Below are 55,341 nucleotides of genomic sequence, written 5' to 3'. Positions count from 1 at the left end.
CGCAGGCCCAGTTTCACCAGGATGCGGCTGACGTGCGTCTTGATGGTGGACTCGGCGACCACCAGGTGCGAGGCGATCTCGGCGTTGGACCGGCCCTGCGCGATGAGCACCAGCACTTCCGTCTCGCGCTCGGTGAGGTCGCCGATCCGGGCGAGGGCGGGCGGGCGCGGGTTCTCCGCGATCTTCGAGAACTCGTTGATCAGCCGCTTGGTGACGGTCGGGGCGAGCAGCGCCTCACCGGCGGCCACCACCCGGACCCCGTCGGCGAGCTGACGGGCGGAGGCGTCCTTGAGGAGGAAGCCGGACGCCCCGGCGCGCAGCGCCTGGTACACGTACTCGTCGAGGTCGAAGGTGGTCAGCACCAGCACCTTGGCGTCCGCGTCGGCGGCCACGATCTCGCGGGTGGCCTCGATGCCGTTGAGTTCCGGCATGCGGATGTCCATCAGGACCACGTCGGGGCGCAGGGCCGCGACCTGCGCGATGGCCTGCCTGCCGTCGACGGCCTCGCCGACGACCTCGATGCCCGGCATGGCGTTGAGCAGCACCGAGAAGCCCTCGCGGACCATCATCTGGTCGTCGACGATCAGCACCCGGATGGGCGGGACGGTGGGGATGCTCATGCGTGTTCCGCCTGTCCCGACCGCCCCGTGTGCTCCGTGCGCTCCGGGTCCTTCGTGAGCTTCGTCCTCCCTGACCCGGCCCCGTGCGCCCCGTCCTGTTCCCGGGGTTCGGCGGGCTGCACGGGGATGAACGCGGTGATCTCGTAACCGCCCTCCGCCGTGGTCTCGGCCGTCATGGCGCCGTCCAGCATCGCGACCCGCTCCCGCATCCCCGTGATGCCGTGTCCGGCGCCCGGCGAGGGCTTCACCGGACCGGTCGGCGGCCCGTTGACGATCCGCAGGCCGATCCCGCCCAGCACGTAGCTGATCTCCACCCCGGCGGTGGCGCCCGGGGCGTGCCGCAGCGTGTTGCTGAGGGCCTCCTGGATGATCCGGTACGCCGACAGCTCGACGCCCTGCGGCAGCTCCCGTACCGCGCCGGTCACCGTCTTCTCGGTCTCCAGCCCCGCCTCGCGCACATTGGCGAGGAGTCCGTCGAGCTGGGCGAGGGTGGGCTGCGGGGCCTCCGGCGCCTGGTAGTCCTCGGCCCGTACGACACCGAGGACCCGGCGCAGTTCGGTGAGGGCGGCGACGGCGTTCTCCCGGATCGTGACGAACGCCTGCTCCAGCTCGGGCGGCGGGTTCTCCACCCGGTACGGGGCGGCCTCGGCCTGGATCGCGACGACCGACATGTGGTGCGCGACCACGTCGTGCAGCTCGCGGGCGATGGTGGTGCGCTCCTCCAGCAGCGTGCGCCGGTCGCGTTCCACGGCGGTCACGGTGCGCTGCACGGTCACCTCGCGCTCGGCGTCGCGCCGGATCTGCACCATGGCGACCACGAGCAGGGCGAACGCGGAGACCACGGCCATGCCCACGGTGCTCGACGTGGAATGCCCGGCCAGGTTCTCCAAGAACGTGCCGAGGAGCACCGTGAGGACCCACATCCAGGCGGCGGTGCGCGGCCGGGTCCTGGCCGCGACCACGATCAGCACGACCAGGTGCGCGAAGAAGGCGCCCGCCCCCCACGGCCATCCCTGGTCGCCGAATATCGCGGTCACCGGGGTCGTCGCGAGCGACATCCAGAACGCGCCGACCGGCCTGACCAGCGTCATCGCGACGCAGGCGGCCGGAATCACCGCGGTCATCTCCTCGATGGGGTGGCCCGACTCGGCGATCCCCAGCAGGAGGGCCATGACCGCGGTCAGCAGCACCACCGCGTGCAGCGCCCACACGGCACGTGGCCGCGCCCGCTGCGGCAGCAGCCGGACCAGCGGCCCGTCGATCCTCAGCGGCGGCATCGGACGGTAGACGAACGCATCGTGGAAAAGGGCCTGCCGGAGGCCGTTCATCGCCCCCGCGGCCATCCGGTACTCCGGGCTTCTGCTCTTGGTCTCGGTCACGTCACCACGGTAGGCGGCGGCCTCGGGCCCGGTCGTCAGCAGTGATACGGATTCCGCGCCGTCCGTCGCAAGTACTACACGCTCCTCCGCGCCGGCCTGTCACGACGTCCTGCGCCGCCCCGCTCACCAGGCCAGCTGTGCGAGCTCCTCCGCCACGACCGCGCACGCGTCCGCCACCGGGTCGATGAGGGGGAAGTGGCCGACGTCGGACAGCAGGGTCAGCCCCACCGTCTCGCCCGCCCTCGCCGCCGCGTCGACGAACGCCTCCGCGACCGCCTGCGGCACGTCCAGGTCGGCGGTGCCCTGCACCACGGTGGTCGCGATGCCGGTGGGCAGCAGCACGGCCGGGTCGACGAGCGACGCCCGCTCCTCGTGGTCCTCCGCGCGGCCCAGGAGCTGGCCGACCGCCCCCGAGCACACGTCCAGCCGCACGGCGGCGGCGAAGTCGGCGATCGGCGCGAGGGCCACGACGCCCCGCAGCGGCGGCGGCTCGGGCAGCCGCCACGGCGATCCCCCGGGCAGTACGTGGCGGGCGGCGGCCCACAGGGCCAGGTGCCCGCCGGCGGAGTGGCCGGTGAGAACGGTCCGCCCGGCGTCGGCCTCCGGGAGTTCCCGGGCCAGCAGTCCGGGCAGCGCGTCCATCGCGGCGGCGACGTCGTCGAAGGTGTCCGGCCAGCGGCCCGCGACCGGGCCGTCCTCCCCCGGTCCCGGTGTCCCGCCGCGCCGGTACTCGACGCTGGCCACGGCGAACCCGCGCCGGGCCAGGAAGTCCGCGAACGGCGACATGTGCTGCCGGTCGTACGGGGCCCGCCACGCCCCGCCGTGCAGGACGACCACCACCGGCGCACCGGCCCGGCCGTCGCGCGGGGCGTAGAAGTCGATCAGCTGGTCGGGGTGGTCCCCATAGGCGGCGGAGGCGTCGGGGGCGACGGGCGCATGCGAGAAGGCCGACTCGATCTCGGCCGCCTCCTGGACCCGCGCGGCAGAATCCGACATGGTGCTCCAACCCTCCGTCCTGTGCTCGGGCCCGGAGCGGCCCGGGGCCCGACTGGCCTGATCTGCGGGGACGGTACCAGCACGGCCGGCCCCCGTCCCGGCCGAGGAGCCGCAGCGGGAAAAGCACGGGAACCGCAGCGGGAAAAGCCCCGGAAACCGCGGCGGAAGAGCCGCAGGGCCCACGGCGGGGAAGCCCGGGAACCACGACGGAAAGAACCGCGGGGACCACGGCGGGAAAAGCACGGGCGGGGGCCGGGAGCCGCCTCGGCCCCCGACCCCCGCCCCGCCTCGAAGGACCTCAGCCCTTCTCCGCCGGCGCCTCGTCCAGGACCTCGCCCAGCACCCGCGCCGCCCGCGCCACGTCCGCGAACCCGACGTACAGCGGTGTGAAGCCGAACCGCAGCACGTCCGGCCGGCGCAGGTCGCCGACGACGCCCCGGGTGATGAGCGCGCTCATCACCCGTTCCGCGTCCGCGCAGCGCAGCGCGACCTGGCTGCCGCGTTCGGCGTGCGCGGCCGGGGTGACCGAGGTGACCCGGCCCTGCGGCACGTGTGCGGCGACGCACTCCAGGAAGAAGTCCGTCAGCGCCAGGGACTTGGCCCGCACCTCGTCGATCGACACCCCGTCCCACACGTCCAGCGATGCCTCCAGCGCCAGCATGGACAGGATGTCGGGGGTGCCGACCCGGCCCCGTACGGCACCGTCCGCCGGGGTGTAGCCGGGGGTCATGCCGAACGGGTCGGCGTGCGACGTCCACCCGGGCAGGGGCGAGTCGAAGACCCCCTGGTGGCGTTCGGCGACGTACAGGTAGGCGGGCGAACCCGGGCCGCCGTTCAGGTACTTGTACGTGCAGCCGACCGCCAGGTCCACGCCGTGCTCGTCGAGGCCCACGGGCAGGGCGCCCGCGCTGTGGCACAGGTCCCAGACCGCGACGGCGCCCGCCCCGCGCACGGCGGCGGTGAGCCCGGGCAGGTCGTGGAGCCTGCCCGTGCGGTAGTCGACGTGGTTGAGCAGCACGGCCGCGGTACGGGGACCCAGTGCGCCGGTCACCTCGGCGGGGTCGACCGGGACGAGCCGGTGGCCGGTCATCCGGGCCGCGGACCCGGCGATGTACCCGTCCGTCGGGAACGTCGTCGCGTCGACCAGGATCTCGTCGCGCCCCTCCGGCGCCAGCCGGGTCGCGGCGACGACGGCCTTGAAGACGTTCACGCTGGTGGAGTCGCCGACGACGACCTGTCCGGCGGCGGCCCCGACCAGCGGGGCGATCCGGTCGCCGACCCGTTCCGGCGCGGTCCACCAGCCGCTCTCGTCCCAGGACCGGATGCGCAGCTCGCCCCACTCGCGGGTGAGGACCTCCTGCATCCGGGCGGGCACGTGCGCGGGCAGCGCGCCGAGCGAGTTGCCGTCGAGGTAGACGGTGTCGTCGAGGGCGAACAGCTTCCGCCGTTGCGCGAGCGGATCGGCGGCGTCGAGTTCCACGGCTCGTGCGTCGAGGCCCTCGGGCGTGGTCGTGGAGGTCTCAGACATGGCTGCGCGCCGTCCACAGCTCGGGGAAGACGTTCTTCGTGGCCCGCTTCTCCAACCAGGCGACCCCGGCGGAACCGCCGGTACCGGTCTTCGAGCCCATCGCGCGCCGGGTGGCGACGAGGTGGTCGTTGCGCCAGCGCCAGACCAGCTCGCCGACGTCGGTGAGCGCCTCGCCGAGCCGGACCAGGTCCTCGTGCCGGTCGGGGTCGGCGTATATCTCCGCCCAGACGGCCTCGACCTCGGGGGACGGCTCGTACTTCTGCGTCAGGTCCCGGCCGAGGACGGACTGCGGCACGGCGTAACCCCGCCGGGCGAGCAGGGCGAGCGTCTCGTCGTACAGCCCCGGCTCGGCGAGCGCCTTCTCCAGCTCGGCGTGGACGCGGGGCGCGCCGCGGTGCGGCACGAGCATGGACGCGGACTTCTCGCCGAGCAGGAACTCCATCCGCCGGTACATGGCCGACTGGAAACCGGAACCCTCGCCGAGGGCGGACCGGTAGGAGTTGAACTGGGCGGGGGTGAGCTGGGAGAGCGGGTTCCAGGAGGCGTTGAGCGCCTCCAGTTCGCGCACCGACCGCTTGAGCGCGTCGCGCGCGACGGTCAGCCGGTCCCCGCGCAGGGCGTGCGCGGCGGTTTCCCACTCGTGGACGATGACGGTGAACCACAGCTCCATGACCTGGGTGGTGACCAGGAAGACCATCTCGCCCGGATCGTCGGAGAGAGGGTGCTGGAGGTGGGTCAGGACGTCCGCCTGGACGTAGTCCTCGTACGGGGTCGTTCCCGCGAAGTCGAGGTGCGGGGTCTGCGCACCGGTGGCTTCGGGGTCGGGGTGGATCGTCGACATTTCTGTCTCCTCGACACAAGCTTCCGGGTAGCGGTCCGCCCCTTCCGTGAGGTGATGGAGCTCCGGTCCCCTGTTCGCATACTAAACGGAGCCCGAAAAGCACGCGGACCCCGCGGACGCGCCCCTTCCGGGAGGCACGTCGCGGGGTCCGGACCGTCCGGGTACGTACGGGTACGTCCTGGGGCGATCGCGCCCCCGTACGGGTACGTCCCGGGCCTGTTCGGCTAGCCGAGGGTCTCGGCGGCGGTCGGCGAGGAGTCGCGCAGGAACGTCGTGCAGCGCTCGTACTCGTCCTGCTCGCCGATCTCCCGGGCGGCCCGCGCCAGGGCGTGCAGGGCGCGCAGGAAGCCTCGGTTCGGCTCGTGCTCGAACGGCACGGGGCCGTGGCCCTTCCAGCCGGCCCTGCGCAGCGCGTCGAGGCCGCGGTGGTAGCCGGTGCGGGCGTAGGCGTACGACTCGACGACGCGACCGCCCTCGAACGCCTCGTCGGCGAGCTGTGCCCAGGCCAGGGAGGAGGTCGGGTACTTCGCGGCGACGTCGGCGGGGGCCGTGCCGTTCGCGAGCAGCTCGCGCGGCTCCGGGTCGTCGGGCAGGTGGGTCGGGGGCGGGCCCCCGAGCAGATTCTCGTGGATCGACATGGGTTCAAGTGTGCCTGGCGCATGTGCGCCGGGGGTAGCCCGGGCAACGCTCCCGAGCCGCCGCTCGCACCACCGCCCGCGCCGGTGGTACGGGCGCGGTGACGGCCCGGCCGCACCGGCCGGTTCACGCCCCGCCCCCGCCGCTCCCGTCCCGACCGCTCCCCTCCCCGCCGCTCCCGTCCGCGTGCGACCCCCCGGGCCCTTCCCCCTCGGGTCCTGCTCTCCCGGCCCCTTCCCGCTCGGGTTCCAGCGGCGGGGCAGTGACGCCGCAGTGCACCGTGCACTCGGGCCGTGCGTGTTCCGCCTCCTCCTCGTCGGCCGGGGCCGGCCTCCCGCTCACCGCCGCCCAGGCGATCACCGCACCCAGCACGAGCAGCCCGGCGCACATCGGCATGGCCCGGCGAAAGGTCGCGGCGAACTCGTCGGCGTCCCGGTACGCCTCCGGCCCCATGCCGGTGAGCAGCGGCAGCGCGGCCACCGCGATCAGCCCGGCGGCGCGGGCGGCCGCGTTGTTGATCCCGCTGGCCAGACCGGCCCGTGCGGTGTCCACGGAGGCCAGGACCGTCGCGGTGAGCGGCGCGACCAGGGTGACGAGTCCGACGCCGAGCAGGCCGACCGCGGGCAGCACGTCGGTGAGGTAGCCGGAGACGGAGGCCGACCCCGGCCCGACCCGGGTCATCAGCAGCATCCCGGCGGCGGCGACCAGCGGGCCGACGGTGAGCGGGATCCGGGGCCCGATGCGCCGGCCCAGCTCTCCCGACGCGGCCGAGAAGAGCAGCATCAGCACGGTCGTCGGCAGCAGCGCCGTGCCCGCGCCGAGCGCCGAGTACCCGGCGACCACCTGGAGCTGGATCGCGGAGAGGAAGAAGAACCCGCCGAGCGCCGCGTACACGCAGAGGGTGATGACGTTGACGGCGGTGAACTGCCGGGACGCGAACACCGACGACGGCAGCATCGGGTTCTCCCGCCCGCGCTCCACCCGCACGAACAGCGCCCCGAGCAGGACGCCGCCGACGGCCGCCCCGACCACCGCGCCGGACGCCCCCTGCCCCGGCGCCTCGATCAGCGCGTACGTCACCAGGGCGAGGGCGAGCGCGCCGAGCACCGCCCCCAGTACGTCGAAACGCCCGTGGGCGCCCGGGTCCCGCGACTCCGGCACATGGCGCAGCGCCACCGGCACGCAGACCGCGGCGATCGGCACGTTGAGCAGGAACACCCAGCGCCAGCCGGGCCCGTCGACGAGCCAGCCGCCGACGAACGGTCCGACGGCCGCCCCGACCCCGCCGAACCCCGACCACAGGCCGACCGCGCGGGCCCGGTCGTCGGGGTGGAAGGTCGCCTGGATCAGGGCCAGCGAACCGGGGGTGAGCAGGGCCCCGCCGACGCCCTGGAGGGCCCGGGCCGCGATCAGGACGGCGGCGTTCGGCGCGAGCCCGCAGAGCACGGAAGCGGCGGCGAACCAGACCACCCCGACGACGAACACCCGCCGCCGCCCGTACCGGTCGCCGAGGGCGCCGCCGAGCAGGATCAGCCCGGCGAGCGTCAGCATGTAGGCGTTGACGGTCCATTGGAGTGCGGCCAGGCCGGTGCCGAGGTCCTCGCCGATGCGGGGCAGGGCGACGTTGATGACGGTGGAGTCCAGCATGGCCATGCTGGACCCGAGGACGGTCGTGAGGACGACCCGGCGCCCGGTGGCGGAGGCGACCCGGACGGCTCCTGTCCCTGCTGCGTCGGGCATACGAGCAGCATCGCCGCTCCGCGCCGGGAGGGCCATCGGAGAACCGGCCCCTTCCGGCCCCCTTCCCCCCTTCCCCCCTCCCCCTGTCCGGCGTTCAGCCGACCAGCGTCACGCACGGGCGGCTGCCCCCGTCGCCGTTCCACTCCACGTGGAACCCGGCGTCGCGGAACGCCCGGACGACGATTTCACCGGCCTGCTCCGTCTTCCGCGGGCTGCCGTCCGGCGCGCCCCAGAAGGCCAGGAGGAGGCGGCCCGTGTCCCGGGCGCGCCTGGCGTCCTGGCCCGTGTAGTAGCAGAACCCGACGAGGTCCCCGGGGCCGCGGTCCCGGTCGGCGGCGGCCTCGGAGCAGTCCTCGAAACCGTCCGACTGGGTGGTGCCCGCGTCGGCGAGCGTCACGAACCCCGCCGCGTCCAGCCCCGCCAGGACCTTCCCGACCCGTTTCCGCGCCGTGCGCCACTCGGTGCGCGACAGCTTCCGCTCCCGCTGCGCGTCCGCCCCGTCCGGTGCCGGAAGCTCGACCCCGGCGGCGTCCGCCAGGAGCGTGGCGACCTCCGGGACCCAGGCGTTGACGGTGACGTGGACCCCGTGGTCGTCGCGGACGTCCGGGTCCGCGCCCCGGGCCAGCAGCAGTTCGACCGCCTCGGGGGACTGCGAGAACTCGGCGGCGAGGTGGAGGGCCGTGCGCCCGTCCCTGCCGCGGTGCTCGACGGGCGCCCCCGCGTCGAGCAGGACCGCGAGGAGGGCGGCCGCACGGACCGGGTCCGCCTCCGCCCCCATCGCGGCCCGGTGCAGGAGGGTCCAGCCGTACTCGTCGGTCGCGGCGGGCTCCGTACCGGCCTCCAGGGCGGCCCGTACCGCGGCGACGTCACCGTCACGGGCGGCCTCGAACACGTCCGGCACGTCCGCGGCCGCGTTCACGGGCGCGTCCACGGGCTCGTCACCGCTCCGCCCCCGCCGCGCTCTCCCGCACCCGGCGGACGCCGCGGATCAGCGCCTCCACCCCGGCCTCCGCCTTGGACCGCGGGCACCCCACGTTCAGCCGTACGAAGCCCTCCGCCCCGTACACCCCGCCCGGCATCACCGCGACCTTCTCCTGCTCGATCAGGACCCGCTGCAACTCCTCGTCCCCGTCGATGCCCGCGGGCCGCAGATCGATCCACGCCAGGTAACCGGCCTGCGGCGGCTCCCAGCCCAGCTCCGGGAACGCCTCGTTCAGCCGCCGCTCGATCATCGCCAGGTTCCCCGCGGCATAGGCGCGGGCCGCGTCCAGCCACGCCCCGCCCTCCCGGTAGGCGGCTATGTGCGCGGTCAGCGACAGCACCGCCGGGGAGGCGAGCCCCTCGGCCGTCTCCATCCGGCGCAGGAACTCCGCCCGGTCGGCGGGATCGCCGATCAGCCCGTACGAACCGGTCAGCGCCGGGAAGTTGAACGCCTTCGAAGCGGAGGTGACCAGCGCCCAGCGGCCCTCGCCGGCGACCCTCGTCCACGGCACGTGCACATGCCCCTCGTGCACGAAGTCCGCGTGTATCTCGTCGCTGATCACCGCGACCCCGTGCCGCGCGGCGAGCGACGCCATCTCGCCCAGTTCGTCCTCGGTCCACACCCGGCCCGTCGGATTGTGCGGCGAGCACAGGACCAGGACCCTGCTGTCGGGGCGGGCCAGTTCACGTTCCAGCGCGGCCCGGTCCCCCACCGGCACGCCCCGCAGCTCCCGCCCGAGCCCGGTGACCGCCTTGCGGAAACCGTCGTACGTGGGGGTGTGGACGACCACCCCGTCGCCCTCGGCCGACCACATCTGGAGCAGCTGCGAGAGCTGGCTGAGCACGGAGGGCCCGTACACCAGCAGGTCGGTGTCCACCTCCGTGCCGTGCCGGGTCGCGTACCAGTGGGCTATCGCCGCGCGGAAGTCGCCCAGCCGCCAGTCCGTGTAGCCGAACACCCCGTGGCCGATGCGGTCCCGCAGCGCGCCCAGCACCTCCGGGGCGGTCTCGAAGTCCATGTCGGAGATGGTGAACGGCAGCAGTCCGTCCACCCCGAAACGGTCCGCGACCCCGTCCCACTGGACGCACCAGGTGCCCCTGCGGTCGACGACGGTGTCGAAGTCGTAGTCGTGGTCGTGACGGTCATGGTCATGGCGCACACCGGAACTCACAGCACTCCCTCACACACTCTTTCGAAACACGGTCCCCGGACCGGTCGGATCCCCGGGAACACCTTCCCGGAAACACACCGCGGGCCCGGCACCCCGAGGGGGTACCGGGCCCGCGGCCACGCCTCGTACCGGTCGCGCCTACTTCAGCCGGGTGCCGGTGGAACGCAGGTTGGCGCAGGCCTCCGTGACGCGCTTCGCCATGCCCGCCTCGGCGGACTTGCCCCAGCTGCGCGGGTCGTAGACCTTCTTGTTGCCGACCTCGCCGTCGACCTTCAGCACACCGTCGTAGTTGCGGAACACGTGGTCCACGATCGGGCGGGTGAAGGCGTACTGGGTGTCGGTGTCGAGGTTCATCTTCACGACGCCGTTCTCCAGCGCGGTGGCGATCTCCTGCTCGGTGGAGCCGGAACCGCCGTGGAAGACGAAGTCGAACGGGGACGTCTTGTTGTACTTGGCGCCGACCCCCTCCTGGAGGTCCTTCAGCAGCTCGGGACGGAGCACGACATTGCCCGGCTTGTAGACGCCGTGGACGTTGCCGAAGGAGGCGGCCAGCAGGTAGCGGCCCTTCTCGCCCAGGCCGAGCGCCTCGGCGGTGCGCAGCGCGTCGTCGACGGTGGTGTACAGCTCGTCGTTGATCTCGTGCGAGACGCCGTCCTCCTCGCCGCCGGTCGGGGTGATCTCGACCTCAAGGATGATCTTGGCGGCGGCGGCCTTGGCCAGCAGCTCCTGACCGATGGCCAGGTTGTCGGCCAGGGTCTCGGCCGAACCGTCCCACATGTGGGACTGGAACAGCGGGTTCTCGCCGCGGGCCACGCGCTCGGCGGAGATGTCGAGCAGCGGACGCACGTAGCCGTCCAGCTTGTCCTTCGGGCAGTGGTCGGTGTGCAGCGCGACCGAGATGTCGTACTTGGCGGCGACGATGTGCGCGAACTCGGCCAGGGCGACGGCGCCCGTGACCATGTCCTTGTTGTACTGGCCGCCCAGGAATTCCGCACCGCCGGTGGAGATCTGGACGATGCCGTCGCTCTCCGCCTCCGCGAAGCCGCGCAGTGCAGCGTGCAGGGTCTGGGTCGACGTCACGTTGATGGCCGGGTAGGCGAACTTCCCTGCCTTCGCCCGGTCGAGCATCTCGGCGTAGACCTCGGGGGTTGCGATGGGCATGTGTCCGCTCCTTGGGATATGCGGGTGTGCGTGCTGGTTCCCTGACCTGGGGGCGACATCATCGTCGCCCCCATCTTCCCAGACTCTCGCCGCGGCTCCACCCGACCCGTCCCCCGACTGCTCCGGCCGGCGCGCGGCGGGCATGCGAAAGGGGTGGGGGGTTTCACGTGAAACCCCCCACCCCCGAAAGAAGCCCCAGGTCAGACCTGGTATCAGGCGAGATCGAGGTCGGCCACCGAGTAGACGTGGACATACGGGAGGCCCGCCTCGGCGATGGCCGGGGCCGCGCCCCGCTCCACGATCACGGCGACGGCGACGACCTCACCGCCGGCCTCGCGCACCGCCTCGACGGCGGTCAGCGGCGAACCGCCGGTGGTCGAGGTGTCCTCGACCACCAGACAGCGGCGGCCCTTCACGTCCGTGCCCTCGATGCGGCGCTGCATCCCGTGCGCCTTCTGCGCCTTGCGGACGACGAACGCGTCCAGCTCCTGCCCGCGTGCGGCGGAGGCGTGCAGCATCGACGTGGCGACCGGGTCGGCGCCCAGCGTCAGCCCGCCCACGCAGTCGTAGTCCAGCTCGGCGGTGGCGTCGAGCATGACCTGACCGACCATCGGAGCGGCCTTGCCGTCCAGCGTGATGCGGCGCAGGTCGATGTACCAGTCGGCCTCAAGACCCGAGGAGAGGGTCACCTTGCCGTGTACCACGGCCTTGTCCTTGATCTGCTGGAGCAGCTCAGCACGTACGTCAGTCATGGCTACGAGCTTAAGCCGCCCCTGTCGCACCCCACGCCCACCGCGCGTACCGGACCGAAGGCCCCGCGCCGTCGCGCCGTCGCGCCCGGACGGTGACCGTCGTACCGGGTCAGAGCCTGCGCCAGCTCCAGGTCGTCGCGATCTCCAGCGGGTCGATCGGGGTGACGAGCCGGGGCATGGTGTTCAGCCCGTTCGGCGGTCCGGACTGCGGTTCCACGCAGACCGCCTCGTCCTGCTCGTCGTAGACCACGACCCACTCGGACCGGCTCTTCACGGTCAGCTCCAGCTGCTCCGGCCAGGTGAGTGTCACCTCGACGCCGTCCGGCATCCCGAAGCAGTCGTCCCACGGGCCGGGCAGGGGCGGGATGCGACGGCCGGTCGGCAGGTGGTCGTCGCCCCGCTCCTCCTGCCACTGCGCGTCGAAGCTCAGCCGTACGTCCTCGCCACCGTCGCCGAGGTTGCGCAGGAACCAGGGGTGCCAGCCGGCCTGCGCCGGGAAGGAGTCCCCGTACGTCTCGATGCCGAAGGCCAGCGTGAGGGAGTCCTCGGCCAGTTCGAAGGTCTGGGTCACCCGGCCCGGGTACGGCCAGGGGTCGGTGAGGTCGTAGTAGAACGAGGCGTCCCGCTCGCCGGTCCGGGCGGTGCGCCAGGCGGTGTCCCGGCCGGTGCCGTGGATGGCGTGCGGCGGGGAGTTCAGCGGCAGCCGGTGGGGGACGTCGCCGTTGTGGAACAGTCCGTACCCGGTGCGCCCGCACCACGGCACCATCGGGAAACAGCCGTACCGCTCCCCCTGCCGCAGCAGTTCGGTGCCGCCGATGCGCAGGCTGTCGATACGACAGCCGTTGGCGGGATTCACGGTCAACTCTGCGTCGCCGACGGACAGCCGGACGTCCTTCTCGCTGCTACTCACCCGCCCGAGATTACTGGCGTCGCGCCTACCTCCGCCGCCGCAGCGCACGGCCGACCACCACGGCGGAGGCCAGCGCGAGCGCGGCGGCCGGGGCGACCCAGCGGAGCGTGGCGCTCCTGGTGGTCGAATCGGGTGACGGCACGGGGGCGTACCGGCCGCGCGGCGGCGCGTGGTCGACCTCCTCGGCACTGCGGCCGATCATCGTGCGCCTGGCGTGGGCAGCCTCCGCCGGGGGAGTCTCGGGTTCGGGGAACTCCTCGTCCGCGTCGGGGTCGAGGGAGGGCGGGGGAACGGGCGCGTCGAAGACCGAACCGGTGCCCGGCACATTCCCCGCGCCGCCGGCACTCCCCTCGTCCCCGGCGTCCTCCGCGCCCCTGGCACTCCCGGGGTCGTCGGTGCTTCCGGTGCTCCCGGGGCCCTTGGCGTTCTCGGAACTCCCGGTCGAGGGCGCCTCGTCCGCGGTGGCGTCGTGCGTGGGCGGGATGTCGTCGTCGACCCCGGGCACGATGTCCCGGGCGGGGCCCGCCCCGGTCGTGTCGGCCTCCTCGGCCCCCTCCTCGATGGCCTGTTCCACGGCCTCGCCGACGGACCGCTCGACCTCCCCGAGCGCCTCGGCGTCCCGTGCGCCGCCGGGCGCCTCCCCGGTATCGGCAGGCCCTTCCCCGTCGTCCGGTTCCCCGGACGCCAGCGTCTCCGTCACGAGCTGCTGGGCGAACCGGTCCAGCAGGCGGCGGCCCGCGGCGAGCGCCGCCGCCGCATCCAGGTCCAGGAGCCGGCCGTCGCCGCCGACCGTGCCCGTGAAGCCGATCGCCGTGCCGCCGTCCCGCTCGGTCAGGTCGATCGTCAGGGTCAGCTTCGCCGAGCCGCCGCCCCTGGCCTCGGCCCCCTCGCCCGTCACCAGGATCTCGGCGGGCCCGTGCGCCCCCTCCGAACCGCCGTCCCGCGGGGCGTCGGTGAGTCTCAGGGTGCCGCGGTACGTGATCGTGTGGCCGTCCACCCGGACCTTGAGCCGGCCGGACAGCGGCCCCGCGGACGCCTCGGCGTCCTGTTGCAGCCCCGGCACGCAGCGCGCGACGCGGGTCGGGTCGCCCAGCGTCTGCCGGAGGGACGGGGCCGGAACCGGAACGAACACCTCATGCTCCATGAAAACCGAGCCTACTCAGCCCCGGCCCTCACGTCAGCGGTTCCGCCCCGCGGGACCGCCCCCGCCCGCCCCCCGGGCCCCCTTCCGGACCTGGCCAGGAAGGCCCCGCCCTCACCGGTCCTCCCAGTACCTCGGGTGCACCAGCGTCGACGGCGGCAGGCCCGGGAGCCGCGCCTCCTCCGCCTCCCGCCCCGCGTCCTTCAGCGTCCGCGCCGTCAACGAGTACGGCTCCGGCGCCCCCGGGGCCGGGCCCAGCTCCGGCGCCCGCCCCGCCCCGGCGAGGACGAAGCCCCAGTCGCGCACGGCCTGGGTCCGGCGGGTGGCCCGGTCGGGACCGGCCTCGAAATCGGAGAGCCGGCCGCCGATCAGGTACGGGCGGGTGTGCAGCCCCGCCTCCCGCATCGACGCCTCCACCGTCCAGTACGTGTGCGGCCGGGACACCGCCGGTCCGCCGTGCACCACCACCCGGCCGCCGGGCGTGAGGACCCTCGCGACCAGGCCGTAGAACTCCGCCGAGTACAGCTTCGTGCTGGCGGAGATCCCGGGGTCGGGCAGGTCCGAGATCACCACGTCGTAGCGGTCGCGCGCCGCCCGCAGCCAGGTGAAGGCGTCGGCGGTGACGGCCGTGAGCCGCGGATCGCGGTACGCGTGGCCGTTCAGCTCCGAGAGCGCCGGGTCGGTCCGGGCCAACCGGGTGACCCCGGAGTCGAGCTCGACCAGGGTGACCCCGCGCACGTCCGAATGGCGCAGCACCTCCCGGGCGGCGAGGCCGTCGCCCCCGCCCAGGATCAGGACCCGGGCGTGCGGCCCGTTCATCGCCGGGTGGACCAGCGCCTCGTGGTAGCGGTGCTCGTCGCGCGCGCTGACCCGCAGCCGCCCGTCCAGGTACAGGTGCAGGGAACCGCGGCCCGACCCCGTCAGCACGACCTCCTGCACCTCGGTCTGCACCGCGACCCGCACCCCGTCCCCGTACACCGCGCGCCGCGCCGCCCGCTCGAAGTCGTCGACCAGCACGGTGGTGAGGGCCAGGACGGCGATCACCGCCGCGTTGGCCACGATCAGCAGCAGCCGGGAGCCCGGGGTGAGGTCCCGCCGGAACACCCACAGCACCAGCGCCCCGCCCGCCGCCGCGTTGATCGCGCCGGTGAGCAGCGCCCCGGTCAGCTGGCCCAGCATCGGCAGCAGCAGGAAGGGGAAGGCGAGCCCGCCGACCAGCGCGCCCACGTAGTCGGCGGCGAACAGGTCCGCCACGGTGCCGCCCGCGTCCTGCCGGTCGACGCGCTGGATCAGGGTCATCAGCAGCGGGATCTCCGCACCGATCAGGACGCCGATCGTGAACGAGAAGCCGACCAGGGCGAGCCGCGACTCCCCGATCCAGGCGAACGAGGCGTACAGCACGAGCGCCGAGAAACCGCCGATGAGCGCGAGCGCCGTCTCGATCAGCCCGAACCCCACCGCGGCATGACTGCGCAAACGTTTCGCGAGGAGCGAGCCGACCCCCATCGCGAACACCATCACGGAGAGCACGATGGACGCCTGGGTGACCGAATCGCCGATCAAGTAGGAGGCGAGCGCCACCAGTTCGAGTTCGTACACCAGACCGCAGGCCGCGCAGACGAAGACGGCGGCCAGCACGAGAAACCGACCGGTTCTTGGTCGCACGGGAAGACGTGCCGCGCCCCCTCGCAGCGAAACCTGCTGGTCGATCATGACGCGAACGCTACGTCACGAAAGCGTGGCAGCCTGTCACCCACAAGGGTGTAAGTGGCTTACCCGTAACGGAGTTGGGGCGTTTCAGAGCGCCGCGGCGGGCTTCCGCACACCCATCCTGGTGCGCGTCACCACCAGCTGCCCCTCCTGGGGGTACGCGTGCCAGGTGCGCCACCGCACCTGGCCCTCCGTCCGCTGGGCGAGCATGGCGGTGAAGGCGTGCGGGCTGCCGGGGAACGTACCGGCGAGGCCGTGGGGGTGGTCGGCCACCAGCGCGAGGAGCTCCTGCGCGCGCCCGGCGAAGGAGCCCTCCGAGAGGGTCTCGACGCGCGCCGCGAATTCGTACTCCCACTCGCCGAGGCGTTTGGACACGCCGAGCGGCAGCGGGGTCCTGCTGCCGGGGATGCACGCCACGGTTTCGGAGCAGGTGCCGCTCTTCTCCTCCAGAAGCACCTGGTGGGAGGCGCCGAGCAGGCGCATCTGCATCCTGGCGCCCGCGAGTTCGAGGTCGAGCACCGCCAGGGCGGGGAGCGGTTCGCGCCCCAGTGCCCAGGCCAGGTCGGCAGCACGGGTGTCGGAGTAGGCCGTCTGGAGGGTCGTGAGCATGGGTCGGCTCCGCAAAGGCAGGCATGGACACATGGACAGGGGACGCCTCGACGCGATGCACGCGGGGTTTATAGCGCCCGATCAGGTCCAACTGGGGTCCGAGGGCTGGATGTTCTCTCAAACGAGGGAATCACGGATAAGCCGTATCCACAGCGTTTTTACCCAACTTGCCGTGCTTTCCCTCCCCTCGGGGTCTCTTCGGATACGTGTTCACCGGTGACCCACGAAATGCCCAACAAAAAGGTGTCCGGCGGGAGTTCATCCACCGGACACCTGTCACACCTCGAACACCCGCCACGCGCCGACCACGCGGACCCGGACCGTCCGGCTCCGCCACCCGGCCCCCGACGTCAACTTCCCGACGTCAACTTCCCGACGTCAACCCCCGGGGCGCTCCTCCGCCCCAGGGGTGATGCCGCCCCGTACCGGAGAACGGTCCCGTCGCGAAGAGCGGTCCCCTGCCGGTCAGCTGCCGCCGCCGCAGCCGCCCCCGCCACCACCGCCACCGCCACCGCAGGACGAGCCGCCGCCGCAGGAGGAACTGCCGCCGCACGAGGAGCCACCGCCGCTCCCGCAGGACGAACTCCCGTTGTTGCCGCCGGCCCACCAGCTGTCCCCGCCCGAACGGCGCCGCTTGTTGCGCCCCCGCGCACCCGACCGGGCCACCGCCTTCGGCTTCTTCCTCCCCTTCACCACGATCGAGACGACCGTCCCGACCAGAGCGACCACGATGACTATTTCGACGAATTCCTTCACCGACCCCACGCCTTTCTTCCCCCGAAGCGAGGTCCCCCCGCTTCCGCGCGTTCTTCGCTTCCTGCGTGACCGGGGGATTCCCCCGCCCCCGAACGGCCAAAGCAGACTTGAGCAACTCCAGAGCTTGCGCGCAGGATGGCCGCCATGACACAGGGACGACCGCTGCTCAACCGCCGCCTCGCGGAGTTCGGTACGACGATCTTCGCGGAGATGTCGGCGCTCGCCGTACGGACCGGTTCCATCAACCTCGGCCAGGGCTTTCCCGACACCGACGGCCCGGAGGAGGTCCGGGAGGCCGCGGTCCGGGCCCTGCGCGACGGGCGCGGCAACCAGTACCCGCCCGGCCCCGGCGTCCCCGAGCTGCGCACCGCGATCGCCGACCACCAGCAGCGGCGCTACGGTCTGGTCCACGACCCCGACACCGAGGTCCTGGTCACCGCCGGTGCCACCGAGGCCATCGCCGCCTCCCTGCTGGCCCTGCTGGAACCCGGGGACGAGGTCATCGCCCTGGAGCCGTACTACGACTCGTACGCCGCCTGCATCGCCATGGCGGGCGCCACCCGCGTCCCCGTGACCCTGCGCCCCGAGCCGGCCACGCGCACCTACCGGCTCGACCTCGACGAGCTGCGCGCCGCCGTCACCCCCCGCACCCGGCTGATCCTGCTCAACACCCCGCACAATCCCACCGGCACCGTCCTCACCCGCGAGGAACTCGGCGCGATCGCCGCACTCGCCGTCGAGCGCGACCTCCTCGTCGTCACCGACGAGGTCTACGAGCACCTGGTCTTCGAGGGCGAGCACCTCCCGCTCGCCTCGTTCCCCGGCATGCGCGAGCGCACCGTCACCATCGGCTCGGCCGGCAAGACCTATTCGTTCACGGGCTGGAAGGTCGGCTGGATCACCGCGAGCCCCGAACTGGTGGGCGCGGTCCGCTCGGCGAAGCAGTTCCTGACGTACGTGTCGTCCGGCCCGTTCCAGTACGCGGTCGCCGAGGCCCTGCGCCTGCCCGACAGCTACTACGACACGCTGCGCGCCGAACTGCGCGCCGGGCGGGACCTGCTGAGCGACGGGCTCACCGAGGCGGGCTTCGAGGTGTACCGCCCGGCCGGGACGTACTTCGTCACCACCGACATCCGCCCGCTCGGCGAGGGCGACGGCTTCGCCTTCTGCCGGGCGCTGCCCGAACGCTGCGGGGTCGTCGCCATCCCGAACGCGGTCTTCTACGACCACCGTGAACAGGGCGCGCCCTTCGTACGGTTCGCCTTCTGCAAGCGGAAGAGCGTGCTGGAAGAGGCGGTGGACCGCCTCAAGCGGCTGTAGCGGCCCCGGGACGCACGAGGCCCGCCCCGCGCCGGTCACGGGTCCCACCCTGCGGAGCGCGGACCGCGCACCGGCCTCGCGGAGACCTGGAATCCCCTGGCGGGAGCGGGTTTCCGAGCGCCGGGAAGGGGCCGGGAACGCGAGGAGCCCGGCCGGGCGGTGGTCGCTGGACCACCGTCCGGTCCGGGCTCTCGGGGGCCGGGCCGGGCTCAGGCGTCGGGAGCGGCCTGCTCCGTGCCGTCCGTCTTCTCCTCGGCCGGCGTCAGGCCGAGCCGGTCCTTCAGCCACTTGTCGAACTCGATCGAGGCGCGCACCCAGCTGACCGTCGACGAGACGAAGTGCTCCAGGCTGACGCCCGTACCGATGAGCATCTGGGCCTCGCCGATCAGGCGGACCGAGACCTCGGTGTCCTCGGCGCCCTCCTCGGGCTCGTGGGTGTGCGTGTAGACCTTGGGCCACAGGGTGCGGCGGTTCCAGTCGTCGATCGCGTCGAGCAGGACCGGGCGCTGGTCCGCGGCGTGCGGGAAGTCGTAGAACGTACGGACCGAGAAGACCTGCTGCTCGTCCTCGCCGCGGAACATGAAGTACGTGCGGAAGTCCTCCCACGGCGCCGCGAGGTCACCCTCGTCGTCGACGACGTACTTCAGCTCCATCTGGTCCAGGAGCTGCTTGACGAGGTCCTGGTCGGGGACGACGGGGCCCTCCGGTCCTGCGGCCTGCGGTTCGGGCTGGCCCCCGAAATTCGGAATCGAGGACGGATCGATAGACATCGCTGAGTACTCCTGTGAATCGCTCGCGGTTTCCTTCCGACCGACCCTAGCCGCGTTTCGCCGCCAGGTGGGGCCAGGGTCTGCCTATGCCCCCGCCTTCCGGGGAACCGTCTGCGCGTCGGTCGCCCGCGCCCGTGACCAGGCGGCGGCGGCGAGGATCGCGCACAGCACCCCGAGGAGTCCGGACGCGCCGATGGTGTTCGCCGACGAGCCGGTCAGCTCCGTCGCCACGCCTCCGAGGGCGACGCCGATCCCCTGCATGGCGGTGACCCCCGACCTGGCCAGCCCCAGCGCCTGGCCGCGCTGGTCGACCGGTGTCAGGAGTACGAAAGTGGCTCCGGCGGTGATCTGGTAGGCGGAGCACACCCCGGCCACCAGCAGCAGGAACATGGCCGCGCCGACGCCGGGATCGAGCCAGTAGGCGACCAGGGGCAGATTGGCCCCGATCGCCAGCGGCCCGAGCAGCCGGCGCCGCGACTCGTCGCCGACCCCGGCCCGCCCCAACAGGGCCGCTCCCAGCACCATTCCCGCCGGATGCGAGGCGAGCAGGAGTCCCACCGAGTACGCGCCGCCGCCGGCCTCGTCCGCGAACGGGGCGGCCAGCCCCTCCGGCAGGACGACGAACCCCGCGAGCCACCCCAGCGCGAGCAGCGAACGGAGTCTGCGGTCCGACCAGATCAGCCCGGCCGCGCCCCCGACCTGTGCGCCGAGCCGCTTCTTGCGGGCGTCGGCACTCGCCGCGGGGCGGGCCTGCACGCCGAACCTGACCAGCATCGCGGAGAGGAGGAAGGTCAGCGCGTTCACGCCCAGCGAGAGGTTGCTGCCCAGCCACGCGGCCAGCAGACCTCCGCCGGCGAAGCCGACCAGCTGCCCGGTCTGGTGGGTGATCTGCATGACCCGCTGGCCGCGTTCGTACCGCTCGGTGCCGAGCACGGTGGGCAGCAGCGCGCCCTGGGCGGCACCGAAGGGCGCCTCGGCCAGCTGCGCCAGCACCAGCAGCCCCGCGAGCAGCGGCAGGGGCATCCCGGGCAGGGCCATCAGCCCGACCAGCACCATCCGCACGAGGTCGCAGCTGATCATGACCGTACGCCGGGGGAACCGGTCCGCCAGGCCGGACAGGAGCACCCCGGACAGCAGCGCGGGCAAGGTGGTCAGCGCGTAGGTCGCCGCGGTCCATCCCGGCGAGTCGGTGCGTTCGAACACGAGCAACGACAGGGCCACGCGTGCCAGCTGATCACCCAGGATCGACTGGGCATAAGCAGCCCAAAGGGCACGGAATTCGCCAAGGTGAAAGAGATTGTCCGATCCGGGCTTTTCAGCCCCCGAATTCATCTCATCGCCTATCCGCTCATTCATGCGGGCACGCTACCGACTGCCGAATTCACCCCCCAACCACACCTGTGGACCGACCATGACGGGCGCCGCGAGGTGTCCTGATTATGCGCGCGGCGCCGGGCGGAAGCCGCCCGCAGCCGAACAGAAGTCCCCTGCCAGGAACGGGTGATGCAGCCGGGGGCGGGGGCGGGCCGGGAGATACCCCCCACCGGTGCGGAGCGAGGCGTTTGGCTCAATATCGATGTTGAACAATGGATCATCGAGGGCGGTGATCATTTTCTTCTTTCTCCCGAAATCACCGTAATTCCTCATCCCTCGACCGGCGGGCGAACAGCGGAGGACCGACGGGACGAACGGCCGGGCCCCGGCCCAAGGACCGTGCGGTCCTCCGGCCGGGGCCCGGTCATCGGCAGGCCGTGCGCCGTCTACGCGGTCGCGTCCGCCGCCCCGCCCGAGGCCGCGCCCGAGGTCGCGGGTCCGACGAGCAGGCCGTCCCCGACCTGGTCCACCCGGACGGTGTCCCCGTCCCTGACCTCGCCCGCGAGGATCTCCTTCGCCAGCCGGTCGCCGATGGACGTCTGGATGAGGCGGCGCAGCGGCCGGGCCCCGTACGCCGGGTCGTTGCCCTCCTCGGCCAGCCAGGCCAGCGCCTCGGGCGTGACGTCGAGGGTGAGCCGGCGGTCGGCCAGCCGCTTGGCGAGCCGGTCGATCTGGAGCCGCGCGATGTGCGCCAGCTCCTCGCCGGACAGCGCGGAGAAGACCACCAGGTCGTCGAGCCGGTTGAGGAACTCCGGCTTGAAAGAGGCCCGTACGACCTCCAGGACCTGCTCCTTCTTCACGTCGGGCTCGGTCAGCGGGTCCATCAGGAACTGGCTGCCGAGGTTGGAGGTCAGGATCAGGATGGTGTTGCGGAAGTCCACCGTCCGGCCCTGTCCGTCGGTGAGCCGCCCGTCGTCGAGGACCTGGAGCAGGATGTCGAAGACCTCGGGGTGGGCCTTCTCGACCTCGTCCAGCAGCACGACGCTGTACGGGCGGCGGCGGACCGCCTCGGTGAGCTGGCCGCCCTCCTCGTAGCCGACGTATCCGGGCGGGGCCCCGACGAGCCGCGCCACGCTGTGCTTCTCGCCGTACTCGCTCATGTCGATGCGGACCATGGCCCGCTCGTCGTCGAACAGGAAGTCGGCGAGCGCCTTCGCCAGCTCCGTCTTGCCGACCCCGGTCGGGCCGAGGAAGAGGAACGATCCGGTGGGCCGGTCGGGGTCGGCGATCCCGGCGCGGGTGCGACGCACCGCGTCCGAAACCGCCCGCACCGCCTCCGTCTGTCCGATGAGCCGCTTGCCGAGCTCGTTCTCCATGCGCAGCAGCTTCTGGGTCTCGCCCTCCAGCAGGCGTCCGGCCGGGATGCCGGTCCAGGAGCCGACGACGTCGGCGATGTCGTCCGGGCCGACCTCCTCCTTGACCATGGTGTCCTTCGCGGCCTCCTGCTCGGCCTCGCTGGCCTCCGCCAGCTCCCGCTCCAGGCCGGGGATCTCCCCGTAGAGCAGCTTGGAGGCGGTGTCGAAGTCGCCGTCGCGCTGGGCGCGCTCGGCCTGGCCGTGCAGCCCGTCGAGGCGTTCCTTCAGCTCACCGACGCGGTTGAGGCCCTGCTTCTCCTTCTCCCAGCGGGCGTTGAGGCCGCGCAGCTCCTCCTCCTTGTCGGCGAGGTCGCGGCGGAGCCGCTCCAGGCGCTCCCTGGAGGCCGGGTCGGTCTCGTTCTTGAGCGCCAGCTCCTCCATGTGGAGGCGGTCGACGGCGCGCTGGAGCTCGTCGATCTCCAGGGGCGAGGAGTCGATCTCCATGCGCAGCCGGGACGCCGCCTCGTCGACCAGGTCGATGGCCTTGTCGGGCAGGAAGCGGGAGGTGATGTAGCGGTCGGACAGGGTCGCGGCGGCCACCAGCGCGGAGTCCGCGATGGAGACCTTGTGGTGCGCCTCGTACCGGCCCTTGAGCCCGCGCAGGATCGCGATGGTGTCCTCGACGCTCGGCTCGGCCACCAGCACCTGCTGGAAACGGCGCTCCAGGGCGGGGTCCTTCTCGATCCGCTCGCGGTACTCGTCGAGCGTCGTCGCACCGACCATGCGCAGCTCGCCGCGGGCCAGCATCGGCTTGAGCATGTTGCCGGCGTCCATGGCGGAGTCGCCCCCGGCGCCCGCGCCCACGACGGTGTGCAGTTCGTCGATGAAGGTGATGATCTGCCCGTCGCTCTCCTTGATCTCGGAGAGGACGGTCTTCAGCCGCTCCTCGAACTCGCCGCGGTACTTGGCGCCCGCGACCATCGCACCGAGGTCGAGCGAGACGAGCCGCTTGTTCTTCAGGGACTCGGGCACGTCGCCCTTGACGATGCGCTGGGCGAGTCCCTCGACGACGGCGGTCTTGCCGACGCCGGGCTCGCCGATGAGCACCGGATTGTTCTTGGTGCGGCGGGACAGGACCTGGACGACCCGGCGGATCTCCTGGTCGCGGCCGATGACCGGGTCGAGCTTGCCCTCGCGCGCGGCCGCCGTGAAGTCCGTGCCGAACTTCTCCAGCGCCTTGTACTGGCCCTCCGGGTCGGGTGTGGTCACCCGGCGTCCTCCCCTGCTCTTCTCGAATGCGTCCAGCAGCCTCTTCGCACTGGCGCCCTGCTTGCCGAGGATCTCACCGGCGCGTCCGCCCTCGGCGGCGATGCCGATCAGCAGGTGCTCGGTGGAGAGGTAGTCGTCGCCGAGCTCCTTCGCGCGGCGCGCGGCGTCCGCGATGACGGCGAGCAGCTCGCGGTTGGGCTGCGGCGGGGCGACCGTCGAGCCCGTGACGCTGGGCTCCGCGCCCAGCAGTCGTTCGGCCTCGGTGCGTACGGCGATCTGGTCGGCCTCGACGGCGGCGAGCAGATCGGTGATGTTCTCGTTGTCCTCGCCCGCGAGCAGCGCGAGCAGCAGGTGCCCGGGGGTCAGATCGGGGTGCCCGTCCTTCACGGCCCTGTTGGTGGCCGCGTTGATGGCGTCCCGGCTCTTGTTGGTCAGCTCGGCGTCCACGTGCGCTTTCTCCTCCTTGCGGTGACGGCCCTCTCCACAACACTGACTTAGTCAACGTGTACAAAGTTGAGTCTACCCCACTCAAGACAATGTTGAGTCCACTCCACTCAACTTCCCGCCGGCCTCCCGCGCCGCACGCACACCCGCCTCCGTACGCGCTCCGGCCCGACATGTCGAGTGAACCGGCCGCCCCGCCCCTCCGCCACCGCAGCGGAATCCGCCTCCCGGGCCGGGCGGGACGGAGCCGGAGCGGAGGCGGGGCAGGACCGGAACGGCCCGGAGCGGGGGGCGGAGCCGGGGCCGGGGCCGGGGCCGTGAGCGCACTGCCTACGCTGTTCCCATGGCAGTCGACGTGACGAACCCCGGCCCCGAGTACCTCGCCTTCTGGCGCGCGCGGCACGTGTGCACCCTGACCACGCCCCGCCCCGACGGCACTCCGCACGTGGTGCCGGTGGGCGTGACGTACGACCCGGAGACGCGACTGGCCCGGGTCATCACCGGCAGGAACACCCGCAAGGCCGCCAACGTCCTGGCCGCCGGCCCGGAGGGGGCACGGGTCGCCGTCTGTCAGATCGACGGGCGCCACTGGGCGACGCTGGAGGGGCGCGCGACGGTGCGCACGGAACCGGAGGCGGTGGCCGACGCCGTACGCCGCTACACGGAACGCTACGGGCGCACGCCGCGGCCGAACCCGGACCGGATCGTCATAGAGATCGCCGTGGACCGGGCGCTCGGCAGGGCCTGACCGTCCGGCCGGCCCGGGACGCCCCGGGGGAACCCGGCCGGGAAAAGCACAACGGCGCCATCGTGTTCAGGTCACGATGGCGCCGTTGTGTGGGGGAGTGACTGAGCGACATGGAACGACGGGGGATCGCTCAGGCACTGCGGGGGGTGGCGGAAATAGTCTCTGGCTCGAACAGCTGGTGGTCCCGCCGGTCGAGGTTGACGAAGATCATGTCGTACCGGATCGCGCAGCGAACGGGCTGCGGAGCTCCACGCGGCTTGCGGAGGCACCGGTAGGCGCGTACTTCGTCGTCTTCTTCACGTGCAACAACGATGGGGTCGCCGAACAGAGTGACCATCAGCGAGTCGCCACGGCGGGGAAGGGCGGTGACGAGATCGATGAAATGCCAGCCTGATCGGTAGGCCGTAGCCATCTCACGCCGGAAGGTCCGGTCGTCCGGCGGGATGGTCATGCGCTTGTGCGGGCCGTGGCGGAGCCGGTACCGGTGGGCGAGACCCAGCCAATGTCGGACGACTTGCCGGGCACGCCCCAGTCGATGTCGCCCTCGGCCGAGGCCTGGACGACCCAACCGATGTCGGACGACTTGGCGGGCGCAACCGTCCAGCCGATGTCGTCGGTGGCTCCGGCCCGAACGTTCCAGCCGATGTCACCACCGGCGACAGCATCCTCGCTCCAGCCAATGTCGCTGCCGCCCAGCAGCCCGACACCCAGGGCCGCGACGAATGAGACGGCAAGCGCCGAGCGAAGCATTCGCTTATACATAGTCGGCTTCGTCCTCACTTGTGGATTCTTCTCCCCCGCACCTAAGACGATGTCCCACCTGAGCACGCGAACACCACCGCGTAGATGCATCATGTTCCTGCATGTGCAAGAACCTGGGGGGTGACGATATGACCATAAGCAACACAAATCCGACACATTCTCATGGGATCACGGAGCTGTGTGAGGCAGGAGGACGTCTTTACGCCAGCGCATTGCGCATGGGACGCATCGCCCGCACCGAGGTGGAACCGGCGCCCTGCCTGATGGAGTTCGCGCTGCTGCATCCCGACCCCGACGACCCGGCCTGGCTCCGGCCCGTTCCGCCGTCCACCGCCCTTGCGCAACATCTGCACCCCATCGAGCGCGAGATCCTGGAACGCCGCCGGCACTCGGTCGAGCTGACGGAATCGTTCGAGCCGTTCATGGACATCAGCACTCTGGGGCCGCCGACCACCCACGCCATCACCGTGCTGGAGGGCGTGAATCGGATCAACGCCGCCCTCGATCTCGCCACCGCAGAGTGCCGCACCGAAGTGCTCACCGTCCAGCCCGGTGGAGGCCGAATCGAGGATCGCCTCAGCAAATCCCTGGAGCGCGGACTGTCCGTGGTCCACCGCGGCGTCAGCATCCGCACCCTCTACCAGCACACCGTGCGCCACAGCCCCAGCACCCTCGCGTACGCGGAGCGCATGGCCGACGGGAATGTGGAGATACGCACTCTTGAGGAACTCATCGAGCGGTTGATCGTGTTCGACCGGACCGTCGCCTTCATCCCCGCCCAGGACGACCGCCAGGTCGCCCTGGAACTCCGCCACCCCGGGCTGGTCCAGTACCTGGTCAACGTCTTCGAACAGCTCTGGAACAGAGCGGCCCCGCTGCGCGAGGAGGTCAAGTACGAACCGACCTCCCTGGGCATCAGCGGCGTCCAGCGCTCCATCGCCCAACTCCTCGTGGAGGGGCACGTGGACGACTCCATCGCCCGGCGCCTCGGCATGAACGTCCGTACCTGCCGGGCCCACGTCGCCAAACTCGCCGCCGCCCTCGGCAGCAACAGCCGGGCCCAGCTCGGCTACCTGATAGCCCGGTCGGGAATCCTGGAGGAAGAGGGACAGGGCTGACCGGGCCGCCCCCGCGGCACCGTGGAGAACGCCCGGGACGGCGGACCGGACCGGGCGGGACCCGCCCCGGCGGACCCGCATGTCGTCCACCTCGGCCCCGAGGGCCCGCCGGCCGGCCGCTCCCCGGCCCCGACGGCCCCTGCGGGCCCGGATGCCGCCCGACCCGGCCCCGACGGCCCCGCAGGCCCGCGCACCGCCCGCTCCGGCCCCGTGCGCCCGCCGGTCGCCCGTTCCCAGCGCCTCCCGTCCCGGGGAGGCGGCGGATTTCCCCCGATGCGCCCCACGGACCCCCACGGGCCCCTCACGCCTTCTTCGCGCCCCCGCCCCACTCCGCCAGCAGCCTCTCGCGCTCCGCGCGCTGGGGGGTGCCGTCCTGGTGGTCGCGTCCCCAGGCGAACAGGGCGGCGGGGGTGGCCCGGCCGTCGGCGAAGGCTTCGAGGAGGGCACTCGACAGGCCGAACTCCTCGGCGCCGTAGGAGGGGGCGGTCGCGAAGGTGGTCAACTCCACCTTCCCCTCCGGGGTTTCGAAGTGCACGAACATCGCGGGACCGTCATCGACCCCGCCGAGCGCCGATGTGATCACCATGTCCAGAAGAATTCCGGCCGTCTTTCCCACCGTGGAACGCACGGGTGCGGCAAGGACCTCGATGTTCCGGATGTCCTCCCAGGCCCACTGGCCGCGCTGCTCCTCGCCGATCCCCGTCAGCCCCTCCCCGGTGACCAGGACACCGGCGTGGGGCTCGTTCGGCGGGGCGCCTATGTGGACCGTCGATCCGGTGATCCAGAAGAGGCCGACCATGGACATGCGTGACTCCCGACTCCGCCGTGGGCCGGCCCGGGCCCGGCACCGGTGGCGGTGGTGGACGAAACGGGGCGCCGACGGTCCCCTGCCCATTGTGGCGAGGCGTGATCGGATCGGTGATCCGATTTCGGTCGAACATCACGACAACCCGCGCCGGCCACACGCCCCAACCATCCGCGCCACCGCTGGGACCACGCCGAAGGGGCGGGGAACGAACCGTGGTTCGTTCCCCGCCCCTTCGCCCGTCGGAACCGGCCCGGTGCCCGATGTGCGGCGCCGGGCCGGCCCCCCGGTTCAGTCCTTGGGCCGCTTCGGCCGCCAGACCACCAGTGCACTGGTCTGCTGCACGTCCTGGTACGGCACCAGGTCGCGCCGGTACGAGGCGTGCACCTGCGCCTCGCGCTGCTGCATCGCCTGCGCCGCGCCGTCCACGGCCGCCGAGAGTTCGGCGACGCGCTGCTGGAGCGCGGCGACCTGGTTCTCCAGCTCGATGATGCGCTTGATGCCGGCGAGGTTGATGCCCTCGTCCTGCGACAGCTGCTGCACGGTGCGCAGCAGCTCGATGTCGCGGGCCGAGTAGCGCCTGCCGCGACCGGCCGTGCGGTCCGGCGAGACCAGGCCGAGCCGGTCGTACTGGCGCAGTGTCTGCGGATGGAGACCCGAGAGCTGGGCCGCGATCGAGATCACGTACACCGGTGTCTCATCGGTCAGTTCGTACGGATTGCGTCGTCGGCCGTCCACCTCAAGCTCCCTTCGCCGCCTGGAACAGTGCTGCCCGCGGGTCGTGGCCCGCGGTCGCCTTGCGGTAGGCCTCCAGGGCTTCCCTGGCCTCGTCGCCGAGGTCCTTGGGCACCGCCACCTCGACGGTGACCAGCAGGTCGCCCCGGGTGCCGTCCTTGCGCACGGCGCCCTTGCCCCGGGCGCGCATCGTGCGCCCGTTGGGCGTGCCGGCCGGCAGCTTCAGCGTGACCGGCGGCCCGCCGAGCGTGGGGACCTTCACCTCGCCGCCGAGCGCCGCCTCCGTGAAGTCGACGGGCACGGTGACCGTGAGGTTGTCGTCCCTGCGGCCGAAGACCGGGTGGGCGTCGACGTGGACCACGACGTACAGGTCGCCTGCCGGGCCTCCCCGCTCGCCCGGGCCGCCCTTGCCGCGCAGCCGGATCCGCTGGCCGTCCGAGACGCCCGCCGGAATCCTGACCTGCATGGTCCGGGAGGACTTCGCCCGCCCGCTGCCCTTGCAGACGTCGCAGGGGTCCTGGGCGATCAGGCCCCGGCCCTTGCAGTCCACGCAGGGGTCGGTGAGCGAGAAGCCGCCGCCGGTGCCGCGCGACACCTGGCCGGTGCCGAGACAGGTCTGGCAGACCCTGGGGGTGCCGTTCTTGTCGCCGGTGCCGGAACACGCCTTGCAGGGTGCCTGGCTGGACATCCGCAGCGGGACCGTGGCTCCCTCGACCGCCTCCATGAAGCTGAGCGTCACCTCGGACTCGATGTCCTGGCCACGCCGCGGCTGGACCCTCGTCCCCGTACCGCCCCGGTTGAACAGGCCGCCGAAGACATCGCCCAGACCGCCGCCGCCGCCGAATCCGCCGCCGCCCTGGCCCCCGCCCTGGGCACCCCCGAAGAGGTCGCTCAGGTCGAAGTTGAAGTTGCCCCCGGCGCCCCCGGGTCCGGCCCTGAAGCCACCGTTGCCGAAGAGGGCGCGCGCCTCGTCGTACTCCTTGCGCTTCTTGGCGTCACCGAGGACGTCGTTCGCCTCGGAGATCTCCTTGAAGCGCTCCTCGGCCTTGTCGTCGCCCTTGTTGGCGTCCGGGTGGAACTCGCGGGCGAGCTTCCGGTACGCCTTCTTGATCTCGGCGTCGGTGGCGTCCTTGGGGACGCCGAGGACCTTGTAGTAGTCCTTCTCGACGAAGTCCTTCGTGCTCATCGACGTCCCTCCTTCCGGACGATCGGCCGTGCGGCCGGCCCGGGGGCCTTCCGCACGGCCGGGCGGTGGGCCGCGAGGTGGTCAGACGGTTTGTCAGACCTCCTCGGTTCCACCGCTCTCCTCGTCGGTTGCCTTCTCTTCCTTGGCCGCGGCCGGGGTCGCACCCGGCTGCGGTTCGGCCACCGCCACCCGCGCGGGGCGGATGGTGCGCTCGCCGATCCGATACCCCGGCTGCAGGATCGCCACGCAGGTCGTCTCCGTGACGTCCGGCGCGTACGAGTGCATCAGGGCCTCGTGGATCGTCGGGTCGAAGGGCTCGCCCTCCTTGCCGAACTGCTGCAGGCCCAGCTTGGCGACGACCGTCTCCAGGGACTCGGCCACCGACTTGAACCCGCCCACGAGCTCGCCGTGTTCCCTGGCCCGGCCGACGTCGTCGAGCACGGGCAGGAGCTCGGACAGGAGACCCGCGACTGCGATCTCCTTGACCGTGGTCCGGTCCCGCTCGACGCGACGGCGGTAGTTCTGGTACTCGGCCTGGAGCCGCTGGAGGTCGCCGGTGCGCTCGTTGAGCGCGCTGCGTGCCTGGTCCAGCTGGGCCGTCAGGCCGACGGTCTGTGCTGCGTCCCCGGCCGGGGACGCCTCCTTCTCCGCGGAGGAGGGGGCGTCCTTCGGCTCAGCTCCGTCAGGGGTGGCGTCGGAGGGGACGTCGGGCTTCTCCTCGAAGCCCGGAGTCTCCTCGGTCACACCGCACCGCCCTTGGTGTCCTTCTCGTCGTCCACGATCTCGGCGTCGACGACGTCGTCATCGGCCTTGGCCTGCTGGGCACCCGCCTGCGCGGCGTCCTGCGGGGCACCGTCGGCCTGGGCGTTGGCGTACATCGCCTGGCCGAGCTTCTGGGAGACGGCCGCGACCTTCTCCGTGGCGGTGCGGATCTCGGCGGTGTCCTCGCCCTTGAGCTTCTCCTTCAGCTCGGTGAGCGCGGTCTCCACCTCCGTCTTCACGTCGCCGGGGACCTTGTCCTCGTTGTCCTTGAGGAACTTCTCCGTCTGGTAGACGAGCTGCTCGCCCTGGTTGCGGGACTCGGCGGCCTCGCGGCGGGCGTGGTCCTCCTCCGCGTACTTCTCGGCCTCCTCGCGCATCCGGTTGACCTCGTCCTTCGGCAGCGAGGAGCCGCCGGTGACGGTCATCTTCTGCTCCTTGCCGGTGCCGAGGTCCTTGGCCGCGACGTGCATGATGCCGTTGGCGTCGATGTCGAAGGCGACCTCGATCTGCGGGACACCGCGCGGGGCCGGCGGCAGGCCGGTCAGCTCGAACATGCCGAGCTTCTTGTTGTACGCCGCGATCTCGCGCTCGCCCTGGTAGACCTGGATCTGCACGGACGGCTGGTTGTCCTCGGCCGTCGTGAAGATCTCGGACCGCTTGGTCGGGATCGTGGTGTTGCGCTCGATGAGCTTGGTCATGATGCCGCCCTTGGTCTCGATGCCGAGGGACAGCGGGGTGACGTCGAGCAGCAGGACGTCTTTGACCTCGCCCTTGAGGACACCGGCCTGGAGCGAGGCGCCGATGGCGACGACCTCGTCCGGGTTCACGCCCTTGTTGGCCTCCTGGCCACCGGTCAGCTCCTTGACGAGCTCGGCGACGGCCGGCATACGGGTCGAACCACCGACGAGAACGACGTGGTCGATCTCGGAGAGCTGGATGCCCGCGTCCTTGACGACGTTGTGGAACGGGGTCTTGCACCGCTCCAGCAGGTCCGCGGTCAGCTGCTGGAACTGCGAACGCGTGAGCTTCTCGTCCAGGTGCAGCGGGCCCTCCGCGGAGGCGGTGATGTAGGGCAGGTTGATCGTGGTCTCGGTCGAGGACGAGAGCTCGATCTTCGCCTTCTCGGCGGCCTCGCGCAGACGCTGGAGGGCCATCTTGTCCTTGGACAGGTCCACGCCGTGCCCGTTGGCGAACTGCTTCACCAGGTAGTCGACGACGCGCTGGTCCCAGTCGTCACCACCGAGGTGGTTGTCACCGTTGGTGGCCTTCACCTCGACGACACCGTCACCGATCTCCAGGAGCGACACGTCGAAGGTGCCGCCACCGAGGTCGAAGACGAGGATCGTCTGGTCGTCCTTGTCGAGGCCGTACGCCAGCGCGGCGGCGGTCGGCTCGTTGACGATGCGCAGGACGTTCAGGCCCGCGATCTCGCCGGCCTCCTTGGTGGCCTGACGCTCGGAGTCGTTGAAGTACGCGGGGACGGTGATGACCGCGTCGGTCACCTTCTCGCCCAGGTACGACTCGGCGTCCCGCTTCAGCTTCTGCAGGATGAAGGCGCTCATCTGCTGCGGGTTGAAGTTCTTGCCGTCGAGCTCGATCTTCCAGTCCGTGCCCATGTGGCGCTTGACCGAACGGATCGTCCTGTCGACGTTGGTGACCGCCTGGCGCTTGGCGACCTCTCCGACGAGGACCTCGCCGTTCTTCGCGAAGGCGACGACGGACGGCGTGGTCCTGGCGCCCTCTGCGTTGGTGATGACGGTGGGCTCGCCGCCTTCCAGAACGCTGACGACGGAGTTAGTCGTGCCCAGGTCGATGCCGACCGCACGTGCCATTTCAGTTCCTCCAGCTTGACTACTTGAGTGGATCTGACTCAAGGATGCACGACCCCCGCCACACTGTCAACAGACCTGAGTCGAGTCGACTCAACTATCGTGCACGCGCTTCGCGCCATCCGTGCGCCCCCCACGCCCGCACACCCCGGCAACGGGGCGATCGGGACGACACTCCCCCCTCCCCCGGGCGGCGCAACCCCTCCTCATCATCGCCTCATGGGATCGTTCTGTCACAAAATGCTGTGAGCCACGCAAAACCGGCAATCGATCCGCCGTGACCCCCGCCCCCGGCAGGGCCGTGATCCCAGGCAGGTGCGAACGATGCGTACGCAGAGGCAACCGCGGAACCGGCGGCGAACGCTCCCCCGGCCCCGTCCCCGGCCCGGACGGCGGGAGCACCCCTCGGCCAAGCGCGTACTGGACCTGCTCCTCGGCTCGGCCCTGCTGCTCCTGGCCTCACCCCTGCTCGCCGCGGGCGCCCTCGCGCTCGCGGCCCGCCGGCCCCCGGGCGGCGTACTGGACCACTCGCCCCGTACCGGCCTCGGCGGCCGCGTCTTCGTCCTGCACTCGCTGCGCACCCGGCGGCTGCGGCTGGACGTGCTCTCCCGGCTGCCGCACGTCGTGCGGGGCGACCTCTCCCTGGTCGGCCCCGAACCCCTGCCCCCGCACGAGGGGAGCGGGTCCCCCGTACAGGGCGGAACCTGCACCCGGGGCACCATCGCCTCCCCCGCCGCGAGACACTGGCGACTGGAACTGAAACCGGGCCTCACCGGCCTGGCACAGGTGCGCTCCCGCTCCGGAATGCCCTGGGACGAGCCGGACCTGCTCGACCAGTACTACGCCGAGCACCACCACATGGGACTGGACCTGGCCGTCCTGGTGAGGGCCGCCCACGCTCCGCTGCACCGGACGGTCCGCGCACTGGCCCGGCGCGGCAAGGCACGCCTGAGCGACACAGATCACCGCCGGTGCGGCTACAGCCCACCGGAAGAAGTGGATAGTGTCAGCACGGACTGATTAAGTTACTGCTTAGTAAGACCTGATAATCGCCAGTACTCGTTCATTGACACTGGATTCCACCCTCGCAGGCCCGAGGAGCCCCCAAATGCAACTCGCCGCGATCATCGTGTCGCTGGTTCTGATCGTGGTAGGCGTGGCCCTGTTCCTCCGCGCCCTCCTGCAGATCTTCAACTTCATGCGGCTCGGCCAGAACGTGCCCGCGGGCACCCGCACGGACGAGCCCGCACAGCGCACCGTCACCGTGGTCCGGGAGTTCCTCGGCCACACCCGGATGAACAGCTGGGGCATCGTCGGTGTCGCGCACTGGTTCGTGGCGGTGGGCTTCTTCTCCCTGCTGCTGACGATCGTCAACGCCATCGGCCAGCTCTTCAAGGCCGACTGGATCCTGCCGATCATCGGCGACTGGGCGCCTTACAACGTCTTCGTCGAGTTCATCGGCACGATGACCGTGCTCGGCATCCTGACCCTGATCGTCATCCGCCAGCTGGCCCATCCGCGCAAGCCGGGCCGCAAGTCCCGCTTCGCCGGGTCCAACTTCGGCCAGGCGTACTTCGTCGAGGCCGTCATCCTCATCGTCGGCGTCTGCATCTTCATGCTGCACGCCCTCGAAGGCGCCCAGCACCACGTCGACGGCTACGAGGCGTCCTTCTTCATCTCGTACCCGGTCGTCAGCTGGCTGGAGGGGATGGACGTCTCCACCCTCCAGAACCTCACCTACTTCTTCGCCGGCCTGAAGATCGCGACCTCCTTCATCTGGATGATCACGGTCGCCCTGAAGCAGGACATGGGTGTCGCCTGGCACCGCTTCCTGGCCTTCCCGAACATCTGGTTCAAGCGGAACGCCGACGGCGGGACGGCGCTCGGCGCACTGCTGCCGATGACGTCGGGCGGCAAGGAGATCGACTGGGAGGACCCGGCCGAGGACGCCGTCTTCGGTGTCCCGCAGATCGAGCAGTTCTCCTGGAAGGGCCTCCTCGACTTCTCCACCTGCACCGAGTGCGGCCGCTGCCAGTCGCAGTGCCCCGCCTGGAACACCGGCAAGCCGCTCTCCCCCAAGCTCCTGATCATGTCGCTGCGCGACCACGCGCACGCCAAGGCCCCGTACCTGCTGGCCGGCGGCGGCAAGACCATGGAGGGCGAGGAGAAGGCCACCGAGGAGCAGCTCAAGGACGTTCCCGCGGCCGCGCTGGCCGAGGCCGAGCGCCCGCTGATCGGCACCGTCGAGGAGAACGGCGTCATCGACCCGGACGTCCTGTGGTCCTGCACCACCTGCGGCGCCTGCGTCGAGCAGTGCCCGGTCGACATCGAGCACATCGACCACATCGTCGACATGCGCCGCTACCAGGTGATGATCGAGTCCGCGTTCCCGTCCGAGGCGGGCACGATGCTCAAGAACCTGGAGAAGAAGGGCAACCCCTGGGGCCTCGCCAAGAAGCAGCGCGTGGAGTGGACCAAGGAGGTCGACTTCGAGGTCCCGATCGTCGGCAAGGACGTCGAGGACCTCACCGAGGTCGACTACCTGTACTGGGTCGGCTGCGCCGGCGCCCTGGAGGACCGGGCCAAGAAGACCACCAAGGCATTCGCGGAGCTGCTGCACATCGCGGGCGTCAAGTTCGCGATCATGGGCGGCGACGAGAAGTGCACCGGTGACTCGGCCCGCCGCCTCGGCAACGAGCCGCTGTTCCAGCAGCTCGGCCAGGAGAACGTCGCGATGCTGAACATGGCGTTCGGCGAGGACGACGAGGACGACTCCACGAAGAAGCCGAAGTCGGCCAAGAAGATCGTCGCGACCTGCCCGCACTGCTTCAACACCATCGCCAACGAGTACCCGCAGCTCGGCGGCGAGTTCGAGGTCATCCACCACACCCAGCTGCTCCAGCACCTCATCGACGAGGGCAAGCTGATCCCGGTGACCCCGGTCGAGGGCCTGATCACGTACCACGACCCCTGCTACCTGGGCCGTCACAACAAGATCTACACCCCGCCGCGCGAGATCATGGACAAGGTCCCCGGCCTGCGCCAGCAGGAGATGCACCGTCACAAGGAACGCGGCTTCTGCTGCGGCGCCGGCGGCGCCCGGATGTGGATGGAGGAGCGGATCGGCAAGCGCATCAACAACGAGCGCGTCGACGAGGCCCTCTCCCTCAACCCCGACATCGTCTCCACCGCCTGCCCGTTCTGCCTCGTCATGCTGACCGACTCGGTCAACGGCAAGAAGAACGACGGCAAGGCCAAGGAGTCGATCCAGGTCGTCGACGTCTCGCAGCTCCTGCTGGACTCGGTCAAGACCCCGATCGACCCGGCCGGGGAGGCCGAGGCGGAGGACGCGCCGGAGCCCGAACCGGCGAAGTAACCCGACAGCGGCACGCAGGAAGCGGCCGGCCCGCCACACGGCGGACCGGCCGCTTCCGCGTTCCGGCAACCCCCGCCGGGACGCCCGGGGTTCCCCCTAGGGGATGTCACAGCTCGGCCGCAATGGCGGGCGGGGAGCCCAGGCCCTCTGACCGCACCCGCGCGGACCAGGTACGTTCGACGAGTGGCTGGATTCAGGATCGGACGCGGCCGGGACAACCGCACCCCGCAGCAAGGGCAACAACAACCGCGGCAGCAGCCGTACGGCGCACAGGCACCACCGCCGTACGGGCAGCAGCCCTGGCCCCCGGCGGGAGGCAACGCCGCCCCGCCCCCGTACAACAACGGCGCCCCGGGCAACGGCGGCTACGGCTACCCCGGCGCCCCCCAGCCCGGTCACGGCCAGGGCGGCCACGGGGAGCCGGAGTACTTCGGCGACCCGTACAACTCGCCCCAGCACCCCCACGGTTCCCCCCGGCAGGACGACCCGTTCGCCGCCGACGCCCCCGGTCACACCCGGGCGTTCAGCATCGGCGAGGACCCCTACAACTACAACGACGGCGACACCTACCGCGCCGGCCAGGCACCCGCCCAGCCCATGGGCCCGCGGCTGCCCTGGAAGGAGCTGCTCTCCGGGATCGTGCTGCGCCCGGGGCCGACGTTCCTCCAGATGCGCGACTACCCCGTCTGGGGCCCGGCGCTGATCGTCACGTTCCTGTACGGCCTGCTCGCCCTCTTCGGCTTCGACCAGGCCCGGGACGACGCGATCAACGCGACGATCTCCACGGCGGTGCCCTACGTCGTCCTCACGGGCGTCGGCTTCGTCCTCGGTGGCCTGGTCCTGGGCGCGGTCACCCACACGCTCGCCCGCCAGCTGGGCGGCGACGGCGCCTGGCAGCCGACCGTGGGCCTGTCCATGCTGATCATGTCGATCACGGACGCGCCCCGCCTGATCTTCGCGCTCTTCCTCGGCGGCGAGAACTCCCTGGTCCAGATCCTCGGCTGGGTCACCTGGCTGGCCTCGGCCGCGCTGTTCACCACGATGGTGAGCAAGTCGCACGACCTGCCGTGGCCGAAGGCGCTGGGCGCGTCCGCGATCCAGCTGATCGCCCTGGTCTCGATCATCAAGCTCGGCACGCTCTGACGCACGCGGTCACCACCGCACCGCACGGAATTCCGCCGCACCGGCACCGAAGAGGGCCCCGACACGAAATGTGTCGGGGCCCTCGTTCTCCCACCGATTCTTTCCCCGCCCCTGCCGGGTCAGGCGTCGAGAACCTGCCCGCTGCGCCGCACGACGGGCTTCTCCACGCTCCACGGGAAGTTGATCCAGCGGTCGGTCTTCTTCCACACGTATTCGCACTTCACGAGCGAATGCGACTTCTCGTAGATGACCGCGCTGCGCACCTCGGCGACATGATCGATGCAGAAATCATGCACGAGCTTCAGCGTCTTCCCGGTGTCGGCGACGTCGTCGGCGATCAGGACCTTCTTGTCCGAGAAGTCGATCGCGTTCGGAACGGGCGCCAGCATGACCGGCATTTCCAGGGTGGTGCCCACACCGGTGTAGAACTCGACGTTCACCAGGTGAATGTTCTTGCAGTCCAGCGCGTAGGCGAGCCCCCCGGCGACGAACACCCCGCCGCGGGCGATGCTCAGCACGACATCGGGCTCGAACCCGTCGTCCGCGATGGTCTGCGCCAGCTCCCGCACGGCACGGCCGAACCCCTCGTAGGTCAGGTTCTCCCGCACGTCATCCACGTCATTGCTGCTGGTCATGGGGCATCACACCTGAGTCCGATGGAAATTCATGAACGACCGCGACGCGGTCGGCCCCCGCTGGCCCTGGTACCGCGACCCGTACCGCTCGGAACCGTACGGGAACTCCGCGGGCGAGCTCAGCCGGAACATGCACAGCTGGCCGATCTTCATTCCCGGCCACAGCTTTATCGGCAGCGTCGCGAGATTCGAGAGCTCCAGGGTCACGTGCCCGGAGAAACCGGGGTCGATGAACCCCGCGGTCGAATGCGTCACCAGCCCGAGCCGCCCCAGCGAACTCTTTCCCTCCAGCCGCGACGCGAGATCGTCGGGCAGCGAGATGACCTCGTACGTCGAGGCGAGCACGAACTCACCGGGATGCAGAATGAACGCCTCGTCCCCGTCCGGCTCGACCATGCGAGTCAGATCGGCCTGCTCGACGGCCGGGTCGATGTGGGGATAGCGGTGGTTCTCGAACACCCGGAAGTAGCGGTCGAGCCGCACATCGATGCTGGAGGGCTGCACCATCGACGCGTCGAATGGATCAATGCGAACACGTCCGGCGTCGATCTCGGCCCGGATGTCCTTGTCTGAGAGAAGCACGTCCCGAGGATACGCAAAACGCGCGGGCCCTCCCCACCCAGGGACCGCCCGCGCGCCTGCCACCCGCTCCTACCGCCGCTCGAACACCACGGGCACGGCATGCCGCAACCGCGCACAGCGCGGACAGCGAATGAGCCGCCCGGGCCCGATCCGCCCGGCCCCGAGCTGCTGCATCGGGAACGAGGAGGTAGCGAAAACGTGCCCTTCGGCACAGCGGACGACGGTGCGCTCCATGGAGTCCATCAAGTCCCTTCCCCAACAAACCTTGGACGAGACCGCCACATTAGGGGATGAACGGGACGTCGCTCCACGCGGCACTCCGACCCCCACGCTACGCCCTCAACTCCCGCCCACAGAACCCGCGTCCACCCCTCCCCACAACAAAAAGGCCCCACGGCTCAAACGCCGGGGACCTGGCATGGGGTACAGTAACGAACGATACGAGCCGCTCGGGCGGCACGCTTCGCGGGTGTAGTTTAATGGTAGAACATGAGCTTCCCAAGCTCAGAGCGCGAGTTCGATTCTCGTCACCCGCTCCACGACTAAGGCCCAGGTCATTGACCCGGGCCTTGTTTGTTGTCTCGACCTCTTGCGCCTGGTTGCGCCACTCCCGGATGTCCGCCGTGCGGATCATGCCTCCCCTCCCTGTTCGGTCACCGGTGGGTGAAGTGCGGCGACAAGGAGCTCGGTGGCCCGCGTGATGTTGTCGGCGCGGACCGCGCGGGCCATGGCCGTGCGGGCGGCGTCGGGTTCCGTGTCCGGCGGCACCACCATCAGCGCGAAGTGGTCCTTGTCGCCGCGGGTGATCAGGACGGTGTCGTCGCCGACGGGGAAGGAGTCGAGGTGGACGACCCGGTCGTCGATGACCAGCCGGGTCGGGATCGTGTCCCACGCGGTGGCGTCCAGGCCGACCCGGGTGATGGGGCCCAGGTGCTCGGTCAGCACGGACACCAGCGCGGGAACCTCCTGCTCCACGTCTCGGGTGCGCGGCCACCACGCCCCGTCGAGGACGCCCTGGCGGGAGTGCGTCGTCTCCAGCCGGAGCAGCGCCGTTCCGGGGCGTACCGACTGATGGATCTCGTCAGGCAGGAGCAACGGGGGCGGGATGTCGGAGTCGGTCATGGTGGATCCGCTCGTCTACGGGTGAGGTACCGCGGTCCGCCACGGCCGCGGCCGGCCGAGATACGGCAGGCCGCCGGCGGGCGACTGTGCCGTCATCTCACGGTAACCCCGGCTCCCGCAGATCCGCCCGTCGCCGCACACTCGTCCACGCGAACCGGAAGTACCTCCCCGTATCAGGCTGAAAAAGGGCTGATCAGACGTATCCTGGAACTACCGGAAGTACTTCGAGCACCAGCTTCCACGCAGGTGTCATTTCCGGGGAACACGAAAAACCGGGCTGCCGACGGGCAGCCCGGGGGCAGGTCCGCCATGACCACCACCCCCGACAGGACTGCGAACCGCGCCCTCACCCCAGAGCTTCCGGCCCGGTTGTCGCTCACCCCTGAGACCACTCTCGCCGGTCGGCTCGACGGCGCCTGGTGGCCCCGTTCGCGCGACCTGGCAGCCGAGCTGCCTCCGCTGGCCGACGCCCTCCAAGAACGCTGGGGCCGCATCACCCGCGTCCTGGTGAACCCCGGCCACTGGCCCGTCGTCCCGCACAAGGTCGCCGTCACCGGCCACGTCCTGCACGTGGGCTGGTTCACCGAGCAGGACCCGGACAAGATCATCCTGCTGTCCTACACGACCGGCCGCTGTGACCTGCTCGTGATTCCGCCCGAGACCGAACCCGCCTCCGCGGCCCGGCTGATGGCCGCCGCCGCACGCCCCGGCAGCATCCTCACCGCGGGCTCGCTGATGTCCGGCGAGGCCGCGACCATCCGCCGTATGCGGGAGGCACGGAGCAGCGAAGACGCCTGGGAGACCGATGGCGGGGCCACCTCGGCGCCCCGGTCGCATCCAGCGGCACACCCGGTCGTCGGCGCGCGGATGATTCCGCTACCGGGACGTACCGGGAGGTGAGGGCATGGGGACCTTGATCACGCTTATGGCAGGCGCACTTCTGATCGTGCTCGGAACACGCCTGATCCATCGACTGAACTCCCAGCACGACGCACGCATAGCGGCCCACCACTTCGACGGCCCTACCCCTCCCTCCGCCGTCCCCCCGGCCACGGCAACCCCAGGCCGCCCGAGCGAATCGCCGATCGGGAGGCCTGCGGGCACCTGGCCCTGGCCTGCCTGACCCCAGACCACTCCTCCGGCCGAAGGTCGCGGGTGGGGCACCCGACACCAGGGACGACCCACCCGCCGGCCTCTCGCTCTTCATCCCGAACGGAGCCCGCCGTCTTGCACCCCACCGAGAACGAACCACTGCCGCAGGAGGGACACGCCGAGATTCGTATCGTCTCCGCCACGCCCGAGGCCGCCCGCGCGGTCGCCGAAGTGATCCGCCGGTGCTTCGCCGGCGCGGAGCAGCGCAGCTACCCCGTGCCAGGCAGCGGTACACGGCTCCACCTCACCGTCGACACCGAGACCGCCGCCGGACCCGCCCGCACCTGGCTCGCCACCAGCAGACCTCCCACCGGCACCGGCGCCTACACCGAGGAGCCCTGACCGGCCACGCACGACCACCACACGGACGACAGGACCACGCCCGGCCATGGCGACACTCCACGAGCGGCAGCGGCACCGTCGGCAGATCCTCCGGGTCGTCTACACAGCCGCCGAAGGCAACCGCCTGCTCGGCATCCCCGGAGCCGCGCTTAACCACAACCTGCACATCCCGGAGCAGGACCTCGCCTCCGCCTGCCCCTACCTCGCGGGCGAGGGGTTCGTCACCGTCGACTGGGAGCCGGGAAACGCACCCGCGATGGTCTCGCTCACCCATCAGGGCATCCGCGTCATGGAAGCGGAGGAGGAAGAGGGCGGCTGAACCGGTCCGCCTCCGGTCACCGGCAAGCTGTGTCCCCGCACGGCGTCCCTGTGGCGTGACCTGCCGCCGAGGAGCATCCTGGAGGCCACATCTGTGGTGCGGGCCTCCGGAACCCGGTCGCCGCGCAGTCGCGGCACCCCGCCCCGTACGGCAGGACCGGGCAAGGTCATCGCCGCTCGGTTGGAGGCAACGGGATGACCCTCGGACGACGCGGGAAACCCGATCGCTCGGAGAGCTTCGGGGAGGGACTCCTGGGAACGATCCTGGACCGGGCGCACGAACTGCCGCCCCATCGGGTCGGGCTGGTCGTCGCCGAGACGGTGAGCCGGCTGGGGGGCAGGAGTCCGCAGATCCTGCTCCAGGACTACGGGCAACAGAGGCTGGTTCCCCTACTCGCCGAAGGGCTGACGGGCGGCGAGCCGCTGTCCATCGACGGTTCGGAGGCCGGCAGGTGTTTCCTCACGTCGCGCACGGTCGAGCTGGCGCTGGCTGACGGAGTACGCATCCACATACCGCTGCTCGACGGCGGCGACCAGGCCGGCGTCCTGGCCGTCACCCTGGACGCGGTCGACGACGACGACCGCCGCCTCCTGCGCAGGATCGCGAGCCTGATCGCCGATCTGCTGCAGACCAAGAACAACCACACCGACCTCTTCTTCCGCACCCGCCGCAGCGAGCCGATGAGCATAGCCGCGGAGATCCAGTGGGCGCTCCTGCCGCCGCTGACCATGACCATGCCGCGCGTCGCCGTCGCCGGAGTCCTGGAGCCCGCGTACGACATCGCCGGCGACAGCTTCGACTACGCCCTGAACGGCGACACCCTCCACCTCGCCGTGATCGACGCCATGGGTCACGGCCTGGACGCGGCGGCCATGGCGACCGTAGCCATCGGCGCATACCGGCACGCCCGCCGCATCAGTATCGAGCTGTCCGAGACCTATCTCTTCATGGACCGGGCCGTGGCCGAGCAGTTCGCCCCCGACCACTTCGTCACCGCGCAGATGATGCGGCTGGACACAACCACCGGCCGTCTCCAGTGGGTCAACGCGGGACACCCCGTCCCCGTCTTGATCCGGGAGCACCGTGTCATGGGCCGCCTGGACAGCCCCACCACCCTCCCCGTCGGCTTCGGCGGAGCACAACCACAGGTCAGCGAGGTGACGCTCGCGCCCGGGGACCGGATCCTCTGCTTCACCGACGGCCTGGTCGAGGAACACGAGAGCGGGCAGGAGCAGTTCGGCGAGGACCAGCTGATCGACTGGGTGAACCAGCTGGAGAAGACGGACCGAGGCGTCCGCACGGTGGCACGGGACCTGTCCCACACGCTCAAGCGAGCCCGCGGCGAAGCCACCTCGGACGACGCCACTCTCGTCCTGGTCGAGTGGCGCGGCTGATCCGCCGCCGTGCCACAACGTGCCAGTAGAGGCGGTCAGCAGCGGACAACAAGGGAGTCGAGCAGGCGATGCAGAAGCGGCGTCCGGGTAGCGTTTCCGCAGGTCAGAAGCGCTTCGCGGGCCCAAATGCCGGGTGATTCCCAAGCTCAGAGCGCGAGTTCGATTCTCGTCACCCGCTCCACGACAAAGGCCCAGGTCATCGACCCGGGCCTTGTTTGTTGTCCGGACCACTTTCGTGGCGTGTGCCATTCACATGCCACGAGTGTCCTTCAGACCTTCATCGCCGACGAATTTCAGCGCCCCCGGGACACGCCCTCCACCTCCGGCCCCATATGTTGCGTGCACTCGAGGCTCAGAGGGATACCCCGCCTCCGAGACTTCCGGCGCTGATGGCTCCCCGCAGCATGTGGGCGATCTCCTCGGGCTTGAGGCCGATGCCGTCGATTCCCTCCACGGTCAGCGGGATCTCCTCCAGCGCGTACTCGCCGCGGCCCTCGGCGCTGAACTCGGGACCGGTGCGGTCGTCGAAGGACCAGGTCGCGATGCGGGCGAGGTAGAAGAGCTGGCGCTCGTCGCCGGACTCCATCGTGTGGAGGAGGCGGATGATGTCGGCCTTCCCCGCGATCTCCTCGTGGATCTCCCGATGGAGGGCGGCCTCCCGGGACGCATCACTGGGTTCGACGCCACCGCCGGGCAGGACCCAGTACACGGGGATGCCGGGCCTGGTGCGGCGGATGACCAGCATCGTGTCGTCGGGGGTGACGAGGACGGCGCGGACTCGTTCGATCATTTCGGTTGTTCTCCTTGCTTGTTGAGGGTCTCAGTGGAGCAGCCAGCCGCCGTCGACGTGGACGGACTGCCCCGTGATGAAGGAGGCGGAGGGGCCCACGAGGAACGCCACCAGGGCGGCGACGTCCTCGGGTCGGCCACGGCGCGGGACGCACTGGCGCTTGATCTGGTCCTCCGGCCGCGCGCGGTGCCGGGCGGGGAGGGCGTTCTCGGCCTCGACCTGGATGGCTCCGGGCAGGACCGTGTTGACGCAGATCCCGTACGGACCCAGTTCGCGGGCGAGGGAGCGGGTCAGGCCCAGCAGTCCGGCCTTCGCGGTGCTGTAGGCGACGAGGTTCGTCCGGCCGGCGCGGGCGTTGACGCTGCCGATGTTCACGATCCGGCCCCAGCGGCGTTGGATCATGCCGGGGGTGAGCGCGTGGCAGGCGCGGTAGTGGACGGTGAGGTTCACGTCGAGGGAGTAGTTCCAGGCGGTCTCGTCGGTGTCCTGCCAGGCGACGCGGGGGTAGGAGCCGGCGTTGTTCACCAGGATGTCGACGGGGCCGATCTCGGCGTTGACGAGGTCGGCCATGGTCCGGACGGCGCCCGGGTCGGTCAGGTCGGCGTTGACCGCGATCCCGGGGCTGCCCGCGCGTTCGAAGGCGGCGAGGAGGGCGTGCTCTCGGCGAGCCTGATCAGGACGAGCAGGAGGTCGGGTCTGGTCAGCCGCGAGGGCGGGATGACGCCGAGGATGCGCAGGACGAGGAAGGCGCGGATCCCCTCCAAGCCGCTGCCGTTCTCGCTGCGGAGACCGTTCAGGGCGTGGGTGAGGGCCGCGGTGCGGCCGGGGCCTACCCCCGGCTGGCCCGCGCCATGCGCGCGGGAGCCGATCCCTGGGACCTCGATGCCCTGTTCGCCTCGGGTCTCGCCGGCGTCCCGGACGGCATCGCGGCCGATATCGCACGACGGCACAGCGGCGCCTGAGTCTTCCGCACCTGCCCCGCGACGCGAGCCCCTCGCCCAGGTCCTGGGTGAGGGGCTCGGTGGAGCGGAGACTCGTTCCGGTCCGGCCGTCCGTCATTCGCCGGCTTGCAGGATCGAGGCGAGCTTCTGCTCCAGGGCGTGCTTGGGCGCCGCGCCGACCCACGAGCCTGCGGGCCGGCCACCCGTGTAGACGACGAAGGCGGGTACGGAGGTGATGCCGTGCTCGGCGGCCAGCCCCCGTTCCTCGTCCAGGTCGACCCGGACGACGTCCAAGTCGTCGGAGTGCTCGGCGGCCAGCTGTTCCACGATGGGGGTGACCATCCGGCACGGGTGGCACCAGGTGGCCCAGAACTGGACCAGGACGGGTCGTTCCGCCCGGAGGACACGGGCGGTGAAGGTCTGCTCGGTGACGCTGTCCACCGGGCGGGGGCGGGTGTGGGCATGCGTGGGCTCCTTGCCTTGCTTGCTCGGTCGGGGGTGAGGTCCGGCGTCGCCGTGCCGCGGGCTACTCGGCGGTGGCAACGGCCGTGACGCGGTGCTGTTCGACGGCGCGGTCGACGTCCTCGTCCAGCAGGTCGGTGTTGATGGCGAAGGCGGCGGCGGACCCCATGCCGGCGGCGGGGACGACCTGGGCCCGCGGATCGACGACGTTGCCCGCGGCCCAGACTCCCGGGACGCTGGTGAGACCGGTGCGGTCGGTGACGACCCAGCCATTGCCGTCCCGGTCGCAGCCCAGTGCGGTCAGCAGCCCGTCGTGCGGCACCATGCGGGGGAAGAGGAACGCGGCGGCGCGAGGAAAGACGCGGCCGTCGGTCAGTTCGACGCCCTGCAGCCGGTCGCCGTCGACGACGAGCTGCTTGACCTCCCCCTCTGCCACGCGCACGCCGCACGCGATCAGCTGCTCCCGGTCCTGTGCGGTCAGGTCCGAGGTGTGCGGGAAGAAGACGATGTTGTCACTCCACTGCCGCAGGAGCAGGGCCTGGTGGGCGGACCCCGGGTGTGTGCCGAGGACGGCCAGGGGCCGGTCGCGGACTTCGTAGGCGTGGCAGTACGGGCAGTGCAGCAGATCCTTGCCCCACCGCTCGCGCACACCGGGGATGCCGGGCAGTTCGTCGCGCAGCCCGGTCGCGGCCAGGACCCGACGCGCCTTGGGCACCACCCCGCCCGCCAGGCGGACGTAGTAGCCGTGGTCGATCTCCTCCACCCGTCCCCGCAGGATCCGGACGCCGTACCGGGCGATCTCGGCCCGCCCGAGGTCGAGCAGGGCCGCCGGCGGCAGCCCGTCGCGGGACAGGAATCCGTGCATGTGCGAGGCGGGCGCGTTGCGCGGCGCGCCGGCGTCGATCACCACCACCTTGCGGCGTGCGCGGCCCAGCAGCAGGGCGGCGTTCAGGCCGGCCGCTCGGCACCGATCACCACCACGTCGTGGACGTCGTCGGGCACACCGCCGAACACGTCGCGCCGGGTCTCGCTGTTCTGGTCATCCGTCGAATCGGTCATGAGGACCACCTCCTGGCGCGATGGTGCGCTCGAGCCGGTGAGCCGACAGCTTCCGTTGCCATTTCCGGGACGCGGGAGTGGAATGGCGGCATGGACGAGCAATCACCGATCGCCGCCACGATGGCCCAGGTCCGGTACCCGCCTCAGGCGCATCCGCGCTGAGCGCGGCGTGACCCTGGCGACGCTGGCCGAGGCCACCGGCATCTCCAAGAGCACCCTGTCCAGGCTGGAGTCGGGCCAGCGACGCCCGAGCCTGGAACTGCTGCTCCCCATCGCGCACGCCCACCAGGTCCCCCTGGACGAACTCGTCGGTGCACCCGAGGTCGGCGACCCGCGGGTCCCTCTCAAGCCCCGCGTGCACCAGGGGCGCACGGTGATCCCGTTGTCGGCCCAGCCCGGGGGCGTACAAGCCTGGAAATCGATCATTCCCGCGGAACAGAACCGGCCCGAGCCCGTCACGCACGAGGGGCACGAGTGGCTGTACGTCCTGTCCGGGCGGCTGCGGCTCGTCCTGGCCGATCACGACCTGATCCTGAAGCCGGGTGAGGCCGCCGAGTTCGACACCCGGCTGCCGCACTGGTTCGGCCCCACGGGCGAGTCCCCCGTGGAGGTCCTCAGCCTGTTCGGCCCCCAGGGAGAACGCGTCCACGTCCGTGCCAAGCCCACTCCCTGACGGAACGGCGTCCTGCCGCCGAGTGGGCGCGCTGGTCGCCGGTTGCGCCGACGGCCGCAGTCCGCAGGTGCCCGTCGGCCGTGCCATGACGTGCCAGTGGCGGCGGTGAAGAGCGGTCGGGACGGGTGCCGATACGGCATTCGGACCCGGGCGGCACCAGCCTGTTCCCGAAGGTCAGATGGCATATCTGCGCCTGAGCGCCGAGTGACTCCCAAGCTCGGAGCGCGAGTTCGGTTCTCGTCGCTCGCTCTTGTCCGCGGCTCCTCAGGGCCGACGGCGAGCCGATGACCGTCCCGGACCGGGACCGGCCGGACGTTCGCCCGTACGCGGAGGAAGTCGTGCGTACGTGAACTGCCGCGCGTGCGCAGACCGTGATCGATCGCCGGACGGCGAGGTGCGTGTGACCGTCGGGCGGAACCGGCCCGGAGACGTCCCGGTGGCTGCGAACCGGACTGCCGTCTCCGCCGTCCTCGCCCCGACCGTCGTCCTCGGTGCCACTACCGCCCGGACGCTGTCGCCGCGGAAATCAACTCACGCCCACGCAGAACGCCCGGCTGGGAAACCCCAGCCGAGCGTCTGACTGCACTGCTGACAACAGCCGCTTGACCAGCGGGTTGCTACGCCCTCCTGAATCCGTCACCGGGAGCGGACCTGCGCGTCCGGCGTGGCCTCCGGGCTGCCATCAGGTCAGATCGTCGGTGTGTCGTCAACGATCTCCTTGTGCGGTTCGACAATGAACTTCCAGCCCTCGCTGGGCTCCAGGAACCGCACTCGGGTCGGGTAGATGTCCAGGGCGCGGCGGTCGCGGTTCTGGTTGTTCGCGTTCTTCCGCGCCCGGGCCGGCTCCTCGTACAGGTCGACCTTGACGTCCGGCACCGCGACGACTTCCTCGCTCCAGCGCTGAACCACTCCCGCACCGAACGCGTCCCGCGCGGCGGAGTAGAGCGACTCCAGGGATTCCTTGTTCCCGCCGGGCACGAAGAGGGCAAGGTTCAGGAGGACACCGGCACTCTGGAGAACCTCGATCTCCTCCCCCTCCTTGTCGGCAATCCAGATCCCGGCCTCTTCAGCGTTGTCCGGGAGGACGTGAATCTCCTCACCGAAAACCGTCCTCGCAGCGAAGGACCCTCCCTCGAAATTTTTGCCCGGCTCCGTGAGGAAAGCCGGGGCGTAGCAGTCGAGAGGAAGGCCACTCGTCCCCGCCGAGACGAAGATTCCGTCCTGGGGACCCAAGCCTGAAATCTCCTCGGCCGTAAGACGTCGAGCCGTAACCTTCTCGGTATTCACGCCATTCCCCTTTTAATCGCGGCGTCCTGTGAATTCATTGAGACTCTATCACGAAAAAGATCAGTCACTCCCCATTACGCATGCCTCGCATTCACGGTGACAGCGGCCGACCTGCAAGCAATTCCTCCCGGGAGAGCGGTGGACAACTCCTCCCGCATCACCGAAGAAACGCAGCCCTCGCAGAGAAATACGGAGACGCCCGAGAGGACCGTCTCGCTTCGGCGTTGCTTTCAGCGACGACACCGGTCGCCGAGGTCAAGTCGGCCGGATATCAGGCGCGAGGACCGTGCGGGCCAAGGGCTGTCCCATAATCCCTGGCGGATCGGTGCGCGGTACCAAAAACCGCGCACCCGCCAAGGATTACGAAACACACCCGAGGGACGACGCAAGCAGATTATGCATTCACGGCACCCTGCGCCACACCCGGACAAAACACCCGACCGCGCACCACCCTATAAAAGTTCTGCGATGGCGGAGGCCGACAGCAACCTCCGACAGTTCCGGGCTCGCGTTCTCGGCCCCGGCGTGAAGAGATGCGGACGAGAAACACGGAAGCCCTCCGCGAAGCGGAGTAGCTCGCCCCCCACGTGCTCTCCCGCACGCGAGGGTCGTTTGGGCTCCGAGGTGAGGAAGGTGGCTTCCCGTGCAGGCCCGCGTATGCCGGTATCAGGGTGCGTAGAGCTCGGGCGCGTCTCCGGGCATTGCGGCTCCTCAAGGCGTACGAACAGCAACGGGGAACTCTGCGGGCACGCCAGTACGTGCCACCGACAACCCGTACGGCGACGACCACCTCATCGCATCCCCGAACAAGAGGGCGGCGGGGCCGGACTGAGCCCGGGTCGGTCAGGTCGGCGTTCGCCGCGAGCCCGGGGCTGCTCGCGCGCTCGAAGGCGGCGAGGAAGGCGTGGGCGTCAGATGTTCCGGCCGAGGCGGCCGACCGCGACGGTCGCTCCGGCGGGGGCTCCAGCCTTGTCCTTGGGAGCGGACCGCGCCCGCCCGCGGGCCGCCCGTCCTGGTGGGGCTGCGGTCCGTACGCCGTCCGAGCCGGGTCTGTGCCCGAGCGGTGGTGCGGATCACGAGCCGCGCTGGTCGTGGGTGTTCCGGCGGAGCTGTTCGGTGTGGCGGGCCAGGTCGTCGATGCGCTCGGCGAGCTCGGCGTCCTCGGGCCGCAGGTGGGCCCGGGTCTCGGTCAGGGGGCCGACGAGCCGGGCGGCGTCGTTGTCGGCAAGGGCCAGGTTCAGGTTGCCGATCGCACCCTCGGCGTCGGCCGGAAGGCTGGTGAGAGCGGTGATCCGCCCGGCCAGACGGCGCAGGTCGCTCGCGTTGTCGCGGGCCCAGGCGTTCACGCTGCGGTCGGCGGCGCGGGTGTCGCGAGTCGCCTGGACGCGCTCCTCTCCCGTGCTGCCCGCCTTGCCGGGACGCAGCCGGAGGTAACGGCGTTCGGCGGCCTGGCGGCTGGCGACTCCGAGGGGGCCCGCGAGGTCGGCCCAGCTCGCGCCCTGGCCGCGGGCGGTTTCGATCAGGCCCGTTTCCCAGCCGGCGAGCTGCTCGCGGACCTCCCGCAGCAGCAGAAGCGCGGCCAGGGCCGGGTGCGGGCCCGCCTCCGGCGCCGCCGGAGGCGTGGCGGCGGAGGGCTGCTGCGCCTCCTTGAGGGCCTGGTCGATGGTCTCCAGAGCGGCAGCCGCCGCGAGAAAGGTGACGGGCGCGGTCGGCTGTGCGGCCTCGTTCATTCGGCCTCCAGTCATGTCGTCCTTCGGATGACATCGTTCTTGTCATCGTTCCGATGACATGTTACAACGGGAACACATCGAAGCGCATTGGCAGCTCCTGCCTGAACCAACTGGAGGTGTTTCGCGATGTTGATGCGCACTGACCCGTTCCGCGAGATGGACCGGATCGTTCAGCAGCTTTCGGGCGCGTCGGGCACGTGGTCGAAGCCGTCCGTGATGCCGATGGACGCCTACCGCCAGGGCGACGTGTACGTGATCGCCTTCGACCTCCCCGGTGTCAGCACCGAGGCCATCGACATCGACGTCGAGCGGAACATGCTGACCGTGAAGGCCGAGCGCCGCCCCGCGGAGAAGTCCGACGGCGTGCAGATGGAGCTCTCCGAGCGGCCCCTGGGTGTCTTCTCCCGCCAGATCATGCTGGCCGACACCCTCGACACCGAGCGCATCGAAGCCGACTACGACGCAGGTGTCCTCACTCTGCGGATCCCGATCGCAGAACGCGCCAAGCCGCGGAAGATCAGCATCGGCGGCGCGTCCGACCGCAAGCAGATCGCCGACTGAACGGGCCGGAACCAGCGGCGGAGGACGGGGGAACCCGATCCCCCTCCGGCACCCCGTCCTCCGCACCCCCTTCCCTCCCCGGAGGTGATGTGAGACGCCGATGCGCAGGGAAGCGCTCCTGAACCACATCCGGGAACGTGGCGAGCAACCGGACCCGGGCCGAAGCCGAACGAGCGGCCCGTATCGTCCTGGCCCTGCCGGGCGCACCCCTGGTCGGCACCGTGCGGGCCGGACTCGCCGCCCGCCTCCCCGAGGTCCTGAACCCCCTGCGGGACGTCGCCGCGGTTCTCTCCACCGCGGCCGCCACAGCGGGGCGACGCCCTCGTGCGCGAGGTCCGGTTCCAGCTCCCGCCCGGCTACGGCCTCCCCTTCGGCCGCCCCCGGCCGGGGTGAGCCGACCTGGGTGCCAAATTCCGAGTGCGCGAATATCTGCGTTCGCGGACCGAGATTTTAACCGGCGCCCCGGAGAGAGTTTTTACCGGCGGCACGCAGAGGTAAATCAAGGAAACGCGCGGGCCGCGCCGGCATGCTACTGTCGAATCAGTTGCAGTTTTGGTACCCGAAAACTTCAAGCGCCCCGTCGGCCGCCTGCCGTGCGGAAGCGTTTTGCATTCCGGTCATTTCCGGGCAGGGAATCATCGCGGCGACACGGCGTCCGTAAACTGCGGATTCCGCTGCACTGCCCAAAGGAGAAATGACATGTCCCTCGGTACCGTGAAGTGGTTCAACGCGGAAAAGGGTTTCGGCTTCATCGAGCAGGAAGGCGGCGGCCCCGACGTGTTCGCCCACTACTCGAACATCGCCTCCCAGGGCTTCCGCGAGCTCCAGGAGGGGCAGAAGGTCTCCTTCGACATCGCGCAGGGCCAGAAGGGCCCGACGGCCGAGAACATCGTTCCCGCCTGACGCTGACGCGTAATACGTAGCTGGGGCCCGCATCCCTCGGGGTGCGGGCCCCAGCTGCATGCATTTCACAGGATCTCCCCGTGCACCCGAATCACTGCCGCCCACTCGCCTGCACCGATGATTTCGCAACCAGGCCGGAGCCGCCTGGTTCTCACATTCCATTCGGCCCGTTCCTTTAATTCCCAACGCCGTTCATCCGCTGTCGGAATTTCTCGATGCGCGCCGTATCAAGAAAGGTTCTGAATGAACCCCACACGCATGAACGGCCGTTCCTCCCGCACCCGCCGCCAGGGCGGCCACGCATACGACTCCCTCGCCGGAACGGGCCGGGGCGGGCGTTCCGGGTCGTTCGGCACGAACCGAACGGGGGGTACGAGCCGGTCGGGCGGATACGGCAGGCACCCCGCCGCCGCGCAGGGGGAGTTCGCCCTGCCGAGGACGATCACTCCGGCGCTGCCCCCCGTCGAGAACTTCGCCGACCTGGCCCTGGACGGGCGTCTCCTGGCTGCGCTCACCGCGCAGGGCGTGTCCGTCCCGTTCGCCATCCAGGGCGCGACGCTGCCGAACTCCCTGGTGGGCCGGGACGTCCTGGGCCGCGGCCGGACAGGTTCCGGCAAGACGCTCGCCTTCGGCTTGGCTCTGCTCGCCCGTACGGCCGGACAGCACGCCGCACCCCGTCGGCCGCTGGCCCTGGTCCTGGTTCCCACCCGGGAACTCGCTCAGCAGGTCACCGAGGCCCTCACCCCTTACGCCCGAGCCGTGAAGCTGCGCCTGGCCACCGTCGTCGGCGGGATGCCGATCGGCCGGCAGGCGAGTGCTCTGCGGGGCGGTACCGAAGTCGTCGTCGCCACCCCCGGCCGTCTCAAGGACCTCATCGACCGCGGCGACTGCGGGCTGGACCAGGTCGCCATCACCGTCCTGGACGAGGCCGACCAGATGGCCGACATGGGCTTCATGCCCCAGGTCACCGCTCTTCTGAACCAGGTCCGGTCCGGAGGCCAGCGCATGCTGTTCTCCGCGACCCTGGACCGCAACGTCGACCTCCTGGTCCGCCGCTACCTCACCGACCCCGTCGTCCACTCCGTCGACCCCTCCCAGGGCGCGGTCACGACGATGAAGCACCACGTCCTGCACGTGCACGGCACCGACAAACAGCGGCTGACCACCGAGATCGCAGCTCGTGACGGCCGGGTGATCATGTTCTTGGACACCAAGCACGCCGTGGACCGTCTCGCCGAAGACCTCCTCGGCCTTGGTGTCCGGGCAGCGGCGCTGCACGGCGGGAAGTCACAGCCGCAGCGCACCCGTACCCTGGCCTGGTTCAAGAGCGGACACATCACCGTTCTGGTCGCCACGAACGTCGCGGCCCGCGGAATCCACGTCGACCAGCTCGACCTCGTCGTCAACGTGGACCCGCCCACCGACCACAAGGACTACCTGCACCGCGGCGGCCGTACCGCGCGAGCCGGCGCGTCGGGCAGCGTCGTCACCCTGGTCACCGCCAACCAGCGCCGGGACATGATGCGCCTCATGACGGCCGCCGGCATCGTGCCCGAGACCACCCAGGTCCGCTCCGGCGAGGACGCGCTCGCCCGGATCACCGGCGCACGCACGCCCTCCGGCATTCCCGTGACGATCACCGCGCCGCCCACCGAGCAGCGCAGGCGCGGCACGGCCTCTCGCGGTCGACGCGGTTCCGCCCCGGCGGCCGGACACGCCGGTGCACGGCGTTCTGCCGGCACGGCTGCCTGAGCGTCGCGTGATGCGGAAGCCGACCCATCTCCTCAGGAGGCACGTTGTGACGCCGATCCAGATGCAGCCCCGCCCGACGCATCCCGCCCCCTCCCGCCCCGCGACGACCGACGCCATGAGCGCGACCGAACCGCAGGTCTGCGACGACATGACCGTGGAAGTGGCCCTGGCCGTCATGGCCGGGGCCCGCACCGGCCGCCTTCTCGTCTGCGACAACGACGATCAGCGCACCGGTCTGGTCACCTGGGCCCAGCTCACCACCGTCCGTGACAGCGCCGCCTATACGGACCGGCTCCAGCTGCGCGACCTCTCCGGCGACAGCGGACCATCCGCCTCCTCCACCGCTTCCGGGCCAGGACGGGCCTTCGATCCGCGCAGGGCCGTCACCCCGTGTGTCATGGGCGGCCAGGACGGCAACCCGGGCACCCCCGCGCCGACCCTCGTCCTCGTGTGAACCGCCCGCCGCGGCGGGACCGTCCCCTTCCCCCCTCCCCCAATGAGGCATCGTGCGCTGTGTCATCGCCCGCTTCCCCTTCGACCTCACGAGGAGTGGCGTCCTGAACTCCATGAAGGGCGTCAGCCCCGAGGAGATCGTCGACGAGTCCGTGATCATCGGTCGCCGCGCCTACCCCGTCAAGCAGGTCGGCCAGGTCATCACCCGCCAGGACCGCCGCGACTTCACCGCCCGTGAAGTCGTCCGCGCCATGACCGGACTCGGCTTCACCTGTCGCAGCCTCCCTCGGAGCACCACGCCCGCCCACGGCCTCGATCCCGTCCAGCGCGCCTCTGCGGCACTCGGCGCCCCGACGGCATCCTGACCGTGATCCACGGGCGGACATGAACTGACACCCAGGCAGCCGAGAGGACCCGGCCGGCACTCGCCGGCCGGGTCCTTTCGTGCGCCGGGTCCTTTCGTGTATCGATGGGCGGATCCTCTACGGGGGCGGGGCTGCGATCGGGGCAGCCGGCGTCGCCCATGGTCCAGACCCTGCCGTCCATGATCGAGACGCGGTACATCTCGCCCGCCCCGGGACCCCCGCCCGCCCCGGAGGATCCGCGCCACGTGGGAGTGCGGGAGTGCACGCGTAGGGGCGGATCGCCCTTCCCCGCCGCGGCGGCGAAGACGGCGGAGAACTCGGCCGGGCGGTCAAGGTCCGCCCGGAGCTCCGGCCCCTCTGCCGCCCCAGCGCTTCGGGTGCCGGTCGACCCGTGCGACAACGCCCCCGGTGACGACGCTCAGGGGCATCCGGCCGCTCTGCCCGGACTCCCCCGCCCCGGCGACGTCGACGAACAGCTCGCCGATCTTCGAGATGAGAGCCGCTCCCACGGGCCGCCTCACCCCCTCCACCACTGGCCGCCCTGCCGGGAGAGCCAGTCGGGGGCGCGGGCACAGGTGACGCCGCGCCGTCGCGGTCACTTTTCGCTTCCGCCCGGTTCCCATTGTCTATCTGCCGGGGACACGAAAATCTATGTCGGCCGCAGTAGACATTGGGGAGCAGGTGGATTATGTTTTCTCTCGTAACCCGGAGAGACAGCATGGCCTGGCAGAGATGAACTGCCGGCGGAGCAGTACGGACAGTTGCAAGGAGCAGGACGGTACGGCGGCGGAGTTTCGAAGCCAGGTCTTACGCAGGACGGTGACGAAACTGGCGGCCGGACCGGGAGGCCCGCAGTGATCAGGGGCCTCCGGGAGCGGGACCGCGGTCATGGCAGATGCGGTACCCGCGAGAGCAGTGAGTTGTACCGCCGGTGAAGGCGTCGGGCTGCGGACGCGCGCACCGGAGGACGGCAGTGGCGTTCCGGGCCACGGCGAAGGCCGGACCGGCCATGGAACCGGCAGCCGGACAGCGGCGCTTCCTCGGGCCGCTGAGCAGTTCGCATCACCAGCAGTACGCAGTACCCGCATGACAAGAGGTTGATCGGCAAGGAAAGAACGGAGGAGCACGACGCCATCAGGATCGCCCGGGCGGAAGTCTTGAGTCCGGGTACCGCAGGACATCGATAGTGAGGTGGTCTTCGGTCAAGCAACCGCGATCCCCGCACCCCCGGCAGCAGCCAGGCCGGGTGGGCGGATACAGAAGGCCGGCGCTTCATCAGGGCCGGCAGGTGGTGTAGAAGTTCCTTCAGGGCCCTGGTGCCAGTACCGGCACCAGGGCCCCTCTATGCGTTTCACGGAGAGGTGCAAATGACAGCAGACAACTCGTACGACCGTCTCGACGACGACGACTACCCCGCCTACACCATGGGCAGAGCCGCCGAGATGATCGGCACCACCCAGAGCTTTCTCCGCGCCATCGGCGAAGCCCGCCTGATCACTCCGCTGCGTTCCGAGGGCGGCCACCGTCGCTACTCCCGCTACCAGCTCCGCATCGCCGCCCGTGCCCGCGAACTCGTCGACCAGGGCACCCCGATCGAGGCCGCCTGCCGCATCATCATCCTTGAGGACCAGCTCGAAGAGGCCCAGCGCATCAACGCCGAATACCGCCGCGCCGCCGAATCCGGCACCTTCCCGGAGCAGGCTTGAGGCGAGTACGCCCGCTGTCGGCATCGCCCGGCGGGCCCGGCGGTGTCGATGCCCCCGCCGGGAACGCGAGACGGCCGGCGGCCCGGGTGACGTCGTCGGCCCGGACGACTCGGGCCCCGTCCGTGTCCTTCGAGACGGTGAGCAGTGGTCGACCAGGGGTCCGCCGAGCCAGCGGAAGACCGGCCGTCAGAGGCCGTTGCTCCAGGTCGGAAGCCTGATGATGAAGACGGGAGCCGGTGATTCCCGGGCTCGGAGCACGAGTCCGGTTCTCGTCACCCCCCTCCGTGCCGAAGGTCCTGCTCATGCCTGCCCCTCGGCGAGGAAGGCCGTCAGGGCGGGGGCGAGGAGTTCCGGGGCGATGTCGTGTTCCTGGCCGGGGAAGACCTGGAGGGTGAAGTTCGTTCCGAGCGCGGCGAGTTCCCGCGCCCCGGTGAGCATGTGCGGAGCACCCGCGTCACCGCTGCCGACGAGGACGGGGACCGTCACCGTCCGCCAGCGGTCGCCGGGGAGCGGGCGGCCGGACATGGTCTCGCCCATGATCCGCCCGTCGTAGGACAACGTGGGGGCGGTGGCCTCCATTTCGGCCCAGAAGGGGGCTTGCCGCATACCGGCGACGGCCTCGGCCGGCAGACCCACGGCCGCGGTCATGAAGTAGGCCACCGCGTCGCCGTACTCGCCCCGTGCCACGAGTTCTTCCAGGTGGGTGACGTAGTCGGCAGGCAGCGGCGGGCGGCTGTCATCGGTCACGAAGGGCGGCTCGTACAGGGCGAGCCGGGTCACGGAGCCGCCCCGGGCGGCGGCCTCCAGCGCCAGTACGGCGCCGGAGGACATGCCGAAGAGCATGGCCTCGCCGCCCGCGCGCTCGATCAGGGCGTCCAGGTCCTCGACCTCGTGCCGCACGTCGTAGGACGGCCCGTCGCCGCTGTCGCCACGGCCCCGGCGGTCATAGGTGAACACCGTGAAGTGCTCGGACAGCAGGCCGGCGAGTTCCGCGGACGCGTGCCGCGTCATGAAGGCGCCGCCGACGAGCACCAGTGCGGGGCCGGAGCCCCGCTGCTCGAAGGCGATGGCGGTGCCATCGGCCGAGAAGACCTTGTCCATGCGAGACCCCCATAGGTATGCGGTTCGGCCGGAAGACCCCACCGTTTCAGAACTGGACGGTACAGTACCCACACGAGTACTGGTCGGTCCAGTACTCTTCGGGGAGGGGGAGACGACGAGCAGGAGGAGCCGGAGATGGACAGC

Annotated in this window: 55 protein-coding genes, 1 tRNA gene and 2 pseudogenes (2 of these 58 cut by a window edge); 21 read left to right on the top strand and 37 right to left on the bottom strand. The window is 70.8% G+C overall.

Translation table 11 applies throughout. From position 1 onward, the window contains the following. The 16 genes from ACFYW1_RS08995 to ACFYW1_RS08920 all read right to left on the bottom strand — a co-directional run. Window positions 1-620 carry the 5' portion of a response regulator gene (locus tag ACFYW1_RS08995; protein WP_388989266.1) on the bottom strand. 58 nt of this gene lie to the left of the window's left edge, so 620 of the gene's 678 nt are visible here — the first part of the coding sequence; it begins with the start codon at window positions 618-620; its stop codon lies beyond the left edge, outside the window. Further along, on the bottom strand, window positions 617-1,963 hold the full coding sequence (locus ACFYW1_RS08990; RefSeq protein ID WP_388989320.1) for a sensor histidine kinase: 1,347 nt from the start codon (window positions 1,961-1,963) through the stop codon (window positions 617-619). The genes ACFYW1_RS08995 and ACFYW1_RS08990 overlap by 4 nt, the downstream gene beginning before the upstream one ends. 159 nt (window positions 1,964-2,122) lie before the next feature. Then, window positions 2,123-2,995 carry an alpha/beta hydrolase family protein gene (locus tag ACFYW1_RS08985; RefSeq protein WP_388989263.1) on the bottom strand — a complete coding sequence of 291 codons (873 nt, stop codon included), beginning with the start codon at window positions 2,993-2,995 and terminating at the stop codon, window positions 2,123-2,125. 298 nt (window positions 2,996-3,293) lie between these two features. Continuing rightward, window positions 3,294-4,523, bottom strand: coding sequence for a kynureninase (kynU, locus tag ACFYW1_RS08980; RefSeq protein ID WP_388989260.1), 1,230 nt, complete (start codon window positions 4,521-4,523; stop codon window positions 3,294-3,296). After that, entirely contained in the window at window positions 4,516-5,364 is an 849-nt protein-coding gene (locus ACFYW1_RS08975; RefSeq protein WP_388989257.1) for a tryptophan 2,3-dioxygenase family protein, read from the bottom strand. The genes kynU and ACFYW1_RS08975 overlap by 8 nt, the downstream gene beginning before the upstream one ends. A gap of 224 nt (window positions 5,365-5,588) precedes the next feature. Next, complete coding sequence (locus tag ACFYW1_RS08970; RefSeq protein ID WP_388989254.1) at window positions 5,589-6,002, bottom strand: DUF3151 domain-containing protein; 414 nt, start codon at window positions 6,000-6,002, stop codon at window positions 5,589-5,591. Window positions 6,003-6,126: 124 nt separating this feature from the next. Beyond that, window positions 6,127-7,740: an MFS transporter gene (locus ACFYW1_RS08965; protein WP_388989251.1), complete on the bottom strand. Its 1,614-nt coding sequence runs from the start codon at window positions 7,738-7,740 to the stop codon at window positions 6,127-6,129. A 94-nt stretch (window positions 7,741-7,834) separates the two neighbouring features. After that, the gene (locus ACFYW1_RS08960; protein WP_388989248.1) at window positions 7,835-8,671 is read right to left on the bottom strand and encodes an ankyrin repeat domain-containing protein; all 837 of its coding nucleotides are present in this window, start codon (window positions 8,669-8,671) and stop codon (window positions 7,835-7,837) included. A gap of 7 nt (window positions 8,672-8,678) precedes the next feature. Continuing rightward, window positions 8,679-9,881 carry a MalY/PatB family protein gene (locus ACFYW1_RS08955; RefSeq protein ID WP_388989245.1) on the bottom strand — a complete coding sequence of 401 codons (1,203 nt, stop codon included), beginning with the start codon at window positions 9,879-9,881 and terminating at the stop codon, window positions 8,679-8,681. 150 nt (window positions 9,882-10,031) lie between these two features. Further along, the gene (gene fbaA / locus ACFYW1_RS08950) at window positions 10,032-11,054 is read right to left on the bottom strand and encodes a class II fructose-bisphosphate aldolase (RefSeq protein ID WP_388989242.1); all 1,023 of its coding nucleotides are present in this window, start codon (window positions 11,052-11,054) and stop codon (window positions 10,032-10,034) included. Window positions 11,055-11,266: 212 nt separating this feature from the next. Continuing rightward, a complete protein-coding gene (gene pyrE, locus ACFYW1_RS08945) occupies window positions 11,267-11,806 on the bottom strand; it encodes an orotate phosphoribosyltransferase (protein ID WP_136326594.1) in 540 nt (179 codons plus the stop codon). Between the two features lie 109 nt (window positions 11,807-11,915). Then, window positions 11,916-12,716: an aldose 1-epimerase gene (locus tag ACFYW1_RS08940; protein ID WP_388989239.1), complete on the bottom strand. Its 801-nt coding sequence runs from the start codon at window positions 12,714-12,716 to the stop codon at window positions 11,916-11,918. Window positions 12,717-12,741: 25 nt separating this feature from the next. Continuing rightward, window positions 12,742-13,860 (bottom strand): hypothetical protein, encoded by a 1,119-nt coding sequence (locus ACFYW1_RS08935; RefSeq protein WP_388989237.1) that lies wholly within the window; start codon window positions 13,858-13,860, stop codon window positions 12,742-12,744. Between the two features lie 111 nt (window positions 13,861-13,971). Continuing rightward, window positions 13,972-15,570, bottom strand: coding sequence for a polyamine aminopropyltransferase (locus ACFYW1_RS08930; RefSeq protein ID WP_388989234.1), 1,599 nt, complete (start codon window positions 15,568-15,570; stop codon window positions 13,972-13,974). Between the two features lie 84 nt (window positions 15,571-15,654). Continuing rightward, complete coding sequence (locus ACFYW1_RS08925) at window positions 15,655-16,176, bottom strand: DUF2617 family protein (protein WP_388989231.1); 522 nt, start codon at window positions 16,174-16,176, stop codon at window positions 15,655-15,657. A gap of 465 nt (window positions 16,177-16,641) precedes the next feature. Then, on the bottom strand, window positions 16,642-16,932 hold the full coding sequence (locus tag ACFYW1_RS08920; protein WP_388989228.1) for a hypothetical protein: 291 nt from the start codon (window positions 16,930-16,932) through the stop codon (window positions 16,642-16,644). A gap of 144 nt (window positions 16,933-17,076) precedes the next feature. On the opposite strand from ACFYW1_RS08920, the gene ACFYW1_RS08915 reads away from it, so the two are divergent. Then, window positions 17,077-18,252, top strand: a complete 1,176-nt coding sequence (locus tag ACFYW1_RS08915) for a pyridoxal phosphate-dependent aminotransferase (RefSeq protein WP_388989225.1) — start codon at window positions 17,077-17,079, stop codon at window positions 18,250-18,252. Between the two features lie 209 nt (window positions 18,253-18,461). Here ACFYW1_RS08915 and ACFYW1_RS08910 read toward each other — a convergent pair whose 3' ends face one another. The 3 genes from ACFYW1_RS08910 to clpB form a co-directional block, all read right to left on the bottom strand. Further along, the gene (locus ACFYW1_RS08910) at window positions 18,462-19,022 is read right to left on the bottom strand and encodes a YbjN domain-containing protein (protein ID WP_283852521.1); all 561 of its coding nucleotides are present in this window, start codon (window positions 19,020-19,022) and stop codon (window positions 18,462-18,464) included. Between the two features lie 84 nt (window positions 19,023-19,106). Continuing rightward, on the bottom strand, window positions 19,107-20,354 hold the full coding sequence (locus ACFYW1_RS08905) for an MFS transporter (protein ID WP_388989317.1): 1,248 nt from the start codon (window positions 20,352-20,354) through the stop codon (window positions 19,107-19,109). A 428-nt stretch (window positions 20,355-20,782) separates the two neighbouring features. After that, a complete protein-coding gene (gene clpB, locus ACFYW1_RS08900; RefSeq protein WP_388989222.1) occupies window positions 20,783-23,407 on the bottom strand; it encodes an ATP-dependent chaperone ClpB in 2,625 nt (874 codons plus the stop codon). A 340-nt stretch (window positions 23,408-23,747) separates the two neighbouring features. Between clpB and ACFYW1_RS08895 the strand changes: the two genes are divergently transcribed. Next, window positions 23,748-24,152, top strand: coding sequence for a pyridoxamine 5'-phosphate oxidase family protein (locus ACFYW1_RS08895; RefSeq protein ID WP_148836351.1), 405 nt, complete (start codon window positions 23,748-23,750; stop codon window positions 24,150-24,152). A gap of 130 nt (window positions 24,153-24,282) precedes the next feature. Here the strand turns inward: ACFYW1_RS08895 and ACFYW1_RS08890 are convergent, their stop codons facing one another. Together ACFYW1_RS08890 and ACFYW1_RS08885 are read right to left on the bottom strand one after the other, a co-directional pair. Beyond that, window positions 24,283-24,603, bottom strand: coding sequence for a (2Fe-2S)-binding protein (locus ACFYW1_RS08890; protein WP_148836352.1), 321 nt, complete (start codon window positions 24,601-24,603; stop codon window positions 24,283-24,285). Beyond that, a complete protein-coding gene (locus tag ACFYW1_RS08885) occupies window positions 24,600-24,902 on the bottom strand; it encodes a hypothetical protein (RefSeq protein ID WP_388989218.1) in 303 nt (100 codons plus the stop codon). The genes ACFYW1_RS08890 and ACFYW1_RS08885 overlap by 4 nt, the downstream gene beginning before the upstream one ends. A 113-nt stretch (window positions 24,903-25,015) precedes the next feature. Between ACFYW1_RS08885 and ACFYW1_RS08880 the strand changes: the two genes are divergently transcribed. Further along, entirely contained in the window at window positions 25,016-26,032 is a 1,017-nt protein-coding gene (locus tag ACFYW1_RS08880; RefSeq protein ID WP_388989215.1) for a helix-turn-helix transcriptional regulator, read from the top strand. Window positions 26,033-26,333: 301 nt separating this feature from the next. Here the strand turns inward: ACFYW1_RS08880 and ACFYW1_RS08875 are convergent, their stop codons facing one another. From ACFYW1_RS08875 to dnaK, 5 genes are all read right to left on the bottom strand, one after another. Beyond that, window positions 26,334-26,837, bottom strand: a complete 504-nt coding sequence (locus ACFYW1_RS08875; protein WP_388989212.1) for a hypothetical protein — start codon at window positions 26,835-26,837, stop codon at window positions 26,334-26,336. Between the two features lie 291 nt (window positions 26,838-27,128). Continuing rightward, complete coding sequence (locus ACFYW1_RS08870) at window positions 27,129-27,575, bottom strand: heat shock protein transcriptional repressor HspR (protein WP_388989209.1); 447 nt, start codon at window positions 27,573-27,575, stop codon at window positions 27,129-27,131. Between the two features lies 1 nt (window position 27,576). Beyond that, the gene (dnaJ, locus tag ACFYW1_RS08865; protein ID WP_388989206.1) at window positions 27,577-28,758 is read right to left on the bottom strand and encodes a molecular chaperone DnaJ; all 1,182 of its coding nucleotides are present in this window, start codon (window positions 28,756-28,758) and stop codon (window positions 27,577-27,579) included. Between the two features lie 93 nt (window positions 28,759-28,851). Beyond that, entirely contained in the window at window positions 28,852-29,502 is a 651-nt protein-coding gene (gene grpE / locus ACFYW1_RS08860; RefSeq protein ID WP_388989203.1) for a nucleotide exchange factor GrpE, read from the bottom strand. After that, on the bottom strand, window positions 29,499-31,352 hold the full coding sequence (gene dnaK, locus ACFYW1_RS08855) for a molecular chaperone DnaK (RefSeq protein WP_388989201.1): 1,854 nt from the start codon (window positions 31,350-31,352) through the stop codon (window positions 29,499-29,501). The genes grpE and dnaK overlap by 4 nt, the downstream gene beginning before the upstream one ends. 321 nt (window positions 31,353-31,673) lie before the next feature. Between dnaK and ACFYW1_RS08850 the strand changes: the two genes are divergently transcribed. From ACFYW1_RS08850 to ACFYW1_RS08840, 3 genes are all read left to right on the top strand, one after another. Beyond that, window positions 31,674-32,369 carry a sugar transferase gene (locus ACFYW1_RS08850; RefSeq protein WP_388989198.1) on the top strand — a complete coding sequence of 232 codons (696 nt, stop codon included), beginning with the start codon at window positions 31,674-31,676 and terminating at the stop codon, window positions 32,367-32,369. 88 nt (window positions 32,370-32,457) lie between these two features. Next, window positions 32,458-34,725: a (Fe-S)-binding protein gene (locus ACFYW1_RS08845; RefSeq protein WP_388989195.1), complete on the top strand. Its 2,268-nt coding sequence runs from the start codon at window positions 32,458-32,460 to the stop codon at window positions 34,723-34,725. A 183-nt stretch (window positions 34,726-34,908) separates the two neighbouring features. Further along, the gene (locus ACFYW1_RS08840) at window positions 34,909-35,868 is read left to right on the top strand and encodes a Yip1 family protein (protein WP_388989192.1); all 960 of its coding nucleotides are present in this window, start codon (window positions 34,909-34,911) and stop codon (window positions 35,866-35,868) included. A gap of 119 nt (window positions 35,869-35,987) precedes the next feature. On the opposite strand, the gene ACFYW1_RS08835 is transcribed toward ACFYW1_RS08840, so the two are convergent. Together ACFYW1_RS08835 and dcd are read right to left on the bottom strand one after the other, a co-directional pair. Continuing rightward, window positions 35,988-36,503 (bottom strand): phosphoribosyltransferase, encoded by a 516-nt coding sequence (locus ACFYW1_RS08835; RefSeq protein ID WP_187438620.1) that lies wholly within the window; start codon window positions 36,501-36,503, stop codon window positions 35,988-35,990. A 6-nt stretch (window positions 36,504-36,509) separates the two neighbouring features. Continuing rightward, a complete protein-coding gene (gene dcd, locus ACFYW1_RS08830; protein WP_283852536.1) occupies window positions 36,510-37,085 on the bottom strand; it encodes a dCTP deaminase in 576 nt (191 codons plus the stop codon). Window positions 37,086-37,550: 465 nt separating this feature from the next. Between dcd and ACFYW1_RS08825 the strand changes: the two genes are divergently transcribed. Next, window positions 37,551-37,624 (top strand) — tRNA-Gly (locus tag ACFYW1_RS08825). A gap of 91 nt (window positions 37,625-37,715) precedes the next feature. On the opposite strand, the gene ACFYW1_RS08820 is transcribed toward ACFYW1_RS08825, so the two are convergent. Beyond that, complete coding sequence (locus tag ACFYW1_RS08820; protein ID WP_388989187.1) at window positions 37,716-38,207, bottom strand: DUF5994 family protein; 492 nt, start codon at window positions 38,205-38,207, stop codon at window positions 37,716-37,718. 309 nt (window positions 38,208-38,516) lie between these two features. Between ACFYW1_RS08820 and ACFYW1_RS08815 the strand changes: the two genes are divergently transcribed. The 4 genes from ACFYW1_RS08815 to ACFYW1_RS08800 all read left to right on the top strand — a co-directional run bounded on the left by ACFYW1_RS08815 (window position 38,517) and on the right by ACFYW1_RS08800 (window position 41,414). After that, window positions 38,517-39,107: a DUF5994 family protein gene (locus ACFYW1_RS08815; protein ID WP_388989184.1), complete on the top strand. Its 591-nt coding sequence runs from the start codon at window positions 38,517-38,519 to the stop codon at window positions 39,105-39,107. Window positions 39,108-39,434: 327 nt separating this feature from the next. Then, complete coding sequence (locus ACFYW1_RS08810; protein ID WP_388989181.1) at window positions 39,435-39,701, top strand: hypothetical protein; 267 nt, start codon at window positions 39,435-39,437, stop codon at window positions 39,699-39,701. Between the two features lie 46 nt (window positions 39,702-39,747). Beyond that, window positions 39,748-40,020 (top strand): hypothetical protein, encoded by a 273-nt coding sequence (locus ACFYW1_RS08805; RefSeq protein ID WP_388989178.1) that lies wholly within the window; start codon window positions 39,748-39,750, stop codon window positions 40,018-40,020. 194 nt (window positions 40,021-40,214) lie between these two features. Continuing rightward, entirely contained in the window at window positions 40,215-41,414 is a 1,200-nt protein-coding gene (locus tag ACFYW1_RS08800; protein ID WP_388989175.1) for a PP2C family protein-serine/threonine phosphatase, read from the top strand. Window positions 41,415-41,766: 352 nt separating this feature from the next. Here the strand turns inward: ACFYW1_RS08800 and ACFYW1_RS08795 are convergent, their stop codons facing one another. After that, window positions 41,767-42,204 carry an NUDIX domain-containing protein gene (locus tag ACFYW1_RS08795; RefSeq protein WP_388989172.1) on the bottom strand — a complete coding sequence of 146 codons (438 nt, stop codon included), beginning with the start codon at window positions 42,202-42,204 and terminating at the stop codon, window positions 41,767-41,769. A 30-nt stretch (window positions 42,205-42,234) separates the two neighbouring features. After that, window positions 42,235-42,819, bottom strand: coding sequence for an SDR family NAD(P)-dependent oxidoreductase (locus ACFYW1_RS08790; RefSeq protein ID WP_388989314.1), 585 nt, complete (start codon window positions 42,817-42,819; stop codon window positions 42,235-42,237). A gap of 185 nt (window positions 42,820-43,004) precedes the next feature. On the opposite strand from ACFYW1_RS08790, the gene ACFYW1_RS08785 reads away from it, so the two are divergent. After that, a complete protein-coding gene (locus ACFYW1_RS08785; RefSeq protein ID WP_388989325.1) occupies window positions 43,005-43,166 on the top strand; it encodes a hypothetical protein in 162 nt (53 codons plus the stop codon). A 93-nt stretch (window positions 43,167-43,259) separates the two neighbouring features. Here the strand turns inward: ACFYW1_RS08785 and trxA are convergent, their stop codons facing one another. Both trxA and ACFYW1_RS08775 read right to left on the bottom strand, forming a co-directional pair. Next, window positions 43,260-43,586, bottom strand: coding sequence for a thioredoxin (gene trxA, locus ACFYW1_RS08780; RefSeq protein WP_388989169.1), 327 nt, complete (start codon window positions 43,584-43,586; stop codon window positions 43,260-43,262). 85 nt (window positions 43,587-43,671) lie between these two features. Continuing rightward, a complete protein-coding gene (locus ACFYW1_RS08775; RefSeq protein WP_388989166.1) occupies window positions 43,672-44,514 on the bottom strand; it encodes an NAD(P)/FAD-dependent oxidoreductase in 843 nt (280 codons plus the stop codon). A gap of 242 nt (window positions 44,515-44,756) precedes the next feature. Between ACFYW1_RS08775 and ACFYW1_RS08770 the strand changes: the two are divergent. Beyond that, window positions 44,757-45,339: pseudogene (locus tag ACFYW1_RS08770) on the top strand (helix-turn-helix domain-containing protein). Between the two features lie 687 nt (window positions 45,340-46,026). Here ACFYW1_RS08770 and ACFYW1_RS08765 read toward each other — a convergent pair. Further along, window positions 46,027-46,626 (bottom strand): hypothetical protein, encoded by a 600-nt coding sequence (locus ACFYW1_RS08765; RefSeq protein ID WP_388989163.1) that lies wholly within the window; start codon window positions 46,624-46,626, stop codon window positions 46,027-46,029. Window positions 46,627-47,699: 1,073 nt separating this feature from the next. Further along, window positions 47,700-48,356, bottom strand: a complete 657-nt coding sequence (locus ACFYW1_RS08760) for an HSP18 transcriptional regulator (RefSeq protein WP_388989160.1) — start codon at window positions 48,354-48,356, stop codon at window positions 47,700-47,702. Between the two features lie 126 nt (window positions 48,357-48,482). Between ACFYW1_RS08760 and ACFYW1_RS08755 the strand changes: the two genes are divergently transcribed. The 6 genes and pseudogenes from ACFYW1_RS08755 (at window position 48,483) to ACFYW1_RS08730 (ending at window position 52,390) form a co-directional block, all read left to right on the top strand. Next, window positions 48,483-48,917: an Hsp20/alpha crystallin family protein gene (locus ACFYW1_RS08755; RefSeq protein WP_388989157.1), complete on the top strand. Its 435-nt coding sequence runs from the start codon at window positions 48,483-48,485 to the stop codon at window positions 48,915-48,917. Between the two features lie 100 nt (window positions 48,918-49,017). Then, window positions 49,018-49,310: pseudogene (locus tag ACFYW1_RS08750) on the top strand (DUF2267 domain-containing protein). Window positions 49,311-49,616: 306 nt separating this feature from the next. Beyond that, window positions 49,617-49,820, top strand: a complete 204-nt coding sequence (locus ACFYW1_RS08745; protein WP_388989154.1) for a cold-shock protein — start codon at window positions 49,617-49,619, stop codon at window positions 49,818-49,820. Window positions 49,821-50,063: 243 nt separating this feature from the next. Further along, on the top strand, window positions 50,064-51,572 hold the full coding sequence (locus tag ACFYW1_RS08740) for a DEAD/DEAH box helicase (RefSeq protein WP_388989152.1): 1,509 nt from the start codon (window positions 50,064-50,066) through the stop codon (window positions 51,570-51,572). Between the two features lie 46 nt (window positions 51,573-51,618). Continuing rightward, on the top strand, window positions 51,619-52,026 hold the full coding sequence (locus tag ACFYW1_RS08735; protein WP_388989149.1) for a CBS domain-containing protein: 408 nt from the start codon (window positions 51,619-51,621) through the stop codon (window positions 52,024-52,026). A gap of 52 nt (window positions 52,027-52,078) precedes the next feature. After that, complete coding sequence (locus ACFYW1_RS08730) at window positions 52,079-52,390, top strand: SCO5918 family protein (RefSeq protein WP_388989146.1); 312 nt, start codon at window positions 52,079-52,081, stop codon at window positions 52,388-52,390. 329 nt (window positions 52,391-52,719) lie between these two features. On the opposite strand, the gene ACFYW1_RS08725 is transcribed toward ACFYW1_RS08730, so the two are convergent. Next, on the bottom strand, window positions 52,720-52,899 hold the full coding sequence (locus ACFYW1_RS08725; RefSeq protein ID WP_388989143.1) for a hypothetical protein: 180 nt from the start codon (window positions 52,897-52,899) through the stop codon (window positions 52,720-52,722). An 858-nt stretch (window positions 52,900-53,757) separates the two neighbouring features. Here ACFYW1_RS08725 and ACFYW1_RS08720 point away from each other — a divergent pair. Further along, on the top strand, window positions 53,758-54,096 hold the full coding sequence (locus ACFYW1_RS08720; protein WP_388989140.1) for a MerR family transcriptional regulator: 339 nt from the start codon (window positions 53,758-53,760) through the stop codon (window positions 54,094-54,096). A 300-nt stretch (window positions 54,097-54,396) separates the two neighbouring features. Here ACFYW1_RS08720 and ACFYW1_RS08715 read toward each other — a convergent pair whose 3' ends face one another. Further along, window positions 54,397-55,197, bottom strand: coding sequence for an alpha/beta fold hydrolase (locus ACFYW1_RS08715; RefSeq protein ID WP_388989137.1), 801 nt, complete (start codon window positions 55,195-55,197; stop codon window positions 54,397-54,399). A 135-nt stretch (window positions 55,198-55,332) separates the two neighbouring features. On the opposite strand from ACFYW1_RS08715, the gene ACFYW1_RS08710 reads away from it, so the two are divergent. Next, window positions 55,333-55,341, top strand: the beginning of a protein-coding gene (locus tag ACFYW1_RS08710; protein WP_388989135.1) for a TetR/AcrR family transcriptional regulator. It continues 615 nt past the right edge of the window; only the first 9 of its 624 coding nucleotides appear in the window; it begins with the start codon at window positions 55,333-55,335; its stop codon lies off the right edge, out of view.

Source organism: Streptomyces sp. NPDC002669 (genome assembly GCF_042889165.1).
GTDB lineage: Bacteria > Actinomycetota > Actinomycetes > Streptomycetales > Streptomycetaceae > Streptomyces.
Note: the sequence above shows the minus strand (reverse complement) of the source record. Positions and strands in the feature narration are given on the sequence as shown.

Excerpts from the sequence above, each read along its gene's own strand:
- ACFYW1_RS08990 (WP_388989320.1), bottom strand. The coding sequence starts at position 1,963 with ATGGCCGCGGGGGCGATGAACGGCCTCCGGCAGGCCCTTTTCCACGAT.
- ACFYW1_RS08985 (WP_388989263.1), bottom strand. The coding sequence starts at position 2,995 with ATGTCGGATTCTGCCGCGCGGGTCCAGGAGGCGGCCGAGATCGAGTCG.
- kynU (WP_388989260.1), bottom strand. The coding sequence starts at position 4,523 with ATGTCTGAGACCTCCACGACCACGCCCGAGGGCCTCGACGCACGAGCC.
- ACFYW1_RS08975 (WP_388989257.1), bottom strand. The coding sequence starts at position 5,364 with ATGTCGACGATCCACCCCGACCCCGAAGCCACCGGTGCGCAGACCCCG.
- ACFYW1_RS08970 (WP_388989254.1), bottom strand. The coding sequence starts at position 6,002 with ATGTCGATCCACGAGAATCTGCTCGGGGGCCCGCCCCCGACCCACCTG.
- ACFYW1_RS08965 (WP_388989251.1), bottom strand. The coding sequence starts at position 7,740 with ATGCCCGACGCAGCAGGGACAGGAGCCGTCCGGGTCGCCTCCGCCACC.
- fbaA (WP_388989242.1), bottom strand. The coding sequence starts at position 11,054 with ATGCCCATCGCAACCCCCGAGGTCTACGCCGAGATGCTCGACCGGGCG.
- pyrE (WP_136326594.1), bottom strand. The coding sequence starts at position 11,806 with ATGACTGACGTACGTGCTGAGCTGCTCCAGCAGATCAAGGACAAGGCC.
- ACFYW1_RS08935 (WP_388989237.1), bottom strand. The coding sequence starts at position 13,860 with ATGGAGCATGAGGTGTTCGTTCCGGTTCCGGCCCCGTCCCTCCGGCAG.
- ACFYW1_RS08930 (WP_388989234.1), bottom strand. The coding sequence starts at position 15,570 with ATGATCGACCAGCAGGTTTCGCTGCGAGGGGGCGCGGCACGTCTTCCC.
- ACFYW1_RS08925 (WP_388989231.1), bottom strand. The coding sequence starts at position 16,176 with ATGCTCACGACCCTCCAGACGGCCTACTCCGACACCCGTGCTGCCGAC.
- ACFYW1_RS08915 (WP_388989225.1), top strand. The coding sequence starts at position 17,077 with ATGACACAGGGACGACCGCTGCTCAACCGCCGCCTCGCGGAGTTCGGT.
- ACFYW1_RS08910 (WP_283852521.1), bottom strand. The coding sequence starts at position 19,022 with ATGTCTATCGATCCGTCCTCGATTCCGAATTTCGGGGGCCAGCCCGAA.
- ACFYW1_RS08905 (WP_388989317.1), bottom strand. The coding sequence starts at position 20,354 with ATGAATTCGGGGGCTGAAAAGCCCGGATCGGACAATCTCTTTCACCTT.
- ACFYW1_RS08895 (WP_148836351.1), top strand. The coding sequence starts at position 23,748 with ATGGCAGTCGACGTGACGAACCCCGGCCCCGAGTACCTCGCCTTCTGG.
- ACFYW1_RS08890 (WP_148836352.1), bottom strand. The coding sequence starts at position 24,603 with ATGACCATCCCGCCGGACGACCGGACCTTCCGGCGTGAGATGGCTACG.
- ACFYW1_RS08885 (WP_388989218.1), bottom strand. The coding sequence starts at position 24,902 with ATGCTTCGCTCGGCGCTTGCCGTCTCATTCGTCGCGGCCCTGGGTGTC.
- ACFYW1_RS08880 (WP_388989215.1), top strand. The coding sequence starts at position 25,016 with ATGTGCAAGAACCTGGGGGGTGACGATATGACCATAAGCAACACAAAT.
- ACFYW1_RS08875 (WP_388989212.1), bottom strand. The coding sequence starts at position 26,837 with ATGTCCATGGTCGGCCTCTTCTGGATCACCGGATCGACGGTCCACATA.
- dnaJ (WP_388989206.1), bottom strand. The coding sequence starts at position 28,758 with ATGAGCACGAAGGACTTCGTCGAGAAGGACTACTACAAGGTCCTCGGC.
- dnaK (WP_388989201.1), bottom strand. The coding sequence starts at position 31,352 with ATGGCACGTGCGGTCGGCATCGACCTGGGCACGACTAACTCCGTCGTC.
- ACFYW1_RS08850 (WP_388989198.1), top strand. The coding sequence starts at position 31,674 with ATGCGTACGCAGAGGCAACCGCGGAACCGGCGGCGAACGCTCCCCCGG.
- ACFYW1_RS08845 (WP_388989195.1), top strand. The coding sequence starts at position 32,458 with ATGCAACTCGCCGCGATCATCGTGTCGCTGGTTCTGATCGTGGTAGGC.
- ACFYW1_RS08835 (WP_187438620.1), bottom strand. The coding sequence starts at position 36,503 with ATGACCAGCAGCAATGACGTGGATGACGTGCGGGAGAACCTGACCTAC.
- ACFYW1_RS08820 (WP_388989187.1), bottom strand. The coding sequence starts at position 38,207 with ATGACCGACTCCGACATCCCGCCCCCGTTGCTCCTGCCTGACGAGATC.
- ACFYW1_RS08815 (WP_388989184.1), top strand. The coding sequence starts at position 38,517 with ATGACCACCACCCCCGACAGGACTGCGAACCGCGCCCTCACCCCAGAG.
- ACFYW1_RS08805 (WP_388989178.1), top strand. The coding sequence starts at position 39,748 with ATGGCGACACTCCACGAGCGGCAGCGGCACCGTCGGCAGATCCTCCGG.
- ACFYW1_RS08800 (WP_388989175.1), top strand. The coding sequence starts at position 40,215 with ATGACCCTCGGACGACGCGGGAAACCCGATCGCTCGGAGAGCTTCGGG.
- ACFYW1_RS08795 (WP_388989172.1), bottom strand. The coding sequence starts at position 42,204 with ATGATCGAACGAGTCCGCGCCGTCCTCGTCACCCCCGACGACACGATG.
- ACFYW1_RS08760 (WP_388989160.1), bottom strand. The coding sequence starts at position 48,356 with ATGAACGAGGCCGCACAGCCGACCGCGCCCGTCACCTTTCTCGCGGCG.
- ACFYW1_RS08755 (WP_388989157.1), top strand. The coding sequence starts at position 48,483 with ATGTTGATGCGCACTGACCCGTTCCGCGAGATGGACCGGATCGTTCAG.
- ACFYW1_RS08745 (WP_388989154.1), top strand. The coding sequence starts at position 49,617 with ATGTCCCTCGGTACCGTGAAGTGGTTCAACGCGGAAAAGGGTTTCGGC.
- ACFYW1_RS08740 (WP_388989152.1), top strand. The coding sequence starts at position 50,064 with ATGAACCCCACACGCATGAACGGCCGTTCCTCCCGCACCCGCCGCCAG.
- ACFYW1_RS08720 (WP_388989140.1), top strand. The coding sequence starts at position 53,758 with ATGACAGCAGACAACTCGTACGACCGTCTCGACGACGACGACTACCCC.
- ACFYW1_RS08715 (WP_388989137.1), bottom strand. The coding sequence starts at position 55,197 with ATGGACAAGGTCTTCTCGGCCGATGGCACCGCCATCGCCTTCGAGCAG.